Below are 57,508 nucleotides of genomic sequence, written 5' to 3'. Positions count from 1 at the left end.
GTGGGTTTAGGTGCTACATGAATCGCGCCCGTCTCCTATTCAGCGTCGCGGTGTTGGCCGCGCTGACAGGCTGTGGGTTTGAGACTACCTTACCCGACACTGCCACCATGCCGCCGGGAGCTCTTGCCACGAATGGCGACATCGATGTGCGGTCGTTGACCGTAGCGGCTTTCGACTTTGGTCAGCCGTTACGAGGCCAGCCGGCGCGGGCGGCGGACGGCATAGCCGCCCTGGATTATATGGGCGGCAGACTCAATACTGCGCCGCGCTGGGTCGATATGTCGCCGCTATATCGCGAACAGATGCTGCACGCGCGCGAGCTGATGCGGAAGTACATAGGCATTAGCGAGAGCGCGTCATCTCAGGCCGTCGTCGATACCATGCTAGCCCTTGCGGCCGCATACCGCGCGGATGATCAGGCCGCGACCCAACGGCTTCTGACCAATCCGATCTTCACTGTGTCGCCGACCGTTGTAACGGCTCGTCTCGCCGACATACCACTGATGCCAATCGTGAACGCCGCCACGACCCATGCGGATCAATTCTCTACGGATTTCGACACCTAAGCGGCCAATCCACGCAGCGATCGTTCGAGTTGCGGCAAACGCCTTATTGCCCGACCATAAGCCGCACAATCTCCTCCGGATCCGCGTCCCCCACCATCCTCTCGCCCGCCACAACGCCGCGGCGAAGCACCACGATACGGTCACTGACGGCGAACATGTCGGCGAGGTTGTGGGAGATGAAGATGACGCCGATGCCCTTGGTCTTGAGCGAGCGGATCAAGTCCATCACCTTCCGCTGCTCTGGCACCCCTAGGGCCGCGGTCGGTTCATCCATGATCAGCACGCGCGCATCCCAATGGATCGCTCGGCCGATCGCGACAGCTTGGCGCTGACCGCCCGATAAGGCGCGAACCGGCCGATCCAGCCGATCAAGATGCACATCGAGAACGGCGATGGCCTTCGCTGCTTCCTCTCGCATACGGCGACGGTCGATCCGCGGCAGGAACAGGAATTTGGTCTTCAGCTCGCGGCCAAGAAACACGTTACCGCCGATATCGAGATTGTCGGCCAGTGCTAGATCCTGGTAGATCGTCTCGATGCCCTGGGTGCGTGCCGCCTGCGGCCCGTCGAAGGAGACCCTGCGGCCGCGATAACGGATCTCGCCCTCGCTCGGCTGGAAGACTCCCGAGATGATCTTGGTGAAGGTTGATTTTCCCGCGCCATTGTCGCCGGCAAGTGCGACGACCTCACCCGCGCGCAGCGTGAAATTCACCCGTTCGAGCGCGTGGACGCCGCCGAACCGCTTGGAAATGCCGTAGGTCTCAAGCACCGGGGCATCGCTTGCCACATCACTCATCCTGGCGCCCTCCACCCAAACGTTTCTGGCTCTGATCGACGAGCACCGAGACGATGATGACTAGGCCCACAGCAATAAATTGCCAGAAGGGTTCGACGTCGAGGAAGACGAGGCCGTATTGAATCACCGCGATGATCAGCGCACCGATGATCGTGCCCATCACGGTGCCAGAGCCGCCAAACAAGCTGGCACCACCGATGACAACGGCGGCAATACTGTCCAACAGCAGCGGTTCACCCGCCTGCGGGGCGCCGGCCGCGAACCGCCCCGTATAGAGTATGCCATCGACCCCGGCTGTAAGCGCCGAGAGCATGTAGAGCAGGATGGTGACACGCCGCACATTCACGCCGGCGCGTAGCGTGGCCTGCCGATTGCCGCCAATCGCATAGGTATATTGGCCGAAGAGAGTCTCGGAGAGCAGATAATGCACCAGCAAGACCACGATGAGAGCAATGATGACCACGACAGGCACGCCAAGGATCCGGCCGTTGCCGAGAAAGGTCAGCCACGGATTGTTGACCGGCACCGTAGTGCCGTTGGAAAACAGATAGGCGGCTCCACGCGCCACGCCATACATGCCGAGCGTGCCAATGAAGGGTGGCACACGTAGCCGTGCGATCAGAAGTCCATTGACCCAACCGGGAATCAGAGTCGCCGCGAGAGCCGCCACTATGCCCGCGACCAGGCCAACGCCTACGCCAGCCGAGGCTCCTACGTCATTAGCGACTTGCGCGGCGATCACAGCCGCAAGCCCCATTGTAAAACCGACAGAGAGGTCAATACCTCCAGAGATGATCACCAAGGTTTGGCCGAGCCCCAACAACACCGGCGCAACCGCGAAAACCGAAACCGATCGCAGGTTGAAGGCGCTGAAGACGAAAGTGGTGCCGTAGGCGATCTGCGACCAGAGTTCGAAAACGACGAGAAGAACGAACAGAAAGATCCACGCCCTGGCGGAGGCGAGCACCCCAAGGGTGCCGCGCCAGCGCGCAGGCTTATCGATGGTTGCCGACGCCACTCAGGTCACTCCGAGTAGACGTATTTCTTAGTGCTCGGATCATCGACATTCGTCTTATCGATGACCGTGAAGCCGGTGGCGATCGCCGGTGGAATAGACTGGCCGGTAAGATGCGCATAGGCGGCGGCGACGCCGAACCAGCCGATCTCGGCCGGATGCTGCGCGATAGCGATGCTGATCAGGCCGGTCTTGATATTACCGATGATCGATTCCGGCGCGTCGAAGGCAACGACCTTGACCTTGCCGGCCGCCCCGCTCTGCTGCACGCCGCTGCCCGCTCCCATTGCGGAGAACAGGTTCGTCCCGAAGATCCCTGCGAGGTCGGGATTGCGGGCGAGAACCGATTGCGCCTGCGATGCCGCCTTATTCGCGTCGTCGTCATTGTATTGCGTATCGAGCACCGTGATGCCCGGATAGTTCTTCATCTCCGAAATGAAACCCTCGCGGCGTTGGTCTGTTGTCGAAACCCCGGCCTCGATATTCGAAACGTAGACCTTGCCTTTCCCGCCGATTGCCTTGGCCAGAGCCCGCGCGGCGATTTGGCCACCAAGCGTATTATTGGACGCGATATACGAGAGCGGGAAATCAGCGCTGCCGCTGCCCGTTTGATACACGCCAGTGCCGATATAGGTATCAACAGTAATGACCGGAATGCCGGAGGAGGAGGCGCCTTGCAGCGGCTCGATCAACTGGGTCTTGTCCGTGGGCGCGATCAGCAAGGCGTCCGGCCGCCGTGCAATGACCGCATCCAATACCGGCACCTGCTGCACCGGGTTAAAGGATGGCGCCCCCTGGAAAACAAGCTTGACGCCGAGCGCTTTGGCAGCAGCAAGAGCGCCTTTGTGCATTGTAATGTAGAACGCATCCGTAGTGAGGCCGGGAACCAAGGCAATCGTGAAAGACTTGCCCTCCGCACGTGCCTTTCCGGCTGTAAGCATGGCCGCTGCGCCGATTGCACCCAAGCCGACGCCGCTAAGAATTGAACGCCGTTCCATTTTGTTTCCCCTGCGTTATATCTTTTACTTGTCATCACCGTCGTGGGCCGGCTTTTTGCCTTTTCTCCCGAGGCCGATCGGTCTATTTCTCCAATGAAAATAGCGCAAGGATTTGCGAGGCTGTCAAGCAAGGCGGAGGGCGAGACAGCGACGGAGATGGGTCCGAACGCGTTCCTCGCATTTGATCGGATGACCCGCGAGCGCCGCCTCCCCGCGCTAGGCTGGTCACGAGTTACAATTGGCACGGTTGGTTGATGCGGCCGAAGCCGGACACGACCACCAGGAAACGTACTGATGACACTTAGAGCTCGCCGCATCCTTCTACGCGACGGCATCGTCGTGACGATGGATGAAACGCTGGGCGTGCTCCGTCGCGGTAGTGTGCTGATCGAGGACGAGCGCATCGTGGCGATCGCTCCAGACCTGCAAGTCGATGATGCGGAGACTGTGGAGGCCGCCGGGTCCATCGTCATTCCCGGCCTTATCAATGCGCATATGCATACGTGGCAGACCGCCCTCCGTGGCGCCGGTGCGGATTGGACATTGCTGGAATATTTCTGCTGGGTGCATGCGGGGCTTGCGACCCGGTTCCGCCCCGAAGACATCCACATCGCCACGCTCGCTGGCGCATTGAACCAGATCAACTGCGGCACCACGACCCTCGTCGATTGGTGCCACAACAATCCGACGCCGGATCATACCGACGCGGCGGTGGCGGCATTGCAGAAATCCGGCATTCGCGCTGCCTTCTTCCATGGCTCGCCAAAACCAGATCCAAAACCTGGCGAGCGGCATTTCTCCGAAATCCCGCATCCTCGCGCCGAGATCGAGCGACTTCTCGCAGGCCCGTTCTCCGCCTCTGACGGCAGGCTGAGCCTCGGTATGGCGATCCTGGGGCCGCATTACTCCACGCTCGAGGTCGCACTGCATGATTTCAGATTATCGCGTGAACTCGGGCTGATCGCATCCATGCACCAGGGCGGCGGCGTGGCGAAAACGCCGGGCGGCTGGGACGTTCTCGAGGCGGAGCGCTTGGTCGGCCCCCTCGTCAATATCGTTCACGGCAATGACCTCTCCGACGACCGGCTTGCCCGCTTTGTGGCGCAAGGCGCCAGCTTCTCCGTGACACCGGAGAATGAGATGAGCCAAGGGCATGGCCACCCCATCACCGGCCGGTTGCTCGCCCTCGGCGCGGCACCGTCACTCGGCGTGGATCTGGAGAGCGTGGTATCAGGCTGCATGCTGAACGTTGCCCGAACCGCGCTGTCCCATCAGCGCGCGCTGGACAATGCGGCGTCTCGCACCGCGACCGGCGCGATCCCGCAGACGAGCACTATCAAGGTGCAAGAGGCTTTGTCCTGGATCACACGGGACGGCGCGCGAATGTTGGGGATGCAGGATCGCATCGGCTCGTTGACGCCAGGCAAGCAAGCCGATCTCGTGTTGATCCGCGCAGGTGATCTCGACCTCTGGCCGGTGCATGATCCGATCTCGACCGTCGTGATGCAGGCACACCCTGGCAGCGTTGATTCAGTTATGATCGCTGGACATTGGTATAAGCGATCAGGCCGCCTGCTGGACGCAGATCTCAGCGCCATCCGTATCAGCCTCGCGGCGTCTGGGACACGCATATTGGAACAACTCGGCTGGCCCCAAGGTAGGTAGACCGTGGCAGTCAGGTTACCGCGCCCAAGCCACCTCTGATTGCGACTACTTGAAGAAGCGAAGTCACCTCAGTTGGTCCCTTTCCCTTCGTGGGCGGGCCGTCAATCATATTTGAATTGCCTCGCACGTCACATTACTGTCACATCTCCGGAATATTCGGGTGGGGACGGTTCGATGGCGAACAAGAGCGGCGACAGCTCGTCGAAACTGGATCGGAAGAGCATCAAGGAGGTTCTCGACCGGTATCGCATTACATCCGGCAAGGGGTTTCGGCTCAAGGACCACGACCCCGAAGACGTTGCCACGAAACTGCTGAGTAAAGATGACGGCCCCGCCTATCTGGCTCACGGCGTCGAACAGCTGTCGGATTTGCAGAATTTGCTCTATGCCAACAGCACTTGGTCTCTGCTGATCGTGTTTCAGGCGATGGATGCCGCCGGGAAGGATGGCACGATCAAGCATGTCTTATCCGGCGTAAATCCGCAGGGGGTCGCGGTAACCTCATTCAAGCAGCCAGGACCGGAAGATCTGGCGCATGATTTTCTGTGGCGCATCAATCGCGCGCTACCAGCTGCTGGGCTCATCGGAATATTCAATCGAAGCCACTATGAAGAGGTATTGGTTACCCGAGTTCACCCTCAGCTACTCAGCAAACAGCATTTGCCGCCAAGCCTGATCGGCGGCAAAAAGTTTTGGGACAACCGGCTTTCGGACATATGTGCGTTCGAGGAACATCTCGCGCGGCAAGGAACGATTGTCCTGAAATTTTTTCTCAACGTCAGCAAGGCTGAGCAGAAGCGGAGGTTCCTGGAGCGACTTGATGATCCGGTGAAAAATTGGAAGTTCAGCTCGGCTGACATCGCCGAGAGATCGAACTGGGATGCCTATGCGGACGCCTATGAGGAGGCGATCGCGGCGACGGCAGCCGAACACGCCCCGTGGTTTGTGGTCCCGGCGGATCGAAAGTGGTTTGCCAGACTCGTCGTTGTCGCCGCCATCAATGAGGCTCTGCGCAAGCTGGACTTGCGCCCTGTCGAGGTTCCCCCAGACGAACAGGTACGTCTGAAGGAGGCACGCCAATTGCTTGAGGCGGAGGACTGATTCCCGACTGCTGTCGGCCGGTGGCTAGGTCACTCATACTGTCGCGGTCTAGGTCGCTACGAGACGATTCGCCATATTTCCGTGCACCTCGGCAAGATGGTGGAATTCATGCCGATACGTTCCCAGCCCCATCGTCAGTGACCGCAATTCGATGATGAGGTCGTGCAATTCGGCCTCGGGAACCTGCGCTTCGACATCGTCCCATCCGGGCCAGCTGGGCCGCTCGGCATAGCCGAGAATCCGCCCGCGCCGACCGGTAAGCAGGCGCTGGGCGCTCGGCGTGAATTCATTCGGGACGCTGATGGTCACATGATCGACCGGCTCCAGAAGCACGGGATCGGCTTTGGCAAGACCTTCCTGCATCGCCATGCGCGTGGCGCTCTTGAAGGCCATGTCGGAACTGTCCACAGCGTGGAAAGTGCCATCAACCAACGTCACCTCGATATCGACAACCGGATGGCCGAAAGGGCCTTTTTTCGTCGCCGCGTCCGCCGCTTCACCGACCGCCGGAATATATTGCTTGGGTACGGCGCCGCCAACAATCCGGTCCCGGAAGACAAAGCCTTCGCCTCGCGCGCGAGGAGCGATATCGAGCTTCACATCCGCGAATTGTCCATGGCCGCCAGTTTGGCGTTTCAGCCGCGCATGCTGATGCACTGCGAGACGGATCGTCTCCTTGAACGGAATGCGAGGACGCGCAGACGATACTTTAAGACCGCTCGATTTCGCCAGACGCTCTATGGCGGAGTTGAGATGCATCTCACCCTGCCCGCGCAGCACGGTTTCGCCCGTCTCAATGTCGTGCACCACATGAAGGCACGGATCTTCCTCGGCGAGCTTTTGCAATGCGCCGGAAAGCTTCACGTCATCCTTGCGATCCTCGGTTGCGATGGTGAGCGCATAGACGGGCGGCGGGGGTTCGGGCCAGGGTAGCACCTCGGCAGTCTGTGACATGCTCAGCGTCGCGCCGGTAAGCTCGCCTTCGAGGCGGCCAAAGGCGACGATATCGCCCGTCGTGGCCTCCGTCACTTTCGCTGGCTCGCCATTGGTAAAACGGTAGATGCCGCCGATGCGATGGCCGTTCAGCGTGGCGCCATCCTTGATCGTTCCGCGCCAGATGCGGGCATAGGAGAGCTTGCCGGCATGACCGGCATGCACTGTCTTGCAGATCTGAGCGAGCGCCTCTCCTTCCGGCACAATACCCCGCCGTTCCGCTGTCTGCAGCGGGTCTGGCGTGTCGTGCCGCAGCGCCTTCCACAGCCGCCTCACGCCGTTGTCGCGCTCTCCTGCACCAAGCAGCGCGGGAACAACGGTCCCCTCCGCGAGATCCTTGTGCAATTGACGATAGATCTCATCGCTACTCGGCGTTACGTCCTCCAGGATCTTCTCGAGCAGCGCGTCATCATGATCGGCAAGCGCTTCAAGCAAAGCAAACAGCGCTTCCTTCTCCCGCTCGACCATTGGCGCCGGGAGGTCCGTAAGTTCCGAAGGTTCTCCCTTCCGATAGCGGTAGGCGCGTCCGCTTGCGAGATCGACGTAGCCGATGATCGTCTCACCCTCGCGGATCGGCATCTGACGCAGCACCAGCGGCTGCGGTGACCAGGCTTGCAGCGCGGCGAGTGTGTCGCGCACGCGTCCTGTCATTGTATCGATCTTGTTGATGAAGAGGAGATGCGGCACGCCTTCCTGGTGCAGGAACCGCAGTAACGGCGCTACAGCCAGCGCCTTTTCCGGTGCGGGCTCACAGACGACGACAGCGAGATCGACAGCGGCAAGTGCTGAGCAGGCCTCATGCGCGAACTCGACGGAACCTGGGCAATCCAAGATTGCCCACCGATCCCCCATGAAGCTGCAATGGCCGAGCTGAAAATCCGCTTTCGCCCCTCGTCCGCGCCCATCGCCCAAACGTCTGGCTGGGCCGCCCGCGGCAGCGAGGAGTGCGTCGAAAAGGGTCGATTTCCCGCAACCGTAAGGCCCGACCAGCGCAACCGATCGCGGGCGGGCCGCCTCCTGTCCTGCCGAGGGATCGGGCATGATGCTGCTCCTCGCTGCCTGCCGGCGGGGCCTATGTTTTGGACCTCCGCGCGCCCGTCCGGCGTCGGGCGCCTCCCTTGGCAACGAAGTCTAGCCGGTTTTGCGGCACTTGCGAGTCTTGGGAATGGATCAGCCTCGCCGAGAGGGCGCCGGAAGCAGGCCCGCTTCAAACCGGCTTGGCCTTAGCTCTTGCGGGTCAGACCAGAATGCTGCCAAAGGCGACGTCGAAGAAGTCGTCGAAGGGCGACCGGTTTTTCACCACGCTTTGTCGGGTGATGGCCCCTTGCCAGGCATTGATCAGGAACCGGGCAACGGTCTCGGGATCCTTGTTGGCCGATAGTGTTCCATCGGCCTGCGCCTCGCTCAGCACTTTGGCAATCGCGGCGGTCCAGCTATTTAGCCCGTCGCATATCGCCGCACGCATCGCCGGATGTTCCCCGCACATGTCGGAGCCGAAATTCCCCACAACGCATCCGCGATCGAAACCCCAATCCTCATACTTCTTTGCAAGAAACTCGAAGTGCCGGCGTAGGCGTTCCAACGGCGGGCCGGCCCCCTCGAAAAGCATTTCGAGTTTGCTCTCATTCCTGTAACGGGAGAGCACTTCCAGCGCCAAGGACTCCTTGGTTTTGAAGTGGCTGTAGAAGGAGCCCTTCGGAACACCGGCCGCGTCGGTAATATCCTGGACGCTGCAGCCGCTGAACCCCTGAAGGTGAAAGCGCTCCAGGGCTGCATCGACGATCCGGTCGCGGAGACTTGGCCGAGCCACGTCATCCCTCCTACGCCACGTTTAGCCGTGAGGTTCAAATACGACCAGTCATATTGCCTTTCAAGTTCTTACGGGCTCCAGGACCGGCGCGGGCTGAGGCTTGTAGGCTGGTACCTCAACGGGCTCGGGCAGCGGATGCCGCTTCAGCGGACGGTTTCCGGCGAGACGGCGCAGGAGAACGTAGAAGACTGGGGTAAGGAACAGACCGAAAGCCGTGACGCCGATCATGCCGGAGAACACGGCGACACCCATGGCATGCCGCATTTCCGCCCCCGCGCCGGTCGAGAGAACCAGCGGCAAGACGCCCATGATGAAGGCCACCGAGGTCATCAAGATAGGTCTCAGCCGCAACCGGCTCGCCTCGATCGCAGCGGCAATCGGTTTGCGGCCCGCGAATTCCAGCTCGCGCGCGAATTCCACGATGAGAATGGCGTTCTTCGCCGACAGCCCGACCAAAACAATCAGGCCGATCTGGGTGAAGACGTTATTATCCCCCTTCGTCAGCCAAACGCCTGTCATGGCCGCGAGCAAGCCCATTGGCACGATCATGACGATGGCGAGCGGCAATGTCAGGCTTTCGTACTGCGCTGCCAAGACCAGGAACACGAGCAGCAGCGACAGCGGGAAAATGAGGATCCCGGAATTCCCCGCCAAAATCTGCTGATAGGTCAGATCCGTCCATTCATAGGCGAAGCCCTTGGGCAGAGACGCCGCCGCAACGCGCGCAACCGCATCCTGCGCCTGTCCCGAGGAATAGCCCGGCGCCGCCGCTCCATTTACGTCGGCCGACAAGAACCCGTTGTAGCGCATCGCGCGCTCAGGCCCCGCGCTCAGCCTTACGCGCAGCACAGCGGCGAGAGGCACCATCTTGCCCGAAGCCGAACGAACCTTCAGCCGGCCGATATCTTCCGCATGTTCGCGAAACTTCGCATCGGCCTGAACGCGCACGGAATAGGTCCGGCCGAAAATGTTAAAGTCGTTGACGTAGAGCGAGCCCAGGTAGACTTGCAGCGTGTCGAACACATCCGGCACGGCAACGCCGAGCTGCTGGGCGCGCACTCTGTCGATATCGACGTAAAGCTGCGGAACATTGACTTGATAGCCTGTGAACAGGCCCGCGAGTTCCGGCGCTTTCGCGGCCGCGGCGAGGAAGGCTTTCGTCGCCTGATCGAGCGCCGTGTAGCCCAAGCCGGCACGGTCTTCGATCTCCAGTTTGAAGCCGCCAATCGTTCCAAGGCCCTGTACCGGCGGCGGCGGAAAGACCGCGATAAACGCATCATCGATGCTCGAGAATTCTCCGTTGAGCCGTCCCGCAATGGCGCCGGCCGACAGAGGCGCCGTCTTGCGCTCCTCGAATGGTTTCAGTGGAACAAAGACAACGCCAGCATTGGAACTATTGGTGAAGCCGTTGATCGACAGACCGGGGAAGGCCACGGTGTTCTGCACGCCCGGTTGCTTCAGAGCGATGTCGCCCATCCGGCGAATGACAGATTCCGTGCGGTCCAAACTCGCGCCATCAGGAAGCTGAGCAAAGCCCACCAGATACTGCTTGTCCTGAAGCGGCACGAAGCCACCAGGAACAACGCGGAACAGAAGGGTCGCAACCCCGACCAGCACGAGGTAGACCACCATCATCATCGACTTCTTCGAGATGACGCCGGCCACGCCGCCGCTATAGGCATTGGCGCCGGCATTAAAGACGCGATTGAACCCGCGGAACAGCCAGCCCAGCACCGCATCAAGCACTCGCGTGAGCCAATCCTTCGGCGCGCCGTGCTCCTTCAGCAACAGCGCCGCTAAAGCAGGCGAGAGCGTCAGCGAGTTGAAAGCGGAGATGACCGTCGACATGGCAATCGTCAGGGCGAACTGCTTGTAGAACTGCCCGGTCAGGCCGCCGATAAACGCCAGCGGCACGAAAACAGCGACCAGCACCAGGGCGATCGCCACGATCGGCCCCGACACTTCCCGCATCGCCTTATAGGCGGCCTGACGCGGCAGGTAGCCTTGCTCGATATTCCTCTCGACATTCTCGACCACGACAATTGCGTCATCGACGACAATGCCTACCGCCAGCACGAGGCCGAAAAGACTGAGGGCGTTGATGGAGAAGCCAAAGAGATGCATCGCCCCGAAGGTGCCGATAATCGACACCGGCACGGCGACCAGGGGGATGATCGAGGCACGCCAAGTCTGCAGGAACAGTACCACCACGATCACCACCAGGACTATGGCCTCGAGCAGGGTGTGAACAACGGCTTGGATTGACGCTCGAACAAACTGCGTTGTGTCGTAGACGATCTCGTAATCCACGCCCGCCGGCATGTTCTGCTTTAGCTCGGTCATCAGCCGGCGAACGTGGTCGGCGATCTGAATCGCGTTGGAGCCCGGCGCCTGGAAGATCGGTATGGCGACAGCCGTCTTGTTGCCGAGCAAAGAGCGAAGAGAGTAGTCGGCGGCGCCCAACTCGACGCGTGAAACGTCGCCGAGTCTCGTGACCGCGCCATCATCGCTGGTTTTGACGACGATATTGGCAAATTCTTCCGTGGATTGCAGGCGCCCTTGGGCATTGACGGAAAGCTGAAGACTGAGGCCCGGAACGGAGGGCGAGCCGCCAATCACACCGGCCGCCGCCTGCACGTTCTGGGCGCGCACTGCCGACACCACGTCATCGGCGGAAAGCCCATGCTCCGCCATTTTCTGTGGATCGAGCCACACGCGCATCGCGTAGTCACCCGAGCCGAAAAGCTGGACGTCGCCCACGCCATCGATGCTGGCCAGACGGTCCTTCACGTTGAGAACTGCATAATTGCGCAGATAGGTCGCGTCGTAGCGGCCATCCGGCGAGAGAAGATGCACCACCATCATCAGATCCGGCGAGCTCTTGAGCGTCGTCAGACCTAAAGCGCGCACCGCATCCGGCAACCGCGCCTCGGCTTGAGAGACGCGGTTCTGCACCAACTGCTGGTCCTTATCCGGGTCGGTGCCGAGCTTGAACGTCACAGTCAGGGTCATTAGCCCATCCGTCGTGGCCTGGCTGCTCATGTACAGCATGCCCTCGACGCCTTCGATCTGCTCCTCGATGGGCGTCGCGACGGTTTCGGCGATCACTTTCGGGCTGGCGCCGGGGTAATTCGCTCGGACCACCACCTGCGGCGGCACAACTTCGGGATATTCCGAAATCGGGAGCGCGCCCAGCGCCAGCAAGCCGGCGATGAAGATGAGCGTCGACAGGACCCCCGCGAACACCGGCCGGTCGATGAAGAACTTGGAGATGTTCATGGTGTGTCCGGAAGAACTCTTGTGATCAACCCGAAGGCAGGCTGGCGCTATGAGACGGGGTCATCGCGACGAGATGCGGCGCCACGAGAGAGCCGGGGCCGATACGCTGTAACCCACCCACCACGATCCGCTCGCCGGCGCTGAGGCCCTGCGTGATGACGCGTTGGCCGTCGATCACCGGGCCGAGCTGCACCTGGCGATAAACCGCCCGGCTATCGCCGCCGACGACCATCACGAAGCGGCGATCTTGATCCGTGCCGATTGCACTTTCGTCGATCGCGATAGTCGGCGCAGTCGTGGCTTCGCCCATGCGCATCCGCGCGAATTGGCCAGGCATCAGCCTGCCGTCCGCGTTATTGAAAATAGCGCGAACCCGCACGGTTCCGCTGCCTCTATCGACCAAATTGTCGATGAGTTGCAGTCTGCCCTGCTGTGGTGTGCCCTCCTCGGCGAGCGTGCCCATCTGCACGGGAATGAGGCCGATCTCGCTATCGAAGTCGTGGCCACCAGGCAGCGTCGCTAGAGCCTGCTCAACGGAGTGCTCATCCGCATCGAAACTGGCGTAGATCGGGTCGACGGAAACAAGCGTCGTCAGCACAGGAGCGCTTGGGCCAGCCGCGACGAGATTGCCAGGAGTTACTTCGATTCGACCAACGCGTCCGGCTATCGGCGCCCGGACGTCCGTCCAATCGAGGTTCAGCTTGGTCACGTCCAACGCCGCCTGCTTATCGTGGAGATTTGCCTCGGCGGCGTGAAATTCATTGACGCGCTGATCGACCTCGGCTTGCGGGGTCGCCCCTGAGCCGACGAGAGCCAGGCCGCGTTGCTGCTCCCTCGCGGCCAAAACGAGCCGAGCTGCCGCCGCGGCGACCTCAGCCTCGGCGCTCTGCACCTCGGCTTGGAAAGGCGCTGGATCGATCGTGAAAAGCAGGTCGCCCTTTCTGACCAACGCCCCTTCGCGGAAATGCGCCGCTATGACGGCACCGGCCACACGGGGTCGGATTTCAACTTGGCCGACCGCCTCGAGCCGGCCTGAGAAGTCGGCCCAAATCGCGGCGTCCCGCTGCGTGACTTCGGCGACCGAAACCGGCATGGCTGAAGGTGCCGCGACGGCGACCGCCGTTGCGGAGGCAAACTGCGGTGAAAACTCGTAAGCGGTCCCGGCGCCAAGAGCGACAGTGACCAGAAGACCGGCTCCCCAAGCCAAACGGCCAACCCGGCTACGCGGGGCTTTGAGTTCGATGTCAGACGCCAGTTCGGGTTCAGTCATAATTGCCTCCTTGGCGCTAGCGGGCTGAGCAGTCCCGATGGGACCGCCGAAGCTATGACGCGATGCAGCAATATGGACGGTCGTATTGGAGCTGGCAAGGGGTTTTTGTCTGGTTTGTAACAGCGCGGCGATACATCACTCCATTATTGGATAGAGCGCTTTGAGGTTAGGCCTGCGGAGGTTCCGCAGACGCCAGGGCGTAACGGTCCTCACAAGAAGACGGCGACCAGACCGAAAACGCCGATCAGGAGAAGCATGCAGGCCACCGCGACCGCGATCGGCCGCATGGCGCTGTAAGCGAAATCCGGCTGACTGAGGCGGTTCAAAATACGAACGTGCTGAACGACCGCCGCAAGCAGACCAAAAAGGCCGACTACCATGAAACTGGCACCAAAGATCAGAGTCGTGTGCGCCGGATTGAGGGAAGTGTGTAAACCAGCGGCGTTCATGTAAGCGGAAAGCCTGCCGATACCGAAACCAAAACCGATCAGCGAAAGGGCCGTGCGGATCCAGGCCATGAGCGTCCGGTCCGCCGCCTCGCGGTTGCGTTCCTTCGCCAATTCATTGGCGATATTGCCGACAACAGGTTTGTCGATCATAGGTAATTCCAACTGGTCCTGTGCGTGTTCGACACTCCACACCGAGCGACCGCACCTGCGGGGATCACGGCTTTTCCTTCTGAGGAAAAGCCGTGACCGCTAGTGATCAAACTGTCAGACCGCGTTTGATGCCGCTTTTATTGCGTGCTCGATCATTGCGCCCGGATTGAAATCCGGTGGCGCTTGGCGAGGGGGGAACTCGGTAAATGTCTCGGCATGCTGTTTCAAAATGTAGCCTGCTGGCATAATCGTCCAGAGCTTCTCGCCAGCGTAAAGTGGGTAACCCGGGGCATCCATATGCTGCTCGAATGGATCAACCCGAAGATTGACCGGCCTGGGAACCGTCGGCTTCATCGATTGCCCGGCGAACCAGTCATTCTTGATAAGAAAATGGATTTTCCAATTCTGGTAGCGAAGAGCGAAAAGCTCGTGCTCACCATAGTAGAAAAACGCGTGCCTCGCCGAGTCTTCAGTCTCGCCCGTCAGATAGGGAAGCTGGTTGTAGCCGTCCAGGTGGACGCGAAAATGTTTTGAGCCGGCCTGATAGCCTTTGAGCAGCTGCTCCTTGATATCCGGAACACCGACCGCAGCCATCACCGTCGGCACCACATCCTCCAGCGAGAAGATACCGTTGCGAACTTGTCCCGGAGCGATGTTCCCGGGCCAGCGCATTACGAAGGGAGCCCTGAACCCACCTTCCCAGCCCAGTCCTTTCTCTCCACGGAACGGCGATGTGCCGCCGTCGGGCCAGCTAAATTTCTCGGCACCATTGTCCGTCGTGAAAATTACAATCGTATTGTCGGCAATGCCCAGGCTCTCTAGCTTGTCGAGCAACTCCCCAACCACCCAATCGAGTTCCTGCATGCCATCCGCGTAAAGACCGAACTTGGTCTTGTCCTTCCAGCGCTCTGACAGACGGGTCCAGACATGCATTCTGGTCGTGTTGTGCCAAAGCAGGAATGGCTTGTCCGCCGCATGGGCGCGATCGATGAAATCGAGCGAACGCGCAAGAAGATCATTCTCAACCGTTTCCATGCGCTTGCGCGTCATTGGTCCGGTATCCTTGATGGTCTGCTTGCCTACCTTCCCGAAACGAGGATCTTCGGTCGGGTCGTCAATAGCAGTCGCCCGGCAATCCAGCACGCCACGCGGTTTGAAAAAATTCTGAAATGCTGGATGGTCTTTTGGATAGTCCGGCTGCTCCGGCTCCTCTTCGGCGTTCAGATGATAAAGATTGCCAAAAAACTCGTCGAAACCGTGAACCGTCGGTAGAAACTCGTTGCGATCGCCCAGGTGATTCTTGCCAACCTGAGCGGTCAAATATCCTTCGGGTTTCAGCAGTTCCGCCAGCGTCGGGTCTTCCGGCTGAAGCCCTTGCGGAGCACCCGGCAATCCGACCGTGGTCATACCCGTTCTCATCGGAAGCTGACCGGTGATGAAGGCGGCTCTGCCCGCCGTACAGCTCGCTTGCGCATAGCAGTCCGTGAGCATGACGCCTTCTTTCGCGATGCGATCGATGTTGGGAGTGGCCCCGCCCATCATCCCGCGATGATAGGCGCCGATGTCAAACCACCCAATATCATCCGCGAGAATCAAGAGAACATTGGGCTGTTTCTTTTTGGCCATGGCATCCGTTACTCCTCTATGAGCTACTATTGACGTCGGACTATTCCGTGTCCACCGTTTTGCGGTGGCATTGCGTTTCGTCTTGCGTCCGTCCTCGCGCGTGAAACTTCGATTGACGTTTTGATCGATACGTCATGATGTTCCCTTGGTCACGACGCCGCGGAGAATGCCGATGGAGGGTGAAACGAAGCCGGCCTCGCTGTCCCCCAGCGCAAAGCCAGCCTCGGAAGCCGCCAACCTCTTGCGCGAGATTTGGCGGGCGACAGGCGATGGCGGATGGGAGTCCCGCGTCGAATTCACGAGCGCGGGCGACCTGCCATCCGTCTTCGCGGTCAGCGATCTCGCTGCGGCTTCAATCGGCGCCGCAGCACTGGCCATTGCCGAGCACGTCGCGTTGACCGCCTCACGACCGCCAACCGTCAGCGTCGATCGGCGGCTTGCGTCATTTTGGTTCGCCTCATCGATCGAGCCCGATGGCTGGGCGCCGCCGCCGGCCTGGGACCCGATCGCTGGTGACTATGTTACGGCCGATGGCTGGATCAGGCTGCACACCAATGCGCCGCACCACCGCGCGGCAGCCCTGGCGGTCCTGGGCACTCCGGCGGAACAGACCATGGTGCGCTCCGCCGTCATGCGCTGGAAGGCCGATGAACTCGAAGCGGCCGTGATCGCGCGGGGCGGCTGCGCGGCGACAATGCGCTCGCCCGCCGCGTGGGCGGACCATCCGCAAGGAAAGGCCGTGATCGCGGAGCCGCTCGTACAATCCGGGACGACCGGCACCGCTACACTCGAACGCCGAGCCTTTGAGGACGGGCGGCCGCTCGCCGGTGTACGGGTGCTGGACCTCACGCGGGTGCTCGCCGGTCCCGTCGCGACCCGCTTCCTCGCGGGCTTCGGGGCTGATGTGCTGCGGATAGACCCACCAGAATGGGATGAGCCAAGCCTCGCGCCAGAAGTGACGCTCGGCAAGCGGTGCGCCCGGCTCGATCTGCGGAATCCTGGCAGCCGAGACGCTCTGCTTGAGCTTCTGGCCAGCGCCGATGTCATCGTTCATGGCTATCGGCCAGACGCGCTCGAACGGCTTGGGCTCGGAGCGGAGACGCGGGCTCGCGTTCGGCCCGGCACCATCGACGTATCGCTCGATGCCTATGGCTGGACCGGTCCCTGGGCGGGCCGGCGCGGCTTCGATAGCCTCCTCCAGATGAGCACGGGCATAGCCTTCGAGGGCATGGAACGCTTCGGCAAAGATCGGCCGACGCCATTGCCGGTTCAGGCGCTCGACCACGCGACGGGCTATATCATGGCGGCCGCTGTCGTGCGCAGCCTGACTAGGCGCCGGGCCGGCGGCGTCGGCTCGATCGCGCGCGTGTCACTTGCCCGGACGGCCGCCTTGCTTTCCAACGCCCCACGCCTCGAAAACGTCCAGCCGTTGCAGAAGCTCGACACCCGCGACTTCGACGCGCGGATCGAAGTGACGCCCTGGGGCCCTGCCCGCCGCCTCCATCCGCCGGTAACGATTGGAGGCGCGGCGATGCGTTGGCAGAGCCCGGCGACAGACCTCGGGTCGTCACCGCCACGCTGGCAAGTTTCGTGACTACTCGCTCAAACTGAGCCGCATCGTTTGGGATCCGTCGAGGCTCGAAGGCACGGGTGGCGACAATGTCTGACAGCGCGCCAGACGCATATTCGCCGCTGTTCAGTCTCGGCACGTGATGGTGTAAGGCTCACCTTACTGGTGTTGGAGGCCCGATGACACAGGTTCTTCTCGGTAATGTCAGAGCGACGTGCTCCGTCAAAAAGGAGCGTGACCGCTCGAGAGCCTCATGGGCACGCGGCGCGGCGCCTTGCCTGGTTCTTACTCTGTCGCTGGGCACCGTATCGGCATTCGCCCAAACTTCCGATAGCGCCACTGGAGCAACGCAGACACCATCCGTCGCTCCAGCGGTCGCGCAGCAGACCACGCCGCCCTCGCCTAAGCTTGTGCATCTCCCCAAAGCCTATGCTGAAGGATTGCTTGGTCAGCAGGTGCTCGACGGAAAAGGCAACGTGATTGGCGCGATTGTAAACGTGCTGATCAACAAGCGCGGTGTTCCAAAGGCGGCAGTGGTCGAATTCGCGGGCTTCCTTGGTGTCGGCAACCGCGATGTCGCTGTGGAATGGGATGCTTTGCGATTCGCCGTCAACGAGAATGGCATCGCCATCACCGTGATTCTCGATGCCACCAAACTCAAGGCCTTGCCTGAATACAAACCCGACGCGATTTCTGTCCCGGTTGCTACTCAACCCCCCGCGACCAAAGCGACTCCTTGAGCGCCGGGCACGCCTCGCCGCGCAGCTTGCGCGGCCTCGACTTGCTGACATTCTTCGTCGCCGATGTACAGACCGGTTTCGGCCCGTTCATTGCCATCTACCTCACCACCCAGCGCTGGACAGAGCTGCAAATCGGCAGCGTCCTTTCGCTGGGCACAATCGTCGCCATGGCGAGCCAACTCCCCGCTGGCGCCTTGGTGGACGCGATGCGAAGCAAGCGCCTCGCGGCAGCAATTGCGATCGTCGCAATCACCGCAAGCGCTCTGCTTTTTGTATTGGCGCCATCGCAAGCAGGAATCGGCCTTGCCGAGATTCTGCATGGCTTCGCGAGCTGCATGCTCAGCCCCGCGATCGCGGCGATCAGTATAACGATCGTTGGCGGCGCATTACTGGGTGAGCGGCTTGGGCGAAACGCACGCTTTGCCTCGATCGGGAACGGCGTCGCGGCCGCCGCAATGGGTGTATGCGGCTACTATTTCGCACCCGGCTCGGTATTCTGGCTCACCGCTCTGCTCTGCGCGCCTTCGCTGTTCGCATTGTCACGCATCGAATCACGACGCGCCGTGCGTGACGCCCTCGAGCGTGAACGGCCTAAGGCGAGCGCATGGGTCGAGTTGCGGGCTCTTGCCCTGGATCGGAGGCTGCTCGCCTTCATGGCCTGCATCGTCCTGTTCCAAATGGCCGACGCGGCGATGTTGCCCTTCGTTGGCAATGAGATCGCGGGCAAAGCGGGCAGCATCGCCAATCTCGTCATTGCAGCCTGCCTCGTCTGGCCGCAGGTCATCGTCGCCGTCATCTCGCCCTGGGTCGGGCGCACGGCACAACATCGCGGCCGCCGGTTCATTCTCTTGCTGGGATTCGGGGTCGAACCGTTGCGCGGAGTCCTGTTCGCGCTCACCGCATTGCCGATACCGGTTGTCCTAATTCAGGGACTGAGCGGCGTCAGCGCCGCGACAATTGGCGTAACGCTGCCACTCATCGCGGCCGACATCGCGCGCGAGCGGGGGCATTTCAATCTGACGATGGGTGCGATTGGGCTCGCGTCCGGGCTTGGGGCGACGCTGAGCAATGCCGTAACCGGCGAGATCGCCGAGGTAGCGGGAGTGAGGTTGGCGTTCCTGGTGCTCGCAGCGGCGGGCCTTCTGGCAACTATCCTCGTCTGGCTTCTGATGCCAGAGACAGTTGTTCACGAACGTTCAGCCGCTGCTGCGGCGCCGTAGGTCGTTAGCTGCGGGTTACGAAACGTCCAGGCAGCTGAGCCTTCGGATCGCATTTCGGCATGGCCGATGATCTTGAACCCATATGGCACTCGCGCTTGACCCGGCGCCAAATGGGCGCGCGGCGCGGAGAATGAAGACCTTTGGAGCAGCTTGCACGTGACCTCGCTGGAACTCGCTTCTGGGCTTAAACGCGAACTGGTCGATGCGGAAGCGGGAGACGTTCCGCCTGTTGCGCCGGAGAGGGTTCGCGGTCGCCTCGCCGGCCTTATACTTGGTGCGAGCTTGGTCCTGATCGCCTTCAACCTGCGGACGGTGTTTTCAAGTTTCTCGGTGCTATTGCCCGACATCACCCGGCAGACCGGGCTTACCGCCGTGGACGCCAGCTACCTCACCACCTTACCAGTATTGTGCATGGGTGTTTTCGCCCCGGTCGCACCGATCCTGGCCCGTCGCTTTGGCACCGAGCGGACACTGCTAGGAGCGGTCCTTCTACTCGCTTTCGGCACCGCTTTGCGCGGCCTGGGCGCGCCCGCGCTTTTGTTTGTCGCCGCCGCTATCGTTGGCGGCAGCATTGCGGTCGGGAACGTCTTGCTACCCGGCTTGGTGAAGCGGGACTTCCCCAAGCACATCGCACTCCTGACCGGGCTCTACAGCACCGCCCTCTGCATGGGCGCCGCGCTTGCGGCCGCATCCACAGTGCCGATAGAGCGTCTGGCTGACGGATCATGGCGATGGGGTCTAGCGATTTGGGCGGCACCGGCGATGGCCGCGGCCGTGATCTGGGCGCCGCTGGCTTATCGCAAATCGGCCACGCCGCGCCATGCCGGTGCCTCGACACAGAGCCTATGGCGGGACGGACTTGCTTGGCAGGTCACGCTGTTCATGGGTCTGCAATCCGCCCAGGCCTATACTGTTTTCGGGTGGCTTGCGCCTGCTCTGCACGCCCGCGGATTGGACAGTTTTCATGCTGGCCTCGTTGTGTCGGTGTCGGTGGTGGGACAGATGGTCGCCTCCCTGACCGTGCCTTCACTGGCGACCCGTCAGCCGACACAGATTGGCATAAGCCTAATGCTGGTCGTGCTCGCGACGGGCGCTTTTCTCGCTCTGCTGTTCGCGCCACTTTCCATGGTTTGGATCTGGGCCGTGATACTAGGTTTAGGCCAGGGTGGTCTGTTCGCCGTCGCCTTGACCATGATCGTGCTGCGCGCACCGGACGCTCAGGTCGCCGCTCGACTATCCGGGATGGCACAGGGTGTCGGTTACACCCTGGCAGCCGGCGGACCTCTCCTGGCCGGATTGCTGCGTCATTGGACGGGAAGCTTCGCCAGCATGGGGGTGCTCTTCCTAGCGTTTGGTGTCGCAGGGGCTCTTGCCGCGCTGGGCGCTGGGAGAGCGTTGTTTGTAGGGCGCCCTCGCTCGATCAGTAACGGACAAACACCGTAAGCGGCTACTTTGTGCTCCGGCGCGCTCCATACGCCACCCGCCAAATCACACCCCCGCCATCGTCGGTGATGAGCAGGGCGCCGTCATGTGCCACCGCGATACCGACGGGCCGCCCCCAAACGCCGGAATCGCTGGCGACGAAGCCGGTCAGGAAATCCTGGTAGACGCCCTCCGGAATTCCATCGTGCAACGGGATGCGAATCACCTTGTAGCCGGTGCGGCCTGCGCGATTCCATGACCCGTGAAGGGCAACGAACGCATCCCCCGTGTATTCAGATGGAAAAGCGGCCACGCCCACACCCTGATAGAATGCCATGCCTAGGGGTGCCGAATGCGTCTGGATCAGCACATCCGGCACGTCCACCCGACCGGCAAGATCCGGACGCTCCCCGGCGTGGCGGGAATCTTGGTGATCGCCGATATAGAACCAGGGCCAGCCATAAAAGCCACCCTCTCGCACCCGGGTCACGTAGTCGGGCGGCACATTGTTTCCCAAGCCGTCGCGCTCATTGGTCGAGCACCAAACATCGCCGGTCCGCGGGTTCACCGCCAACCCCGCGCAGTTGCGCAAACCCGTCGCGAAGACATGGCGGTTACCGCCGCGAGGGTCGAAGGCGAGTACATCCGCGCGCTGAGCCTCATTGCCCCAGCTTGCGCCCACACCGTATCTGGACTCATTCGCAGCAATCGCCGCCGAGCCCAGAGGTCCCATGTCTTCCGCATCATTCGACCCCGAACCGACAGAGACATACATCAACTTCCCGTCCCGGCTGAACGCCAGGTCACGCGTCCAGTGATGGGCCGAGGTTTGGGAGATTTGTGCGACCACAATTTGCGGCTGGCCCATCGCGGCAAGGTCCCCATTCCTATACGGGAACCGAACGACCGAATTGGTGTCCGCGACATACAGCCATTGTGGATTCGGGCCGGGCGGATAGAAACCCATGCCGAATGGGCGATCGAGGCCGCGCGCGAAAACCTCCATCCGCTGAGGCTGCGTCGCCCCGTCGGCGGCCCGCATCACTCGAATGCGATTGGCAATGCTCTCAGCAACGAAGATGTCGCCGTTCGGTGCGACGCGCACAATGCGCGGATTTGTCAGGCCGGCCGCGACCTGAGTGACGGCAAATCCCGCGGGAACTCGAAGCGAACTGGTCGATGGCCGATCCACAATGTCCGGTGCGTTGCTGACGGACCGGCTTTCGGAAGGCGCGGGAATATCCGCAGGCGCTATGCGGCGCGTTACACCGGGCGCATCGCTGCGCCAATCGCCATAGGCTGCACTCCCCATGAGGACAGTCTGCCCAAGAACAGGGCTTGGCCCCAAGAAAGCGCCGGCGACAACGGCGCCAGCGGTGACCATAACGCGACACTTCAATTTCGCCTCCTGATCGAACCCCCGGGCGTTTAGTCGGTAACCTACAAAGCGAGAACGGTGCCCTCGATACTCAGGCGTCGCGCCAGCGGCGATAGGTGGCGGCTTGGCCGAGCACCGCTCCAGCGTCATCGGTAACCTGCCACATGGTCACGTCCTCAATCCAGAAGCGCCGCCCCGACTTGGCGATGCGCAAACCGCGATAGCCCGTCGCGAACCCGTCCCGCGTGACTGCTTCGACCAAGTGCTGCCGCTCGGCTCGATTCGGAGCCTCGGCGGAGAGCCGCGAAGACAGCCGGGTCATCTCGTCCCAACTATATCCGAAACAGGTCTGCGCCGCGCGATTTGCGTAGACAAAGCGCGGATCCGGTGACGTGTTATGGGCGAGCAGGCAAAATGGCGCCTCCTCATAAAGCCATCGCGCCGCGGCCATCGGCTCCAGGTCGGCTGGCGCAAGACTTTCCCTCAGCAGGCGCAGGTAACTACCGGAGAGCAAACCGACGAAGACAAGATCTTGCGCCAATCCAGAATCGCTCGGACCCGGATCATCCGCGTCAAGTCCCGGAATTACACTCGAACCACCCATTCGCAGGACCTCCTCGCCACGACGCAAATTGCTTTGTCGCAATGTTGATTGAGCAATTGCGCTGCCGCCACTGAACTAAGCCGGCCAGGTCTTGCCTTCGTGGCAGGTGAATTGACCGTCGCGCATACGCGCCCCAGATCAGCCGTTAGACGCGGCAGCGTTCACCAGCGCTGATCCCTGCGGATAGACGGTTCTCCCGCGGCGCCAGCGGACATACGTAACGCGGTGAGTGCGCGCATGACGGGGCATAGGAAAAATTGAAATCGAGGATGAGGCTGCCATCAGGCGTTTCGCCTAGGTCAGCGCTTTTGATCGTATCGAGAAGATAGCGGCCCGCTCCGTAGGTTTCGCCTCCGCTGGTAGCATCCGCGAAAGGCAGAAACACGCCGCCGCCGTATCCGCCGATCCAATACAGCGTCAGTTCGCCCCCGAGGCTCGACCTAAGTCCCTCGGTGAGGGCGAAAGGCTCCAGAGTAACGCCGCCATCCTCGCCGGCCGGCAAATCAAGCTTCTTGCCCGCCGCGGGCCGCAGTGTCACCTCGAAGCGAAACCGCGGATCGTATGGGAAAACCTCAGGACCAGGGTAGCCGGTGCGTTCGGCTGATTCTATGGGAGATTGTGGGTGGGTGCGGAATAGCAGCGACCGCACCTCAGACCATTGCCGCCACGCGGCATGAGGGTCAGGATTGGCCCGAACGGCCGCATAGAGGTCGGCAACACGACGCCGCCAATCCCAGAGTTCGACCGTGGCATTCATGCGAAGCACATGTGGCAGCCTAACCCAGCTTCAACCTAAGGCGGCGTGAATCTCGCCATCACCCTTGCCATAAAGCACGTTGCAAGCATGATAGTCACTGGGTCAAGCTCGCTTGGAGTAAAGCACCCATGAGGATAGTGACATGAGCTGGCCGACGAGGCAGGGGTTCTTCGCTCTCGGCGAACTGCCGCTTATGTCCGGTGGCGTTCTCCCCGCCGCCAGGCTCTCCTGGAAGGCGTATGGGACGCTGTCCAGCGCCCGAGACAACGTCGTTGTCTACCCGACGAGCTACAGCGCGCAGCACCAGGATATCGAATGGGCAATAGGACCAAGCAGCGTGCTCGACCCGAATCGCTGGTTCATCGTGATCGCGGACATGTTCGGCAATGGTCTATCCTCTAGCCCGTCGAATACGCAAAACTATCCGGAGCTTGTGACGGCGGAAGACAATGTTTTGGCGCAACAGCGCCTCCTTCGCGAGGTGTTTGGCGTGGATCGCATCGCCTGCGCCTATGGTTTTTCGATGGGAGCCCAGCAGGCTTATCATTGGGCCGCGCTCGAGCCTCATGTCGCGGATCGCGCAATCATCGTCTGCGGCAGTGCGCGAACTTCCGTGCATAATCGTGTCTTCCTCGCGGGGCTGATGGCAATACTCGAAAGCGCACCCGAATACATTGGCGATGGACGTTTCGCATCGGCGCCGAACGCCGCCATCCGCGCTTTCGCCCGCGTCTATGCGGGCTGGGCCATGAGTCAGGATTGGTTTCGCGCCGGGCTTCATCTCAGCAGCACCGGCGCCACCAATCTCGACGCTTTTCTCGATGATCATTGGGAACCCGGTTTCAGGAAATTGAGCGCGGCGGATCTCTACGCGCAGCTCCGGACCTGGTATGCCTGTGATATCAGCGACAATGCACGATACCATGGTGATCTGGCTGCGGCTTTGGCGGCGATCCGGTCCCGCGTTTTGCTCATTCCGAGCGCCACCGACCTCTACTTTCCTGTCGCAGACAATGCCGCAGAATTGGAATGGCTGAGTGCGGCGAAGCTTCGTCCGATACCCAGCATCTGGGGACACGTCGCCGGGGCGCCTTCAGATATACCTGAGGATGCCGCCTTCCTCCGCACTGCCGTTCAGACGTGGCTGAGCGCTTGAAGCAATCAAAAGCCGCCTGCGGACCGTTTTTGCCGAATAATTTTTAGGGCGTGAGTGTTGTCCTCCTACCAGAGGGCGATCTTCATGGAGCCAGAAGTGCGAGTGCATCTGAGCTGGCTACTGCCCAGCATGATCCGCTTCGCGATGACATTGACCCGGTCGCGTCAGGACGCGGACGATCTGGTGCAGATGACCTGCGAGCGCGCCATCAGCCGAGAGGCTCAATGGTCACCGGATACCAAGCTTGAGAGCTGGGTCTTCCGGATAATGCAGACGGTCTGGCTCAATGAACTACGCGCTCGTGGGGTCCGTAATAGGCATAGCGACGCCGGCGAGCCTGACGAGGAGCGCGCGGTTCACGGAGAGCGAATTGTCGAATCGATGCTGGAACTGGATCGGGTCGAGGCGGAAATCTTCTCCTTGCCCGAAGCTGAACGCGTAGTGCTTCTATTGGTTTGCGTCGAAGGGCTGACCTATAGGGAAGCCGCCGAAGTCGCAGGCGTTCCGATCGGCACGATCATGAGCCGACTATCCCGTGCCCGGCTGACGCTTATGGCGAGGCTCGAGGCCACAGAGCGCCCTGCAAGCGCGAATGTGCAGCGGATGTCGATATGTCGGCGCTAGACAAGATAACTCTTTTGGCCTTCTTCGACGGCGAATTGGATCCCGCCACGGCCCGCGGTGTCGCGGAAGTCATCTCGCACGACCCTGCCGCACAAGAAACGGTTCGGCGCCTTCGCCAATCCGCGATGCTGGTACGCAAGGTCTTCGAGCGGCCCGCTTATAGAGACGTTCCGCCGCAACTAGCCAAAATGCTAGAAGGTCCAAAGCGGCGGACGCGATGGCGCTTCGCCCTTCCGATCGCCGCATCCTTTTTGATCGTCGCGATCGGTTTTGGTAGCGGCATCGGCATCGGCCGGATGAGCGCGAGTCCAACTACGAGCTTCAGCGATCGGTTACTCGCGGACATCGCCGAGTATCACGTCGTCTACGCCCAGGAAGGCGAGCATCAGGTCGAGGTGCCGGGCGACCAGCGCGCGCATATCCAGGATTGGTTCGGCAGCCGGCTCCACCGCCAACTGCGCGTACCAGATCTCTCGGGGCGGGGCCTGAGTTTTGTGGGTGCGCGGCTGCTCGTCGTGGACGGTGCACCGGTAGCGCAGCTTCTCTATCGCTGGCCAGGTCTTGATCATGAGCCGCTCGCCCTCTGCGTCACCTATGGCGCGCCGGGCGATCGAGGGCTGCGCGCGGATGAACGCAATGGCCTGCACCAGGTTTTATGGAGACATCATGGCTACACCTATGTGCTGGTTGGTTGGACCAGCGAGGATTTCCTTGCATCGGTCGCGAATGAAATCATGCCCGGGCTCGATAAAATCTCGTGACCGAGAATAAGCTGTTTGCGGCGGGTGTTGTCACAATGGAAGACAGATCGCTTTCTTCTGAGTTCAGGCAAAGCTGAAACACAGAGCAGGATCCGGATTCCGTCGCGCGTACCAACCGTCGGCAAAAGAGGACTCACGCAATGCGCAAGCTTCTTATGATCCTATGTCTCGCGACCTTCGCTACTTCTGTCACGGCAGTCGCGGTTACACCCGCGTTCGCCAGCAGATCCGGCCACGACCATCGAGGACACGACGCGGGCGACGATCACGGACACCACGCTGGGCACGACCATGACCACGGCGGAATGCGTGGCGGCCATCGCTGACCCAGACTCCCATCGGCATTTTGCCAAGGAAAAAGGCGCAACTCTCAGCCTCCTCCGATAGCGTTTCAGACAGTAATTTCAAGCCTCCAGGGGTCCGGGTCGGCCGATCCGGACCCCTTACAAGCGACCTTCGCTATGCGCAGGGCGCCACCCAGCAGCCTCCGTATTGCTTTCGAACAGACAGTTGGATACCGATCCCGGTCATCAAACCTGTATACTGAGATTTAGGGGCAGGCCCTCTCGGCATACGGCAAGGACAGGGTGGGGGCATGGCAGGCGAAACGATCCAACTCCTCTTCGGGAAAGGCCATCTGCCGGTCAATCTGCCCGAAGGCGCCAAGGCGACGATCATCCGCAAAGGCGTGCTCCCCAAACTCTCGGACGGACCGGCGGCCATCCGCCAAGCCCTGAACGCGCCAATCGGCTCCCCATCGCTCCGTGTCCTCGCACGCGGGCGACGCAGTGCCTGCATTTTGATCTGCGATATCACACGCCCAGTGCCTAACCAGCTCTTTCTTCGCCCTATGATCGAGACGATGGTTGAGGAAGGCATTCCGCTGGACGCGATCACCGTTCTGGTCGCGACTGGCCTGCATCGCCCCAACGAAGGCGAGGAACTCGCCGAACTCGTCGGCGACCCCTGGGTCATGGCCGAAGTCCGTGTCGAAAACCACTTCGCCCGCGATGAGGGGGCCCATGTCGATCTCGGCGTCACCAAGACCCGTGGTACACCGATCAAGATAGACCGCCGCTTCGTCGAGGCTGACCTGCGTATCGCAACCGGCCTCGTCGAGCCACATTTCATGGCGGGATGGTCCGGCGGCCGCAAGGTGGTGGCACCGGGCGTCGCCCACCACGAAACGATCCGGACCTTCCACTCGGCCCGCTTCATGGAAGATCCTTTGGCCATCCAATGCAATCTCGTAGGCAACCCGCTCCATGAGGAGCAATTGCAGATCGTCGAACGCCTGGGCGAGATCTACGCCCTCAACACTGTGCTCGACGAGGATCGCGACCTCGTCTGCGTCACTTTCGGCGAGATCATCGCGAGCCACATGGCCGCCGTCGATTTCGTCAAGACCGCGACCCGCATCGAGGTACCCCGTCGCTACAAGACCGTCGTCACCTCATCGGCCGGCTATCCCCTGGACAAAACCTATTACCAGACGATCAAAGGCATGGTGACGCCGCTCGACATACTCGCCCCCGGTGGCACGCTCATCATCGCCTCTGCGTGTTCGGAGGGTTTCGGCTCACATGAATTCCGCGCCGCGCAGGAACGTCTGGTCGCCCTGGGGTCCGAGCGTTTCCTTGCCACGCTGACGGCAAAATCCCTTGCCGAAATCGATGAATGGCAAACCGAGATGCAGCTGAAGGCAACACGCCTCGGCAGTGTGGAGCTCTACACGACCGGACTCGATGCCGAGGAACAGCGCATCACAGGTGTTGTCATAGCCACGAACATCGATGCGGCCCTCCGGCAAAGCATCGCGCGTCACGCTGACGAGCACGTCGCCTTTGTTCCCGAAGGGCCTTACCTCGTCCCCGTCTATGCGCCATCCCTGGCGGATGGCCACCTCACGCCTTGACTACGACCACCATTCAGCTCGATGCGGTCGGCGGCATGGCCGGCGACATGTTCGTGGCCGCCATGATCGACGCCCTGCCGGAGTTGCGGGACCGGGCGCTGGCTGACGCAGCCGCCGTGCTGCCACCAGGGGCGGGTACGCCATTGTTGGACAGTGGCACAAGCGGCGGCCTCCGCTGTTTGCGCTTCCGCCTCTCCGGCGCCACCCAACAGACTGACGGAGATCACGCGCACGCTGGCTTTCTCGGCATGGTCGCGCGGATCGAGGATACCGCCCTCGCGAGCGGCACGGCTCCTGAAGCCATCGCAATCCTCCGCCATCTCGCAGAAGCCGAGGCCGCAATCCACGGCGTGCCGCTCGGTGACGTTCATTTCCACGAGATCGGCGACTGGGACTCGCTGATGGATGTGGTTGCCGCCGGCAGCATCGCCGCCGCCTTGCCGGCAGCCCGCTGGACCGTCTCTGACTTGCCACGCGGCGGAGGCCTTGTGCGAACTCAGCATGGCCTATTGCCAGTGCCGGCCCCCGCCACCACCCGGCTGCTCCAGGGCTTCACTTGGCGCGACGATGGGATTAGCGGCGAACGGGTCACACCGACGGGGGCGGCCATCCTTCGCCATCTGGTCGCGAACGCCACGGCTCCTGCTGCAGGCCGCTTGCGCGCGAGCGGCACCGGTGCAGGCACGCGCGATCTGCCCGGGCAACCGAACGTCCTGCGAGTCACCATCTTCGATGAAGTGGCCGGCCCAGCCTCGGATTTCACTATCGGAACTGAGGACATCCTTGTCCTGAGCTTCGACATCGACGATATGACTGGCGAGGAGATCGGGGTGGCGGCCGAACGGTTGCGCCAGCTCGCGGGCGTGCGGGACCTCGTAGTTCTCTCCGCTTTGGGAAAGAAGGGCCGGCCCGTCCATGCCTTCCGGTTGCTCCTACGCTTCGACGATCAGGCAAGCGTTGCTGCCGCCTGCTTCACTGAAACCTCCACGATCGGTCTACGATGGCGGCAGGAGCGGCGCATGGTGCTGGCGCGAGAACTGGGCACGGCGAAGGCGCCAAATGTCAGGGTCAAGACCGCCATCCGCCCGGCTGGCGATAGCCGCAAGGCGGAGAGCGACGACCTCGCCGAAATCGAAGGGCTGGAGTCTCGACGCGCCGCCAAGCGACAGGCTGAGGAAGCAGAATGACCCAGCCGACGCTTGACACCGTGCTCGGCCGCTATCCTCGCCTCGCCATAGCCGTCAGCGGCGGGGTGGACAGCATGACCCTGGCCCATGCGGCCCATCTGCTGGGCATAGCCGAGTTGGTGGTGGTCCACGCAATCTCCCCGGCCGTTCCCAGCCACGCAACCGAGCGCGTGCGTGCCCATGCCGCGCGCAACGGGTGGAAGTTACGCCTGGTGGACGCAGGCGAATTCGACGATCCCGCCTACCGCGCGAACCCTGTCAACCGCTGCTATTTCTGCAAAACCAATCTCTACGGACGAATCTCCCAGGTGACGACGGCACCCATCGCCTCCGGCGCCAACCTGGACGATCTCTTAGACTACCGCCCCGGACTGCAGGCCGCCGCCGAGCACGCCGTGGTGCACCCCTATATCGTGGCTGGCATGGACAAGCAGGCGGTGCGCCGCCTCGCGCGCCAATTCGGGCTCGACGATCTCTCGGAACTGCCCGCCGCTCCCTGCCTTTCCAGCCGCGTGGAGACAGGTCTCGCGATCGAGGCCGAGGATCTCGCCTTTATTGACGCAATGGAGCGCCGCCTCTTTCCAAAAGTGCCGCGAGGCGCCGACCTGCGCTGCCGCATCACCCATACCGGCGTCGTCATCGAGGCCAGCGATACTGAGCACGCCGAAGAACTGATCGCGACGGCACGCAATCTCTGCGCAGAGCAGGGTCGCATCTTCGCTGGCCTGCGGCGCTACCGGCGCGGCTCCGCCTTTCTGCATACGGGGCGATGAGCAACTTCCAATTCGACTGGGAGCGCGAAAGCAGAACAGGCACTGCAGAGGCTGTCCTGTGTGTCGGCAAGACGGACGAGCAGATTGCAGCAATCGCCAACCTGGCAATCCGGGACGATCGCCGTCTACTGCTGACCCGACTTCGCCCGGGCCAAGTCAAGGCCTTGCCCGCGCCGGTACTGACGCGGCTCGATTATGACCCTATCTCGAGCACCGCGATCCTCGGGGCCTTGGCGCCCGAAGACTCGCTGACCGGCGGAGCGCTGGTGGTCGCCGCTGGAACCGCGGATTTAAGCGTAGCGAAGGAAGCGGCGCGCACCCTCGCCTTCCATGGCTATGCGGCGCCTCTCATCGTCGATGTCGGCGTCGCCGGGCTCTGGCGCCTTATGGCGCATCTCGGAGCATTACGCGCGGCGCGCGTTCTGATCGTCGTGGCTGGAATGGAAGGCGCGCTTTTCAGCGTGGTTGCCGGTCTGGTAGAGGCGCCGGTCATCGCCCTCCCCTCCTCCGTTGGCTACGGCGTTTCGGCGAAAGGACGTGCCGCGTTGAGTTCGGCCTTGGCAAGCTGCGCGCCTGGCGTTCTTACGGTCAATATCGACAACGGCTTTGGCGCAGCCGTCGCCGCCATCAAAATCCTCCGTATCGGCACACTGCCAAAACTCTGATGTGCGGCCACCAAGGCGTTTAGCATCCGCCAGATTCAGTTCATCACCTCGGCGAATAGTCGTTCGTAATCCGCAGCCTCCATCGGTCGAGGATTGGTGGCCGAGGAATGATCCTTGACCGCGCCGTCGACCATTTTGGGCAGACAGTCGGCCGGAACACCCATCTCCGAGAGACTTCCCGGAAGTCCCAGCGTGCTGTTCAAGTGAGTGATGAACTCGGCGAGGTCGGCCGTCGGCGGCAGGTTTAGTGCCGCTTTGAGTCGACCGTATTTCTCTTCCGCGAAAGCCTCGTTGTAGCGCAGCACCGCCGGCATGATGACCGCGTTCAGCGTTCCATGATGCAGACGGGGCGACTCCAGGCCTCCCAGCGGATGCGACATGGCGTGCACCGCACCCAGCCCTTTCTGGAAGCACATGCCGCCTTGCAACGCCGCCATCATCATTTCCGAGCGCGCCTCAAGATTGCCGCCGTCAGCGAACGCTTTCGCCAACCAACGTACCCCGCGGCTCAGCCCATCCAATGCGATAGCCTCGGCAGGCGGATTAAAGCGCGGGCTCAGGAACGTCTCTATGCAATGGCTGATCGCATCCATCCCAGTCGCCGCCGTCAACACCGGAGGCAACCCTACAGTCATCTCTGGATCGCAAATCGCCACATTGGGAATCAGGTGCGGCGAGATGAAGCCGAGCTTGCGGCCGTCATTCAGCGTGATCAGCGCCGCACGGCCGACTTCGCTACCGGTGCCCGAAGTGGTCGGGACTGCCATCACAGGGGGCATATCGCGCGTAATGCGCTCCGCACCTCCCAGTATCGCGGAATATTGTTCGAGAGGCTGTGGATGACTGACCAGAAGCGCCACGGCCTTCGCGAGATCGATGGATGACCCACCACCAACCGCGATGATCCCGTCGCACCCCGCGCGGCGATAGACCTCCACGGCCTCTAGCACGGCGGACTCCGTTGGATTCGGGGGCGTCCCATCATAGACGGTGATCGTGCAGGAAAGCCCGGCGGTGACGCGCCCTGCCAGGCCGGCAGCCATCACCCCTTTGTCGGTGATCATCAACGGGATGCTCGACCCCATAGCGCGGAGTTCGTCGGGGACCAGGCTCAGGACACCGGGACCAAACTGGATGCGTGTAAGATAGGTGATCAGGCTCATGCATCGTCTCCTGGTAACGACCGTAGTGAGCGGAGCCGGGTCAGACTAGGCCGAGTTCCACAAACACCTCGTTCGCGATCCGGAAACTATCCATTGCCGCAGGCACTCCGCAATAGATGGCGGTCTGTAAGAAAACCTCCTTGATCTCGTCGGTTGACAAGCCATTGTTGATCGCGCCGCGCACGTGAACCCGAATCTCGTGCGGGCGGTTGAGCGCCGTCAGCATCGAGAGGTTGATAATGCTCCTCGTCTTCCGGTCGAGTCCCTCGCGGGTCCAGACCTCGCCCCAGCACCATTCGGTCGTGAGCTGCTGCATCGCCTGCGTGAAGTGGTTGGCCGAGTTGAGCGATTTCTCGACATACTCTTCCCCCAGTACCGCTTTGCGGACCTTGAGGCCCTTCTCAAATTGTTCGTTCATTCACACCCTCGTTTCCGGTCGCCATTTATCGTCGGCTAGGACTTGATAATCTGTCAATCCGCGGACCTTCCTTCGATGCCTCACCTCTCCGGGTCTATGCCGCAGAGTTTGGAGATCGGCACGGGCTCACTAGGAATGGGCTGAGATGTCGCCAGCGCCTCGTCTCAGCTTTCAGACTTGGCCTTGATCTCACTGAGGATCGGCAAGAGATAATTGCGGAATTTCGTATAGTCCTCGGTAACTGGGAAATGACCCAGCTGCTTCATCTCCGTAAATTTGCAACCCGGAACGAGATCGGCAAGCGCTTGAGTTTCCGACGGAGAGGTATTGGGATCGTATTCGCCGGTGAGCAGATACAGCATGCATTTGCTCGTATCGATTGATCGTGCTTCCTGTTCCGAAACCTTGTGCTCGTAATAATAGTAGTTGAGGTCCCCGGCAAAAATACCCGGACCGCCGCAGCTGTATTCCCATTGTATCTCGCGTACATTCTCCTCGGGGGAATATGGTGAGATATTGAGAAGCATCGCGGCCCCTGTAGAGGCTCGGTTGACGTTGGGATTGTCAAACTCGCGGCGAATATTTGCCATGCCGACATCCACATATTCGATAGCCGACTGCAACGCCCCTTCCACCGCGATCGTAGCGCGGTAGCGCTCGGGACATTCCAGTGCGAGGTCAATCGCTAGATGCCCACCCATCGAACTTCCCATATAGACCGGTCGCTTCAGCTCTAGCACCTCCGCCAATGTGTTGGGAAAGTCGATCATGAACTTCTTGCCGATGCTGTACTCGTGCGTCCACCACTGCACACCATGCGGCGGCAGTGACTTTCCGTGATACGGCAAGTCGAAAACGATGCAGCGGAAATTGCGAGTCACCTCCTGGTCATTGAGAAGATGACGATACTGGCGGCCATCCGAGCCCGCTGTATGCCCCAGCAAAAGCGGAATTCCGTTTCCGGCTTCCTCGAAATAGACGCGATACTCGATTCCACCGACCGTCAAATAGATATAACGACCTTGGATGGGTTCGATCTTTGCCATGCTCGCCTCATCCAGCCTTACGGTTCATGCGTAAAATCTGCATCATTCGATTCAATGCCGGAAGATAAGCGAAAGTGGCATCCGTACCGCTAAGCACGACATCATGCCTGACCGCGCTGGACTGCAGGCTGTGGTAGAAGGGTTTCGGATATTCCGCGAGCATTGCGGACCATTGCTCCTCCGTGGCCTTTACAAAGATCGTCGCCGGCCCCGCATCACCGGGACCCGCGCCTGTCATCTTGCCATCATGAAACTTCAGATCATAAGTCTCGGTATCACCTACGGATATCCGAAGGACGCCGTCATAATAGCGCATGGCCCGCAGGAACTCGGGATCTTTTCCGGCGCGCTCTTTGAACGCCTGTATGTTGATTACCGCCACGGTCTTCCCCGTTTTTTCTGAATTTCTAAGGAGCCGGCTAAGCCGTTTCGCAGATGATCGAGGCCCGCGTGACGTCTCGCTTCGCCGACTTGTCCAAAGCGAGCTTGACCTCGTCGAGTGAGAAGTCAGCGTCGAGCAAGTCGTTGTCGCAGAGATTGTACTGACCTCCGACACATGGCGGACAACGCAAGCAAGTCTGGAAATATGTCGCGACAATTCGGTCACCAACCGCGATTGGTTGAGGTGCATAGTCCATCGCTACGCCCTCACCCAGCGCGAGGACGCGGCCGACCATCTCATGGCCTATGCTACCGCGCTTCTTTACCGGATGATGCCCACGCCAGATATGCAATTCCGAGCCGCAGGCGTTAGCGCGCACCACCTGCAGCAACAACGCGCCAGGCGTCGGCTTCGGAAGGTCGTATTTCTGATATTCGAACTCCCCCGGTGCCGTCACTGCGGCAATCGTGCCGCTCAAAGCGGGAGGTCCCTCTTGATTGGCTGCAGCCCGGATGATGTGGGAAGGATCCAAGCCTCGCGATCCGGACACCGATTTTCGATGCTGAGTTCGATCATGGATATCATTCCCCCCAGAGCATTCCGCCCCGGCATCCCATTCATTCTCGGAGAGCTCCAGCCCTCTTGGCTAAGCCAAGCCTAGTGATCCGGCGGCTTGCCTGTCAAGCCGATTGACAGACAATCCGTTCGCGATGAATGGTGCCGAAAATGAGCGACGATCTCCAAGTGGTCCGGCAGGCAGCGACTCTCCGGCGTCAGGTCGAGGACAAGTTGAGAGGCGCCATAGCTTCCGGGCGCTTCCAGCCTGGACAGCGGCTGGTAGAGCGCGAGTTATGTGAACTTATCGGCGTCGGCCGGACCTCAATCCGCGAGGCCCTGCGGCAGCTTGAGGCTGAAGGCCTAGTCCTGACGATCCCGCACCGCGGTCCGGCGGTCAGCACAATAACTTCCGCTGAAGCGGGGGAGCTCTATGCCGTTCGTGCGCTGCTCGAGGGCGACGCCGGGAAAGGTTTTGCCCGGCATCACGATGGGGCACAGCTGTTGGCGCTACAAAATTCGATCGCTCTGATCAAGCGCGCGGCCGAGCAGACTGACCAGGGGCTCATGTTGGAAGCCAAAACAGCCTTCTACCAAGTTCTCATGGACGGTTGCGGAAATCGTTTCATCAAGCAGTTTCTGATGACCATTCACAATCGCGTCAACTTGCTGCGGGTGAAATCCATGATGGAACCTGGACGCTCGGTCCATAGTCTCGCGGAAATCAATGAAATCTATGAGGCCGTCGCGGCTCGCGATGGCGATCGGGCCGCGGTCGCGTGCAGCAATCATATCAGGGCCGCGGCGGCAATAGCATTGCGGATGCTGGGTTCGGAACAAGGGCCGACACCAAACATCGCGAAAAAGAAAAAGACGGTCGTCGTCTGAGCGACCAAACGAAAACCGCCGCCACCGGCCGCTCGAGAGAGGGCTCGCCAACCACTATCGTTGCCCCCGACAGGCTTTGAGGAAACGTGGAATTGGCGCAGATACTTCCACACCAACGACTGCAGGAAGGAAGCATCCACATGACTGCGCAGACGACGCAAGGCGACACCCAGTCGCTCCGGCATCGATCGGCAGTGATCGGCCTAGGCTCGATGGGCTTCGGCATGGCGCAATCTTTGCTGCGCGCCGGGCTTGACGTCGTCGGGTTCGATGTTTCGCCGGACGCCGTGGCCCGCTTCGTCGCCGCCGGAGGCCTGGGAGCGCATGCCGCAGCTGAGGCCGCGCGCGGCGCGGATATCGTGGTCGCGGTCGTGGTCAATGCGGCACAGACCGAAGCCATCATGTTCGGGCCTGACGGCTGTGCCGACACCATGACGCCGGGCTCCGTCTTCGTCTCTTCGGCTACCATGGCGCCGGCTATCGCACGCAGCCTCGCCGCGCGCCTTGAGGCGAAGGGTGTGCATTATCTCGATGCTCCGATAAGCGGGGGCGCGGCGCGCGCCGCGGAGGGCAAGCTGACGATGCTGGCCTCCGGTTCAGAGGCGGCATTTCACGCGGCCAAGCCGGCCCTCGACGCCTTGACCGCAACGCTTTACCGGCTCGGCGACGAGCCTGGACAGGGTGCAGCCTTCAAGATGGTCAATCAGCTTCTGGCGGGCGTTCACATAGCGGCCGCTTCTGAGGCCATAGCCTTCGCCGCACGCCAGAATCTCGATTTGCAGAAAGTCTACGAGGTCATCACCGCATCCGCCGGAAATTCCTGGATGTTTGAAAATCGTATGCCGCATGTTCTGGCAGGCGACTACAGCCCCAAAAGCGCTGTCAGCATCTTCACGAAAGATCTTGGCATCGTGCTGGATATGGCACGCGCCGCGAATTTTCCCGTGCCGATTGCAAGCAGCGCGTTGCAGATGTTTCTGATGACGGCCGCCGCGGGCATGGGCGCCGACGACGATTCCTCCGTCGCCCGCGTCTATGCCCTGCTCTCCAGTCTCTCGCTTCCTGGGGAGAAGACTTGACGCAACGAACTCCGTTGAATTACGGTCACATCAGCAGCATTTCACCCATTGACTGTGCAGTGGTTGGGGAGGGGTCGAGGCGTGCTGTTCACGAGGACGGACCGCAGCACCGGGTCAAGCTCGCGGCTGTAGGCTTCCGCACCGCGCGCATTGAAGTGCCACGCATCGCCATAGAACCGATCGGGCCAGCAGGGGATGGTAGGGCCGACTACGCGGAGATTCGGGTATTGCCGCGTTTTTGTCCTTAGATAGGCATCAAATTGCCTACCAAGTTCCGGCCGCGTGCGGACGAAAGTAGCATGGTTTATCGGCATCGTGAGGACCATGACCTGCACGCCATGCTTGGCCAAAAGCGCGAGCGTCCGCGAGAAGAAGAGATCGACGAGGGGTGACGTCGAATACGGCTCCGAGCCTGCCTCTATCGCAAGGCCGCTCGAACCCGCCGCCGTGCCGAATAATGCATGTCCGGACGACCGAAGGGCATCGCGCATCGCTTCACGATTATGTTGCCAGCGCAGGGCAACATAGCCATTCACCAAGCTGTCAAAATAGAAGGGCGGAAACCGCAGAGCGAAGAGCAATTCTCGCAGCGCGGGCCGCAGCCCGTCGCCACGTTGCATGTCGATTAGCTCGTTGTCATTGAGGCGTGCCGCGTCAGCATCAATGGCGCGCATCTCCGCATAATTCAGAAAGCCGCTGCGCGCGCTGAAGACCCAGTAACCGGGGTCGGATGAGAATTTCAATGCTCCATGAGCGATGACAACAAGTTTCGGCATTATGCGGCAGCGCATTGCGCGCTCGACGGCAAAGTAGGTCTCGATCGGACTTGTGCCGGACATCGCAAAATTCTCGACCGGCATTGTCATCACGCTTGGTATGGTGGCCGCCATGGTGCGGCTGTCGCCGAACACTGAAACCGCGCCGAGATGGCATTCGTCCAGCATCGTGCGCTTCGCGATCCACAATGGGTAGTCGCGGTCGAGGAAGGCCATCGGCATGGCCGCGACATAAAGCCAAGCGAAGCCGAACGATGCAATAAGGGTAACGAAGAACCAAACAAGAAACCCACGAGCGGTTAGTCCGCTCGACCGCGCTGCCGCTCGCTCGACCGCAGTCGCCATCGGCGGCTGCGCCATCGCCCGCACTGCGAAACGCCCCTGCGGCGAACGACCCGCGGCGCAAAGGTCATCTGTTACTCTCGACAGGATGTCGTTGTCAGACGAAGACACAGAGATCCGCCCCCGATTGTGAAATGCGAGGTGTCTATGATTTTGACCACACGAAGACCCACGATAAGATGCTCAGCTCTTATTCCGGTCGCGCCATCAAATAACGAGGTTGGGCCCTTCCACGTATCGGCCTCTCCCTTTGCGCAGACTAGCAAGCCGACGGGGAGCCGTGATTGCGTCTTTTAGGGTGATGCCCGGACGGGGGACTAGCCTTAAGGGTGATGGGGCGTCCTAGGCGACGTTCCCACGCGCGACAAGCGTAGCGGGGGAGGTGTGGCCAAAAGCGGGTTGCAGAGCCGCTCGGCCCTGCAACCCGCTAAAAGCAAGCTAGATGAAATCACACTGGCCGAATTGGTTCTGGAATTATGATTCCCGAAGCCTAGGAGCTCAGCCAATCCAGTGCCAGGTTTCCAGGTTCCATGTGTTTAGTCGAACATTAATGTTCGGCTCAAAGCCCAGCAACTTCGCTTTCGTTCCCTCGATCTCCGCATATTGTAGCTGCGGCAGGAAAGGCAGGTCATTGCGCAGAACGGCCTGAAGCTTCTGGTAAATCGGGATGCGCTTTGTCTGGTCGAGCGTAGAGGCCCCCTGCTGGAGGAGTTGATCAACCTCGGGGTTGGAATATTGCATCGTATTCTGGCCAGAGCCCGTCTTCACCGCGATCGAGGCGCTGCTCAGGTAGTCGGATGCGTCCGGATCTGGGCCCACCATGAAGTCCAGCCCGACAATCGCTGTCTCGAAATGCGATTTGATCCAGTAGTCGCCCCACATGACGGCGGCCGGCAGGTTCTTGATTGCCATCGCAACGCCGACGTCCTGAAAGTTCTGTTGCAGAAGCTGTTGCACCTGCTCGCGCAGGTGGTTCCCTGCCGTGGTCGAGTTACTAAAGCTCAGCTTGACGCCGTTTTTTTCGCGAATGCCGCCCGCGCCGGGCTTCCAACCCGCGGCATCAAACATCTGCTTGGCCTTGTCCGGGTTGTATTCATGCTTCGGCAGATTTGGATTATAGGCCCAGGACTGCTTCGGCAGATAGGATTCCGATGGTGTCGGCAGGCCGTAGTAAAGCTGTTGGATGATGCTGTCTTTGTCGTAGGCGGCGTAGAGCGCATGCCGCACGGCGCGATCCTGGAATTGCGGCAGCCCAAGGTTGAAATAGAAACACTCGATAAAACTCAGCGGCGCATTCACGACAGTGCGGTCATTGAGTTTCTTCGCCTCGCCATAGTGATCCGCCGATATCCCCTGCAATCCGATATAGTCGATATCGCCAGTGCGAAACTGCGTGAACAGTACTGTAAGGTCCGGAATGTATTTGTAGATCGCAGTGGCCAGCATCGGGCCATCACCAAAATAACTGTCATTGGCAAGCAGCGTGATGTGGTCACCGGAGACGCGCTCTTGCCACTTGAATGGTCCGGTGCCGATCGGGTGCTGTACGAACGTGCCGCCGATCGCAGGCTGGCCTTCGAGCTTGTGCTTGGGAACAATATACGTCCAGGCCAGGATAGAGATGTAAGGCGCGAAGGGTTTTTTCATTGTCCAGGTGATCCGGTCCGGTGCCGGCGTCTGGATGTTCTGGACAAGTTCATGCCCGGTTCGGCTATAGGCCGGAAATTCGGGCGCCATGATGCTTTCGATCGTGAATTTCACATCCTCGGACGTGAAAGGCGTGCCGTCATGCCAGGTAACGCCAGGACGAAGCTTGATCGTCCAAGTCAGGCCGTTAGCGGAAATACCGCCATTCGCGGTCGTCGGAATCTCGGCCGCAAGCCGCGGCAGAAGCTCTCCCTTCGGACTCACCGTCCAGAGCGGGCTGAACAGAGACATATAAACGCCGTCATCCACTTCGATATGTGGCAGACGCGGATCGAAAACGGTTGGCTCCTGTGAAAGTCCAATCACCACCTGGCCTGAAGGTTTAACCTTCGTCTGGGAATACCCGCTACGCGCACCGACAATCGCCCCTGCCCCGAGCGCCGCGGTTGTGACGAGAAGACGGCGGCGGGAGAGCGCGAAACGTGAAGCTTGGTTGTGCATGGTCGCTCCTTTTTGTGGGTCAAAGCCCAGATTCGATGGTAATCGGTGAGCCGTCCGTAAATCGGCTGTAGCGGAAGGGCGTGGGATCGACGATGGTTCGGCGTCCCGTCGCGATTTCCGCGGCAAGGCGTCCTGCCGCCGGGCCGACGCCAAAACCATGGCCCGAGAAACCCGTGGCGACGACAAGGCCGGGCGTCCCATCAATCTCCGAAATCACCGGCACGACGTCGGGCGTCACATCGATCATCCCAGCCCAGTGCTGCGTGATCGTCATGTTGTGGAATATGGGGAAGACCTCGGCAATTGATTTCGCCGCCTCGGCGTTGATCGAACGCACTGGCTCGGGATCGAGCATGCGAATATTCTCGAACGGGCTTGGCTTGTCGAGCGACCATCGTTTCGGCGTCATCGCCTCCTGCAGGAAGCGGTGGTCGAGACGCAGCCGAAGTCCGCGCCTCTCGGCTCGCGCCGCCGGAAGGAATTCCCTGAAGAAATTGAATGTGTCGGGCGTGATCGGCACGACATTGCTTTGTCCATTCGCGATCGTGTAGCCGCCGTCCAGGCGTCGGCGATAGGCGAAGCGACCAAGCCAAGCAGAGGTCTCCGGCCCACCCTGAATGGGACCAGTGCGCAGCACAGAGGCCCGCACCTTAAGCTGCGGCAAGCGAATTCCGAGGCTGCCACAGAAAAGTCGCGACCATGCCCCGCCGGCCAGAATCGCGCTCTCACAGGCAATGCGACCGCGCTCCGTCACCACCCCCACGACGCGCCCTCCCTGCCGATCGAGACCGCGCACCGCGCAGTTTTCCACAATAATCGCTCCGGCCGCCCGCGCGGCTGCGGCGATCGCGGGCACGGCTTTTTGCGGCTCCGCTCGCCCGTCGGTCGCGGTATATAGCGCACCCTTGAATTGCTTTGTCGCCCCCGGAAGATGCGCGGCGAGTTCTTCCCCTTCGATAATTCGGCTGCCCATCTGATAGGGCCTCACCATGTCGAGCCAGCGCTCGTAGCGCTCACGCTCGCTGTCCGTCTCAGCAACATAGAGCACCCCGCTTTCACGGAAGCCCGTTTGAATACCCTCGCGCTCGATCTCGCCCCACATGCGGAGGCTCTCGATGATCAGGGGCACTTCCCGAAGATCGCGACCGGTCTTTCGCACCCATCCCCAGTTGCGGCTCGACTGCTCGCCGGCAAGCTTCCCTTTTTCGCAGAGCACGACGGAGATACCTTGGCGCGCGAGAAAAAACGCTGCACTGACCCCGATGATGCCGCCTCCGATCACGACGACATCCGCCTGGGTGGGCGGTGTCTCATCGGTCGTGACCGGGTCGATTAGTGGTCCCATCAAGCAATTCCTTCAGGCATTCAGCGGAGACGAGGGAGAGGCGCCACATCGGATAGCGGTGAGGCAAGAACGAGTTCCGGTCGGTGGCAAGCGGCAAGATGACCGGGCGAGCGCTCCACAAGCGACGGCACTTCGACGGCGCAGTCCGGTTCCGCATAGCGGCACCGGGTTCGGAACGGGCAACCGGATGGAGGCGACACAGGGCTCGGCACATCCCCCTGGAGCAGGATGCGGTCTCGCCGGCCGCCAAGATCGGGAACGGCGGAAAACAACGCTTCCGTGTAAGGATGCCGCGGACGATTAAACAGCGACAGCGTGTCCGCAATCTCGACGACCCGGCCGAGATACATCACCGCTATCCGATCCGAAATCATGCCGACAACCGCAATGTCATGCGCGATGAAGAGGATGGAGAGCCCGAGCCGCTCTCGCAGGTCGAGCAACAGGTTCACGACCTGCGCCTGAACCGAAACGTCGAGGGCGGAAACCGGCTCATCCGCCACCAGAAGTTCGGGACGGCAGATCAGAGCGCGCGCGATGCCGATGCGTTGTCGCTGGCCGCCGGAGAATTCATGCGGATAGCGGTCGGCGGCTTCGGCAAAGAGTCCAACCGTGCGCAGCATTTCCTCAATACGGCTCCGCCGGTCAGCACGGCCGAGTGACGGCTCGTGCACCTGCAGCGGGATAGCGAGGATCTGTTCCACGCTCATGCGGGGATTGAGCGATGCGTAGGGGTCCTGGAAGACGAGCTGCATATGCCGCCGCACTTTCCGCAGCGCACGACGGGAGAGATGCGTCACGTCCTGGCCGCGGAAAACAATCTCGCCCGCGCTAGGTGGGGTGAGTCGCAACACGACGCGCCCGAGCGTCGTCTTGCCGGAACCACTCTCACCCACCACGCCAAGAACCTCACCGGCGCGCAAGGTAAAGGACACGCCGTTAACCGCGCGCAGCGTGCGCCCGCCAGCGACGGGATAGTGCTTGGCAAGATCAGTGACTTGGAGAAGTGGGCTGTTCACACTGTGATCTCTCGCCAGCGGGCGCAGCGCACCGTGTGTCCGTCTGACACATATTCCAAGGCCGGGCGCGCCGTCTCACAGGGATCCGGTCGCGCATGAGCGCAGCGCGGATGGAAGGTGCAGCCAGCAGGCCGGGTGTTTGGGTCGGGCACATTCCCGGGAATGGCGGCGAGCCGACCACCACGGCGACGCACGTCGTCAAGTCGCGGAACAGAGCCGATCAGCCCGGCACTATATGGCATCTGCGGCCGGTGCAGCAGTACGTCGACGGGCGCGTCCTCCACGACCTGACCCGCATACATAACGAGCACGCGGTCCGCTACCTCCGCCACGACACCAAGATTATGCGTGATGAAGATCACCGACATGCCCGTTTCGTGTTGCAGCGCGCGGATCAGCTCCAGAATCTGCGCCTGGATCGTGACGTCGAGCGCCGTCGTTGGCTCATCAGCAATCAGCACGCGAGGGCGGCAAGCGAGGGCCATCGCAATCATCGCGCGCTGCCGCATTCCGCCAGAAAGCTGGTGCGGGAAAGCACGGGCGCGCAATGCAGGCTCCGGGATTCCGACATGATCGAGCAGCGCGACCGCACGTTTCTCCGCCGCACGAGGCGAAAGGCGCTCGTGCGCGAGCAGTCCCTCCACGATCTGTGCTCCAATGCGATGCACAGGATTGAGCGACGTCATCGGCTCCTGGAAGATCATGCCGACGTCGCGGCCACGCACGCTCGCCATGCGCGTCTCTGGCAGCGAGAGGAGGGCAAGCGCCTCACCGTCCTGGCGCATGAAGGTTGCGCGCCCTCGCACCACGCAATTCGGCGGCCCGCCTAGCAAGCGCATCAACGCGAGGGCGGTGACGCTCTTGCCCGAGCTCGATTCACCGACAATGGCCAGCGTCTCCCCCTCGCGCAGACGGAAGGAGACGCCCTCGACCGCGTCCACCACCCCGCTCTCGCCGCGAAAGCGGACAGCAAGATCCTCGACCATGAGGACATCGGTCAAGGATACCCGCTCCTCAACGATGCACGTCCAGCCTGGGGTCGAGCGCGTCGCGCAAACCGTCCCCGAGAAAGTTGAAGCCGGTAACGGCGAGCGTGATGACCGCGCCGGGGAAAATCGCGAGCCATGGTGCCGAGGTGAGGTATTCTTGTGCGTTGTTCAGCATATTGCCCCAGGAAGGCGTGGGCGGCTGAATGCCATAGCCGAGATAGCTTGCGTAGCTCTCCAGCAAAATGGCACGGGCCACGTTCAGCGTCGCCGCGACGACGATTGGCGCCATGATATTGGGCAGCAGCTCGCGCAACATGAGATGCGCGTCGGATACGCCGATCGCCTCCGCCGCTATCGCGAAGTCGCGTTCTCGCAGCGAGCGGACCTGTCCCTCCACGACGCGTGCCACTTCCATCCAGGCGGTCAGCGCCACAATGAGCGTGATGGTCAACACGCCGGGACTGACCAGCGCCGCGAGCGTCAGCAGGAGGAAGATGGCCGGAAAGGAAAGCACCGCATCGACGAAGCGCATCAGCGCGGTGCCTACCCAGCCGCCGTAGAAGCCGGCGACAAGGCCGATGACAACCCCGACGGCCGTGCTGAGTCCCATCGCCGCGAAACCGACAGTCAGAGAAATTCGACCGGCAAGCAGCAGCCGTACCAGCAAGTCCCGCCCGAGTTGGTCCGAACCCAGCCAGTGTCGGCCCTCGAATGGCGGTTGGAACCGGTGACGCAGATCGATGGTGAGCGGGCCGTATGGTGACAAATAAGGTCCGAGCGCACAGGCAACCACGAGAACGATGATCGCTACGAGGCCGAACATGGCTAGCCGGTGTCGCATGAAACGGCGCAGCGCGGGGCGGCGGGCAGCGGATGGCGCCGCCAGAACGGGCGGAGGAAGTTCGGCAGCCGATGGGGCGACGGCGCTCATGCGAGCCGGATCCTTGGATCCGCCACCACATAGAGCAGGTCCGCGACCAGGTTGCCTAACAGCACAAGCAAAGCTGAGAACATGAGCAGCCCCATCACCACCGGGTAGTCGCGATAACTGATGGAATCGAGAAAGAGCCGCCCCATGCCGGGCCAGGTGAACACTGTCTCGGTCACGAGCGCGCCGCCGAGCAAGGTCGGCAGTTGCAGGCCAGCGACGGTGATCATCGGCAACAACGCATTCCGCAGCGCGTGGTGAATGAGCACGGCGCGCGGCCTCAGACCTTTCGCGCGCGCGGTGCGGATATAGTCCTGGCTGATCACGTCCAGCATCGAGGCCCGCATATAGCGGCTCCAGGTCGCGATCGTGACGAGCGTCAGGACGAGACAGGGCAAGACGAGGTGCCGCGCATAGTCCAACAGCGAGGCGTCGCCGTTCGTGTACATATCCCCGGACGGCAACCAACCGAGCCAGACGGAGAAGAGATAGATCATGACCAGCCCGAACCAAAATGTCGGGATCGAAAGCCCGACCATCGCACCGATCGTGGCGAGATAGTCGGCGAGCGAGTAGCGGCGGATCGCACCCAGCACACCCACCCATGTTCCGAAGATAATGGCGAGCAGAGTGGAACTGACCATCAGCTCCAGCGTCGCCCAAAGATGCGACACGATGATCGCGAGCACCGGCTGCTGGTCGCGGTAGGAACGGCCCCAGTCACCGCGTAGCAAATGTCCCGCCCACTCGGCGTATTGGATCGGCAGCGGGCGATCGAGGCCCATCTGGTGCGAGAGCCGCGCCAGCGTGGCTGCCGACATCCCGGGCGTCAAGGCGAATTGGCTGAGCGGACCGCCTGGCGTCAGGTGCAGCAAGCCGAAGCCGATCATCGACACCAAAACAAGCAGCACCAGGCTTTGGCCGAGCCGGTGGAGCACATAGCGGGTCATCTGCCGTCAGCCATGCAGGGCCACCGGCGCCATCACCGCAGCCTGTTTCGCGAAACGCTCCGAGGCGAAACAGCCAGATTGCCGCACGCAGGCTAGCGTCCATCCACAGCCCATTGCCGCGGGGCTGAACCGATCGACCAGCGTGACCGAGACGCCCGCGAGCGCCAGCTCGCAGGCTGTGGCAGCCCCGCTGATGCCCGCCCCCACGACAACGACATCCGCCATGCCGTCCATGCCCCCTGCAACCCGACCCAGCCGACGCAAGCGCCATGCCAGGCGCAACCCCGCAGAGCAGCCTAGACAATTGTTGTCAGCTACAGCAATTGCCAAACTGCTTGGCGGATCGTCTCACCGGTCGCACAGTAACGAAGAGGCGCAGAATGGACGCGCGCAACGGCCCCGATATCTCGGTTTTGACGGACATGCTGAGCTTCCAGCTTCGGATGCTGAGCCAGGCGATCAACCGCGCCTATGACGACGCTTTCTCCGCCACCGAAGCGTCGAGCGGGACAGGCAAGCTCACGACCCTCCTGCTCGTCTCGGCCAACCCTGGCATGAGTCAGAGCGAGGCGGGCCGGGTGCTCGGCAAGGACCGGCCAGCGATGGTCCGGATCGTCGATCATCTGGAGCGCGCCGGCCTATTGCGACGCGAGCCGGACCCTGCCGAGCGAAGACGCCACGCGCTCACGCTCACGCCGAGAGGCGAGGCCGAAATCGGGCGCTACATGGCGATCGCAAAGGCCTATGACGGCGCGTTCTTCTCGGCTCTAACCGAAGAAGAGCGTCGCGGTCTCGCCCGGATCGCGCGAAAACTAAGGCGCATCCACCAGCCTGAGACGCTTGGCCTGGACTCCGCGACGGCAAATTCTCGCAGTTGATGCGCCCATAGCGCACGTGCGGCCTAAAGCCTGCCCTCAACGCGCCAATTCACGCCGATCTCCGCCACGCTCGCGTTATTGGGCAAGTCGAGCGCCAGCTCGACCAGCCGCGCGACCTCCTCGGGCTGGGTCATCGTGCCCGGGTCCGTATCAGTCACCGCCCTCGCCATATCGGTCGCGACGAAGCCTGGGCAGATGGCGGTCGCGCGGATGCCGCGGTCCCAGCCAGCATGGCGCAGGCCATGCGCCAGGCCAGTCGCGGCGAACTTCGTCATGGCATAGGCGCCCGAGGCGGCCGAAGCGACGCGGAGGCCGGAGAGGGAGGAAATTATGACCACGCGCCCTCGCCCGCATGCCGTAAGAGCCGGCCAGGCGGCGCGCGCGAGGCGTTGCGGCGCCAGGACATTGACCGCGAACATCGCGGCCATGTCCTCGTCAGTCGCATCGACCACCGATTTCGACACCGAGATACCGGCATTGCACACAAGAGCATCGATCCGTCCGAAGCGAGCCAAGGTTGCCGCCACCCATTCTGCCTCGGCATCCCGGGAACCGGCCTCGTAGGCGTGGACCAGAGCATCTCCGACGGGTTTAGGACTGCGCATACCGAGGGAGAGCGTCCAGCCCGTAGCACCAAGGCGCTCGGCGATGGCGGCACCGATGCCGCGGCTGGCACCCGAGATCATGGCGACGCGGGAAATGGCCTCAGGCATATCGATGCGCTTTCGATGCTGCGGCGCATAGGAACCCGCCCGGGCCGCTTATTCAAGCATGCGCGCTCGGACAATCCGTCAGCCCGCCTCCCAGTTACCTTCGTTGCAATCCTTCGTAGCCGCGACTAGGGTAGCTCTCGCTGATGATACGGCATCCTGCCAAGAAATAACCAAACACACGGCGCACGCCAACAAAGAGGCAATCATGGTAGCAATTCCAGCAGAGTATCTTGATTTGCTTCAGCAGAAAACTTCCTTCGCGCATCTCGCAACGATCATGAAGGACGGATCGCCGCAGGTGACCCCTGTCTGGTTCGACTACACTAATGGAAAAATCCGCGTAAACTCGGCTAAGGGCCGCGTGAAGTCTCGCAATATGCAGGAAGGATCGCCGGTTGCACTTTCGATACTCGACCCCGAAAATGCCTATCGCTACATTCAGATCCGCGGACGGGTCTCACGGGTGACCGAGGAAGGCGCCGACGCGCATATCGATTCACTCGCCAAGAAGTATTTGGGGAAAGACAAGTATCCCTTCGGCCAGCCGGGCGAAGTGCGGGTCACCTTCGAAATCGAACCTGGCGCCACTCAGGTAATGGGCTGAGGCGACCAGTCGTCTAGGGCGGCCGCTGGTTAATCGTGCTGGCGGTTCGGCGAGCGATTGCAAGATGTTGGAGAGTGGCTCGTGCTGAGACTAGGATACAAGGCGTCGGCGGAGCAGTTTGGCCCTGTGGAGCTGCTCGACTTCGCTTGCCTTGCGGAAAAAGCAGGCTTCGACTCTGTCTTTGTTAGTGACCACTTCCAGCCATGGAAGCATCACGACGGCCACGCGCCTTTCTCGCTCGCCTGGCTAGGCGCATTGGGTGCGCGGACGTCGCGCATCACCATCGGCACCAGCGTAATGACTCCGACCTTCCGTTATCATCCCGCGGTTGTGGCGCAGGCTTTTGCAACACTCGGCGTGATGTTCCCGGGGCGGATTGTGCTTGGCATCGGCACCGGCGAGTCACTTAACGAAGTGCCTTCCACGGGCATGGCGTGGCCTGACTTCAAGGAACGGTTCGCGCGCCTGCGTGAAGCCGTCACGCTGATCCGTCGCCTCTGGACCGAGGAGCGGCTGACCTTCGAGGGTCAATTCTATCGCACCCAGAGTGCCACCATCTACGACCGGCCCGCGACCCCGGTGCCGATCTATGTCGCGGCGGCTGGCGCCCTCATCGCCAAATATGCCGGCCGGGTTGGTGACGGGTTGATCTGCACCAGCGGCAAAGCGCGGGAACTCTACACCGAGACATTATTGCCGAAGGTCGCCGAAGGACTGAGCGAGGCGGAATCAAAACGCCCAGACTACGCGCGGATGATCGAGATCAAGGTCTCGTTCGATGCGGATAGGGACCGTGCACTGCAAGATACCCGGCACTGGGCGGTTCTCGCCTTAACGCCAGAAGAAAAAGTCTCGGTCGAAAATCCCGATGAAATGGAACGTCTCGCCGCCGGTCTCTCGGCGGAGCGAGCCGCCAGCCGTTGGATCGTCTCCAATGACCCGGATGAGCACGTCGAGCGAATCAGCTATTATGTAGACCTAGGCTTCGAACATTTGGTCTTTCATGCGCCGGGTCCGGACCAGGAGCGGTTTATCCGGCTGTATTCCGAGCAAATACTCCCCCGCCTCCGCCGCCGCTTTGGCGGATCGGGCGAAAACACAACGGGCGCATGATCGGCCTAGAGATTGTTGCGCTACGAGGCCTTCCGAAGGTTAAGAGTGGCGACGATTTAAGCGACTTGGTGGCGTCCGCCCTTGCGTCGAGCGATATAATGCTGTGCGCCGGAGACGTGCTGGTCGTGGCGCAAAAGATCGTCTCGAAGGCCGAAGGTCGAATAATCGATCTGGCGACAATCGAACCCTCGGCGCGCGCGATCGCGCTGGCCTCGGAGATCCGAAAGGACCCGAGGCTCGTGGAGGTCATCCTTTCCGAATCTGTGCGCGTAGTTCGCAACCGGCCCGGCGTATTGATCGTTGAACACCGGCTCGGCCACATCATGGCGAATGGCGGCGTGGATCAGTCAAATGTCGCACCGGCGGGCGCGGGCCAATACGCGCTGCTGCTGCCCGAGGATCCTGACCGAAGTGCCGAGCATCTGCGGCGTCGCCTGGCCACGCTGACGGGCGTAGACGTCGCGGTGATCATCAACGACAGTTTTGGACGGCCTTGGCGGCAAGGAACCGCAGGTGTCGCGATCGGCGTTGCGGGGCTGCCTGCGATACTCGATCTACGCGGACAACCAGACCTCTTCGATCGAAAGCTTGAGGCCAGCATCATAGGCTTTGCCGACGAAATCGCTTCCGCCGCCTCGCTGCTGATGGGCCAAGCGGATGAGGGGCTGCCAGTTGTTCTGGTTCGCGGACTGCGCTGGTCAGCCGATCATTCTACGGCGGCCGCGATCCTACGTCCGCCCGAGGAGGATCTGTTCCGGTGACACGGGATCTCGTGGTCGCGCTATCAGGCGGCATCGGCGGCGCGAAACTTGCTTTGGGTTTAAGCCGCATCCTTCCAGCCGAGAATCTGCTCGTCGTCGCCAATACGGGCGACGACTTCGAACACCTGGGCCTGCATGTCTCGCCCGATATCGACACGCTCATGTACACGCTCGCCGGCTTGGACAATACGGAGCTCGGCTGGGGTCGACGGGACGAGAGCTGGTCGTTCATGGAAACTCTGACCGCGCTCGGCGGAGAGGACTGGTTCCGGCTCGGGGATCGCGATCTGGCCGTGCATGTCGAACGAACGCGGAGACTGCGCCTTGGCCAGACGCTGGCGGAGATTACAAGCGAGTTCTGCCGTCGCCTCGGGGTCCATCCTCGCGTTCTTCCCATGACCGACGACCCGGTTCGCACCCGACTGCACACGGATGAGGGTTGGCTGGATTTCCAGGACTATTTCGTGCGCCTGCAATGCCGCCCGACGGTGCGAGAGCTTGTGTTCGCGGGGGCGGAGAGCGCCCTGGCGCATCCGGACTTGCTCGAGGCCCTAAGCAGCGCACGGTTACGCGCGGTCATTATCTGCCCATCCAACCCGTTCATCAGCGTCGAGCCTATCCTGGCGGTGCCGGGTGTGCGCCAAGCGCTTTCGGCGTGCCCTGCGCCTGTCGTCGCGGTGTCGCCGATCATTGGCGGCCGCGCGGTCAAAGGGCCGACAGCCAAGATGATGACCGAGCTTGGACTTCAGCCAAGCGCTGCGGCTGTTGCCGCGCGCTATGGCGATCTCCTGGATGCCTACGTCATGGATGTCGGAGACGCCGGGGAAGCTGAAGGATTGTCCCCAATCGTCACCCTCGCCCCGACGTTGATGACTAGCCTCGCGGATCGCGAGGTCTTGGCGCGCGTGGTTCTCGATGCGGCCGATGCGGTCCCGCCCGCCAGACGCCGCCGAGCACCTTCATCATGAGTGGGATTTGGGCAGTCGTGCCCATCAAGGAGTTCTCAGGCGCCAAGCAGCGACTGACCCCTCGCCTCTCGCCCCAGCAGCGTCAGTCGCTCGCCGCGATCATGGTCGAGGATGTGCTTCACACTCTGGCCACGGTGCCCCAGCTCGCCGGGATAGTGGTTGTCACCATCGATCCGCTTGCGAGATCGCTCGCCGAACGTTACGGCGCGCGGGTCGTGACTGACGGGGCGCGCGACGGGCATACGGGCGCTGTCACATCGGCAGCGCGGCTTCTAGCCCGGGAACGTCTCGACGGCATGATCACCCTGCCGGGCGACATTCCACGCATTCAGGCGTCCGAGGTGACGGCCGCTTTGGCCGCTCACAAATCCGCTCCTGCCTTTACGATCGTGCCGGCACATGACGAGTTGGGATCCAACGCGATCATCTGCTCACCGCCGGATGCAGTTCCCTTTCGTTTTGGAGAGGACAGCTTCTTCCCGCATCTGGACGCCGCACGACGCGCCGGAATCGCGCCGTCGATCCTTCATCAGCCGGGGATCGCCATGGATATCGACCACCCCGCCGATCTCTTGGCGTTCCTACAAATGTCGCCTCGCATACCCACCCGGACACTCGCCTTTCTGGAGCAATCCGGGATCGCGGGCGAACTCCTGGCCGAGGCCACGGCAGCCCGGTAAGGGCTATCCCACCACCGCAAGCTTCCGCGGCGGCGTCAATATAACTGGAGCCAGCACGGCCGCACGCATCGATGCTTGGCGACGTTCCGTCATAACCGGACCATACGAAGTGCTGCGCTGTTCAGGCTGGCGCCCGAGAGAGCGGATCAATTGCTCCATCGCCTCGGGTGGAAATTCCTGACCGTGCTCGGTACCAGCCGCGCGGGAAATGCTCTCGTTCATCAGCGTGCCGCCGAGGTCATTGGCCCCCGCCTTCAGACAGGCCGCCGCCCCTTGAGGCCCCATCTTGACCCAGGATGTTTGAATATTCGTGATCCCCGGGTGCAAGGTCAGGCGCGCCACTGCGTGCATCAATACCGCTTCGCGAAACGTCGGCCCGCGCCGAGCGCGGCCACGCAGATACATCGGCGCTTCCATATGCACGAACGGCAAAGGAACGAATTCGGTGAAGCCGCCGGTCTCCTTCTGCAAATCACGCAGCGCGAGAAGGTGCTTGGCCCAGGAAGAGGATTGCTCCAGATGCCCATACATGATCGTTGACGTCGTTCGCAGCCCGAGACCATGCGCCGCGCGGGCCACATCGAGCCACTCGGCCGTCGTCAGCTTGTCCGGGCAGATCTTCGCACGCACTTCGTCATCCAGGATTTCCGCTGCCGTGCCCGGCAAGGTTCCCAAACCAGCTGTCTTCAGCGCCGCAAGAAACGAGCGGACGGATAGTCCGAGCGTAGCCGCGCCCTGAGTGACCTCAAGCGGCGAAAATGCGTGAATATGCATACCGGGAACGGCTGTCTTTATGGCCCGGCATATGCCGAGATAGGTCTCGCCCGTGTACTCGGGGTGGATACCACCCTGCAGGCAAAGTTCTGTGGCGCCCCGGTCCCACGCTTCCACAGCGCGGCGCACGATCTCCTCAAGCGCAAGATCATAGGGCGCGCCCCGCAGCGCCTCATGCTTTTTGCCTTTCGAAAATGCGCAGAACTGGCAACGATAGTAGCAGATGTTGGTGTAGTTGATGTTGCGGTTGACAACGTACCGGATGGTGTCGCCACTCACCGCTTGGCGCAATTCATCCGCCGCAAACGTGACGCGCTCAAAATCGGCATCGCGTGTTGCGAAAAGCCGCACGATCTCAGGCTCTTCGAGGCGGTCGCCACCCACGGCCTTGGCGATGATCCTATCCACAGCCGGATCGACGGAACGCGCGAGGATCGCGGGCATCCGCGGCGACACCAGGCTGCCGGGCGCCCAATCATCATCGCGCGCGAGGCCCTCGGCGTCGCTCATACGGAGCACCCGGCTCGCAACCTCAGGCGCCAGCCAGATCTCGGATGATCGCGCATAGGACGGGTAAACGGGCAGCCGATTGACCAGCAGCTTGCCGGCGTCAGCGGTTTGTCGAGCGAGTTCGACGATAGCAGGCCATGGCGCCTCCGGATTGACGTGATCCGGAGTCACCGGGGAAACGCCACCCCAATCATTGATCCCCGCCGCGATCAGCCGCGGAAACACGCCCGGCGAGAGATTGGGAGGCGCCTGGATATTCATCTCCGAACCGAGAATTAGCCGAGCAGCAGCGACGGTCCAAAGTAGGTCATCCAAATCCGGCTCAGCGGCGTTGGCGCGTTTGGTGCCAGGTTTCGCACGGAAATTCTGGACGATAACTTCCTGGACGTGACCGTACTCCGCATGGATCTCGCGGATGGCGCATAGCGCGTCCAGCCGCTCCCGCCTCGTCTCTCCGATACCGATCAGGATTCCGGTCGTGAACGGGACCTGCAACTCTCCCGCCAGCCGCAGCGTGTCGAGCCGCAATTGCGGCCGTTTGTCAGGCGAACCATAGTGAACCCCGCCCGGCTCGCATAGCCGCTCGCTCAGGGACTCCAGCATGATGCCCTGACTCGCTGTAACCGTGCGCAGCCCGGCTATTTCCTCCCGGCTCATCAGCCCCGGATTGGCGTGCGGCAGCAGCCCGGTTTCCCGCAGAACCAGCGCGCACATCGCCTCCAGGTAGCCAATTGTCGTTTCATGCCCAAGCGCGGCGAGCGCGTCCCTTGCGGCGTGATAACGCAGCTCAGGCTTGTCCCCGAGCGTGAACAGCGCTTCCGTGCAACCGGCGGCAGCCCCGGCCCGTGCTATCGAAAGCACATCATCGGGCGAGAGATACGCCGCCTTCCCAGCACGCGGCCGTTGGGCAAAAGTGCAGTAGTGGCAGACATCGCGGCATAAATGTGTGAGCGGAATGAACACTTTCCGCGAATACGACATCAGTCGGCCATGGCCCTCGTCACGGGAACGCTCCGCTCGCGGCATCAGCTCCATCAGCGGCGCATCAAGCAACCACTGTGTCAGCGCCGAATCATTCGTTACGGTCATCGCCTGTCACCTTCGACACTGCCTGGCATGCTCCTGCGTCGCCTCGGATGCGGCCGGCCGCATGATGTGGTATCCTCCCGCATGATGCAAATTGCGCGGAAGCATAGCGGACCGTGACGCAATTGGAGGGTGGAATCTTGAGGCAGATGGGCCGGCTCGGCGTTTGGTATCCGATTGATCGTCTGGACGGCCAGGAGATCACGAACCTGATCGAAACGGTCGAAGAACTCGGTTATGCGACCTTCTGGTATCCTGAGGCGTTCGGTTACGAATCGCTGTCGGTTGCGAGCTTCATGCTCGCGAATACCAAGCGATTGATGATAGGGAGCTCCATTGCCAATATCTATGCGCGCGACGCCTTCGCGGCTCGGCGCGGCCTTCTCACCTTGTCAAAGCTTTATGGTGACCGGTTCATTCTCGGCCTTGGCGTGAGCCACGTGCCCTTGGTGGAAGCGTTGCGCGGCCATGCCTATGATAAGCCGGTGCCCACCATGCGGCGCTATCTGGATGGCCTCTACCAGGATCAGCCGGGCAGCGAGGATTGGCCGGTGGTACTGGCGGCGCTGGGTCCGCTGATGCTCAAGCTCGCCGGAGAGCGGACGCTGGGCGCCGTTCCTTACAACGTGACGCCCGAGCATACCCGAGCGGCGAAAGCGGTGCTCGGGCCGGACAAGTGGCTGGCCGTGGAGCAAAAGGTCTGCCTCGAGACCGACGCGGCGACAGCCCGAAAGCTCGGCCGGCAGGAGCTGAAGCCCTACCTGACTCTGACCAACTATCGCAACAACTGGCTGCGGATGGGGTTCACGGAAGCCGACCTCGCCGACGGTGGCACGGACCGTTTCATCGATTCGATGGTCCTGTGGGGCGATGCGCCAACCATCACCCGCGGGTTGCACGCGCATTTCGAGGCCGGGGCCACCCATGTCTGCGTCCAGCCGGTCCACACGGCCGGGGACACGGCGGCGCGCGACCGGACCTTGAAGGCGCTTTCCGGGGTCTGACCGTCGCCCCTCCAATGCTCGTCAGTGGGAGATCTGCTCCAACTCCATGTCTTTAGTACGCGGGCCGAAGATGCTGATGGACAACACCACCATCAGCATCGCAAAGGCAATCAGCCCGAACACGCCCTTGGTCCCGGCGGCGTGCAGGAAGAAGCCGATGATGAAGCTCGCAAAGACTGTGCTGATGCGACTGAACGAATAGGTAAAGCCCACCGCCCGGGCCCGCACCCGCGTGGGGAACAACTCGGTCTGGTAGCCATGAAAGGTGTTGGACAGAACGTTGTTGGACAAGGTGATCAACACCCCGAAGACGATAAGCAATGCGATGGTGGTCTGGAGCGAGAACAGCACCCCGCACACGCCGACGCCGCAGGCCGCGGCCACGATTTGCCATTTGCGCTCGAATTTGTCCGCGAAGGTCATTGCCAGCATGGGGCCGAAGGGGCTGGCGATGGCGATAATGAAGGAATAGAGCAGGCTCGCGCTCAGATGGATGCCGACCTGCTGCGCGATCAATGTCGGCACCCAGGCCGCGAAGCCGTAGAAGCCAAAGGTTTGGAAGAACTGGAACACCATCAGCATGATCGTGCGCTGGCGATAGGGCGGCTTCCAGATTTCGGTGAAACTGCCCTGAGCTTCCGCGCGTTCCAGGGCATGCGTTGCCGGCGCCGGCAACGACCCGCCCCCTAGATCGGCGACCACTCTGGCTTCGATCGCCGCCGTGATGGCGCCTGCTTCCTCCAGGCGGCCTTGCTGGATCAGCCAGCGCGGGCTCTCCGGCAGCCCTCGGCGCAAAAACCAGACGGCCACTGCGCTGGCTGAGCCGATCACGACCACCCAGCGCCAACCATCGATGCCAAACGGCGCGATAGGCACCAGCATATAGGCGAGGAACGCCACGATCGGCACCGCGAGAAACTGGACAGTCTGGTTGTAAGCAAAGGCCCGCCCCCGGACCTGTTTGGGCACCAGCTCGGCGATATACGTGTCGATCGTCACCAATTCGACGCCGATCCCGATACCCGCGATCAGTCGCCACAGGCAGACCCCGAAGCCACTGTTTTGGAAGGCCATGATCAGCGTCGCGGCGCAGTAGAACAGCAGCGAAAAGGTGAAGATCGTGCGGCGGCCATATTTGTCGGCCACGAATCCAAAGACGAAGGTGCCGATGAACAGGCCGACGAAGGTCGCTGCCACAAACAGCGCGGGTCCGGTGAAAATCGCGACGCTCGCCTTGGTCAGTAGACCCGCCTTGACCAGGCCTGGGATCACGTAGCCGGTCATGAACAAGTCATAGAACTCGAACAGGCCCCCCAGAGACAGAAGCGTTACAAGCTTCCAAATGGATCGCGTCGCGGGCAAGCGGTCCAGCCTCGCAAGGATCGCCGTGGCAGCGTCTCGATCCATCGTCACGTCCTGCATGGCGTTTCCCGCTTCCTCGGTTTTGCGACTCCCGTGCTGTCATGCGGCCACGTTGGGTGGATTTTGGCAATTCCCGGAGCTGCGGCTAGTGCCCGGAAACGAGCCACAGGTGCTAGACCATCGTTGCAATGGAACGCCGTCCGGATGCTATTCCCCGGATCGGGTGCCGTAAGATTTTTTCGCACTGGGCGAACCTCGTCCATCACACAGGCTCTCTGATGCTCACTGCCGCATGGCATCTCCTGGTCGCCGCCTGTCGCCTGCCTTTCGGCTCTCCATGGGTTGTCGGCCTTGCTGGCCTCATGAGCCTGGCGATCGTCCTTGTCGTGCCTCTGGTTCTTCGACGTGGAACCAGCTTTAGAGCGATGACCGCCAACTGGCTCGAGATCTTTGGCTGGGCATTCGGCTCACTGTTGCTCTTTTGGGCCATCATTATTCAATGGTCCGTCATCGGTATCATCTATGAGGACCACTTGGCCGCCGAAGCTTTGAATCAGCGCCGCCTCCACGAGACCAACGCCCTTGGTGCGGAACTCGCTGCCGCGCATTCCGCGATAACTGACCTCAGGGCGAAGCTAGCGAAGGACGCCGCAGAGCCAGGCACCACTGTCAGCGAACCGCCCTCCATATCGTCAACACAGCGCGATCCTGACGCGCTGTACCAACTTGGCGAAGCCGTCGCCAAAGTATCGGGAACGCAGATCGACCGAGACCATGGCATCGTCTGGTTCGCGAGACTCACAGCGAATGGCTATTACAATTTGAACAGATCGGCCGAGTTCGGGGGCCTCACGCTCCAGTCGTGCCACAGCGAGGCCAAGTCAGTGGAGGTCTCTGGCGACAACGTAACGAGCCAAGCCTACCTTGGCGTCGTCTGCCAGATCTCTGACCACCGGCGCTAAGCGGGTCGGCTCTGTTTCTCCATTGCCACCAGGGCCGGCGCACGTTTGCCCCCTGCCTTGCGGCGTGCCGCAAACTGTTGGTCGGCCAATACGCCCAAGAGGATCACCGTTCCCATGACGGCGAAATTGAGCGAGCTTGGGATGCCTAGAATATTCACCAGATTCTGCAGCACCTGCAGCAGGACCGTGCCTAATACGATTCCAAGAATGGACCCCTCCCCGCCGCGCAGACTGCATCCGCCAAGAACGGCAGCAGCGATCGCGTACAACTCGTAGAAATTGCCGAAGGAGCTCGGCGAAACGGAGTTGGTGTAGAAGACTAAGAGGATCGTCGAGATCCCTGCGAGACCACCACTGATGATATAGGCGCTCGCAATCACCGCTCGCGATTTGACGCCGGAGAATCGAGCGGCCTCCTCATTGCGTCCTACGGCGTACAAGTAGCGGCCCAGCACCGAGCGATGCAGCACGACCCACATCACGACCGCCACAATCACGAGCAAGATGAAGGCATGCGGAACGCCCCAGCTACGCCCCGACGCCAGCCAAGCCAGCCAGTCGAAATCGTCCGAATAGCCGAAGCCCATAGTCGCATCGGTCGTGTAGTAACGCGCGGCGCCGCGATAGATCAGCAGCCCACACAATGTAACCACGAAGGGCTGGAGCTTCATGCGGGTCACGAGAAAACCCTGCACCCCGCCCAGGAACAGCCCGCCCACGATGATCACGATCAACGCAAACGGCCAGGGCACTCCGCGATTGACCAGCAAGTCGATGAACACGACGCCGAGGAGCGAAAACATCGAGCCCACTGACAGGTCGATGCCACCCGTGATGATCACTAGGCCTTCGCCGATCGAAAAGATCCCGAAAAGGCCGATCAGATTCGCCATGTCGAGCAAATTGACGCCGGACAGGAAGCGCGGGTTCAGCGCGGTCGTGATCGCGCTCACCACCACGAGCAGGATCAGAAGGCCAAGTTCCTTCTTAAGCATCAGGCGGCCTCGTCGCGCGCGGCAGGCTGACCAATCGCCAGCCTTAGGACATTCAGCTCACTGAAATCGGGGCGATCCAAAGTGCCGCTGATCTCGCCATCATGCATGACGGCGATGCGGTCGGAAACACCGATCACCTCTTCCATGTCGCTCGAAATCATCAGAATCGCCACTCCTTCATCCGCAAGCCCACGCATCAGCATGTAGATCTCGCCTTTAGCCCCGACATCGATGCCGCGTGTCGGCTCGTCGAAAATCATCAGGCGCGGTGCCATCGACAGGAATTTCGCCAGCACAACCTTCTGCTGGTTGCCGCCGGAGAGCGTCGCGGCATTCACGGCGACGGAGGGTGTCTTGATCGACAGCCGCACCTGTTGAGTGCGTGCCACCTTCCCTTCGGCCGCCCGGTCAATCAGCAGCAGCCGTGCGTAGCGGCGCAAGCTGGCCAGCGTGATATTCTCGACCAGTGGCATATCGAGGATCAGGCCCTCGCGCTTGCGGTCTTCGGGGACAAGAAAAACGCCTTGCGCGATCGCTTGTGCCGGCGAGGTGATTCGCACTGGCTGCCCCTGAAGCTGTA

The 57,508-nt window shown here is 61.6% G+C and carries 54 protein-coding genes; 24 read left to right on the top strand and 30 right to left on the bottom strand.

Features of this window, described 5'->3' with window-relative positions; all coding sequences use genetic code 11:
• Positions 1–17: 17 nt before the first annotated feature.
• Positions 18–566, top strand: a complete 549-nt coding sequence (locus GSQ83_RS23870; protein ID WP_158805374.1) for a hypothetical protein — start codon at positions 18–20, stop codon at positions 564–566.
• 43 nt (positions 567–609) lie between these two features.
• On the opposite strand, the gene GSQ83_RS23865 is transcribed toward GSQ83_RS23870, so the two are convergent.
• Genes GSQ83_RS23865 through GSQ83_RS23855 form a run of 3 tightly spaced genes read right to left on the bottom strand, consistent with a single transcriptional unit; the run spans position 610 to position 3,375 of the window.
• Positions 610–1,362: an ATP-binding cassette domain-containing protein gene (locus GSQ83_RS23865; protein WP_158805373.1), complete on the bottom strand. Its 753-nt coding sequence runs from the start codon at positions 1,360–1,362 to the stop codon at positions 610–612.
• A complete protein-coding gene (locus GSQ83_RS23860) occupies positions 1,355–2,380 on the bottom strand; it encodes an ABC transporter permease subunit (protein ID WP_158805372.1) in 1,026 nt (341 codons plus the stop codon). Before GSQ83_RS23860 ends, GSQ83_RS23865 begins: the two co-directional genes overlap by 8 nt.
• A 5-nt stretch (positions 2,381–2,385) precedes the next feature.
• Positions 2,386–3,375 carry an ABC transporter substrate-binding protein gene (locus GSQ83_RS23855; RefSeq protein ID WP_158805371.1) on the bottom strand — a complete coding sequence of 330 codons (990 nt, stop codon included), beginning with the start codon at positions 3,373–3,375 and terminating at the stop codon, positions 2,386–2,388.
• Between the two features lie 294 nt (positions 3,376–3,669).
• Here GSQ83_RS23855 and GSQ83_RS23850 point away from each other — a divergent pair, with 294 nt between their 5' ends.
• Together GSQ83_RS23850 and GSQ83_RS23845 are read left to right on the top strand one after the other, a co-directional pair.
• Positions 3,670–5,040 (top strand): amidohydrolase family protein, encoded by a 1,371-nt coding sequence (locus GSQ83_RS23850; RefSeq protein WP_158805370.1) that lies wholly within the window; start codon positions 3,670–3,672, stop codon positions 5,038–5,040.
• 174 nt (positions 5,041–5,214) lie between these two features.
• Entirely contained in the window at positions 5,215–6,141 is a 927-nt protein-coding gene (locus GSQ83_RS23845) for a polyphosphate kinase 2 family protein (protein WP_158805369.1), read from the top strand.
• 48 nt (positions 6,142–6,189) lie between these two features.
• Here the strand turns inward: GSQ83_RS23845 and GSQ83_RS23840 are convergent, their stop codons facing one another.
• From GSQ83_RS23840 to GSQ83_RS23815, 6 genes are all read right to left on the bottom strand, one after another.
• Positions 6,190–8,175: an elongation factor G gene (locus GSQ83_RS23840; protein WP_158805368.1), complete on the bottom strand. Its 1,986-nt coding sequence runs from the start codon at positions 8,173–8,175 to the stop codon at positions 6,190–6,192.
• 196 nt (positions 8,176–8,371) lie between these two features.
• A complete protein-coding gene (locus GSQ83_RS23835) occupies positions 8,372–8,944 on the bottom strand; it encodes a TetR/AcrR family transcriptional regulator (protein WP_158805367.1) in 573 nt (190 codons plus the stop codon).
• Positions 8,945–9,004: 60 nt separating this feature from the next.
• Positions 9,005–12,223: an efflux RND transporter permease subunit gene (locus GSQ83_RS23830; protein WP_158805366.1), complete on the bottom strand. Its 3,219-nt coding sequence runs from the start codon at positions 12,221–12,223 to the stop codon at positions 9,005–9,007.
• 25 nt (positions 12,224–12,248) lie between these two features.
• On the bottom strand, positions 12,249–13,493 hold the full coding sequence (locus tag GSQ83_RS23825) for an efflux RND transporter periplasmic adaptor subunit (protein WP_158805365.1): 1,245 nt from the start codon (positions 13,491–13,493) through the stop codon (positions 12,249–12,251).
• 209 nt (positions 13,494–13,702) lie between these two features.
• Entirely contained in the window at positions 13,703–14,092 is a 390-nt protein-coding gene (locus tag GSQ83_RS23820) for a YidH family protein (protein ID WP_158805364.1), read from the bottom strand.
• Between the two features lie 114 nt (positions 14,093–14,206).
• Positions 14,207–15,718, bottom strand: a complete 1,512-nt coding sequence (locus GSQ83_RS23815) for an arylsulfatase (protein ID WP_158805363.1) — start codon at positions 15,716–15,718, stop codon at positions 14,207–14,209.
• A gap of 172 nt (positions 15,719–15,890) precedes the next feature.
• Between GSQ83_RS23815 and GSQ83_RS23810 the strand changes: the two genes are divergently transcribed.
• From GSQ83_RS23810 to GSQ83_RS23795, 4 genes are all read left to right on the top strand, one after another.
• On the top strand, positions 15,891–17,312 hold the full coding sequence (locus tag GSQ83_RS23810; protein ID WP_254065874.1) for a CoA transferase: 1,422 nt from the start codon (positions 15,891–15,893) through the stop codon (positions 17,310–17,312).
• A 416-nt stretch (positions 17,313–17,728) separates the two neighbouring features.
• Entirely contained in the window at positions 17,729–18,028 is a 300-nt protein-coding gene (locus tag GSQ83_RS30120) for a PRC-barrel domain-containing protein (RefSeq protein WP_216850539.1), read from the top strand.
• Positions 18,025–19,248 (top strand): MFS transporter, encoded by a 1,224-nt coding sequence (locus GSQ83_RS23800; protein WP_158805361.1) that lies wholly within the window; start codon positions 18,025–18,027, stop codon positions 19,246–19,248. Before GSQ83_RS30120 ends, GSQ83_RS23800 begins: the two co-directional genes overlap by 4 nt.
• Before the next feature lie 156 nt (positions 19,249–19,404).
• Positions 19,405–20,691 carry an MFS transporter gene (locus tag GSQ83_RS23795; protein ID WP_254065873.1) on the top strand — a complete coding sequence of 429 codons (1,287 nt, stop codon included), beginning with the start codon at positions 19,405–19,407 and terminating at the stop codon, positions 20,689–20,691.
• A gap of 4 nt (positions 20,692–20,695) precedes the next feature.
• Here GSQ83_RS23795 and GSQ83_RS23790 read toward each other — a convergent pair whose 3' ends face one another.
• The 3 genes from GSQ83_RS23790 to GSQ83_RS23780 all read right to left on the bottom strand — a co-directional run bounded on the left by GSQ83_RS23790 (position 20,696) and on the right by GSQ83_RS23780 (position 23,409).
• Positions 20,696–22,069, bottom strand: coding sequence for a sorbosone dehydrogenase family protein (locus tag GSQ83_RS23790; RefSeq protein WP_216850537.1), 1,374 nt, complete (start codon positions 22,067–22,069; stop codon positions 20,696–20,698).
• A 70-nt stretch (positions 22,070–22,139) separates the two neighbouring features.
• On the bottom strand, positions 22,140–22,652 hold the full coding sequence (locus GSQ83_RS23785; protein WP_158805359.1) for an MEKHLA domain-containing protein: 513 nt from the start codon (positions 22,650–22,652) through the stop codon (positions 22,140–22,142).
• 145 nt (positions 22,653–22,797) lie between these two features.
• Entirely contained in the window at positions 22,798–23,409 is a 612-nt protein-coding gene (locus GSQ83_RS23780; RefSeq protein WP_158805358.1) for a DUF1684 domain-containing protein, read from the bottom strand.
• Between the two features lie 142 nt (positions 23,410–23,551).
• Between GSQ83_RS23780 and GSQ83_RS23775 the strand changes: the two genes are divergently transcribed.
• From GSQ83_RS23775 to larB, 7 genes are all read left to right on the top strand, one after another.
• Complete coding sequence (locus tag GSQ83_RS23775; protein WP_158805357.1) at positions 23,552–24,565, top strand: alpha/beta fold hydrolase; 1,014 nt, start codon at positions 23,552–23,554, stop codon at positions 24,563–24,565.
• Between the two features lie 57 nt (positions 24,566–24,622).
• On the top strand, positions 24,623–25,189 hold the full coding sequence (locus GSQ83_RS23770; protein WP_216850535.1) for an RNA polymerase sigma factor: 567 nt from the start codon (positions 24,623–24,625) through the stop codon (positions 25,187–25,189).
• On the top strand, positions 25,177–25,950 hold the full coding sequence (locus GSQ83_RS23765) for an anti-sigma factor (protein ID WP_158805356.1): 774 nt from the start codon (positions 25,177–25,179) through the stop codon (positions 25,948–25,950). Before GSQ83_RS23770 ends, GSQ83_RS23765 begins: the two co-directional genes overlap by 13 nt.
• Before the next feature lie 595 nt (positions 25,951–26,545).
• Positions 26,546–27,865 carry a nickel-dependent lactate racemase gene (gene larA, locus GSQ83_RS23760; protein ID WP_158805355.1) on the top strand — a complete coding sequence of 440 codons (1,320 nt, stop codon included), beginning with the start codon at positions 26,546–26,548 and terminating at the stop codon, positions 27,863–27,865.
• Positions 27,862–29,052, top strand: coding sequence for a LarC family nickel insertion protein (locus GSQ83_RS23755; RefSeq protein ID WP_216850532.1), 1,191 nt, complete (start codon positions 27,862–27,864; stop codon positions 29,050–29,052). Before larA ends, GSQ83_RS23755 begins: the two co-directional genes overlap by 4 nt.
• Complete coding sequence (locus GSQ83_RS23750) at positions 29,049–29,825, top strand: adenine nucleotide alpha hydrolase (protein WP_158805354.1); 777 nt, start codon at positions 29,049–29,051, stop codon at positions 29,823–29,825. Before GSQ83_RS23755 ends, GSQ83_RS23750 begins: the two co-directional genes overlap by 4 nt.
• Positions 29,822–30,490: a nickel pincer cofactor biosynthesis protein LarB gene (larB, locus tag GSQ83_RS23745; RefSeq protein WP_158805353.1), complete on the top strand. Its 669-nt coding sequence runs from the start codon at positions 29,822–29,824 to the stop codon at positions 30,488–30,490. Before GSQ83_RS23750 ends, larB begins: the two co-directional genes overlap by 4 nt.
• A 35-nt stretch (positions 30,491–30,525) precedes the next feature.
• On the opposite strand, the gene GSQ83_RS23740 is transcribed toward larB, so the two are convergent.
• The 5 genes from GSQ83_RS23740 to GSQ83_RS23720 form a co-directional block, all read right to left on the bottom strand.
• Complete coding sequence (locus GSQ83_RS23740) at positions 30,526–31,653, bottom strand: iron-containing alcohol dehydrogenase (RefSeq protein ID WP_158805352.1); 1,128 nt, start codon at positions 31,651–31,653, stop codon at positions 30,526–30,528.
• A 40-nt stretch (positions 31,654–31,693) separates the two neighbouring features.
• Positions 31,694–32,071, bottom strand: a complete 378-nt coding sequence (locus GSQ83_RS23735; protein ID WP_158805351.1) for a carboxymuconolactone decarboxylase family protein — start codon at positions 32,069–32,071, stop codon at positions 31,694–31,696.
• Between the two features lie 164 nt (positions 32,072–32,235).
• Complete coding sequence (locus GSQ83_RS23730; RefSeq protein ID WP_158805350.1) at positions 32,236–33,117, bottom strand: alpha/beta fold hydrolase; 882 nt, start codon at positions 33,115–33,117, stop codon at positions 32,236–32,238.
• Positions 33,118–33,124: 7 nt separating this feature from the next.
• On the bottom strand, positions 33,125–33,499 hold the full coding sequence (locus GSQ83_RS23725; protein ID WP_216850531.1) for a hypothetical protein: 375 nt from the start codon (positions 33,497–33,499) through the stop codon (positions 33,125–33,127).
• A gap of 37 nt (positions 33,500–33,536) precedes the next feature.
• Complete coding sequence (locus GSQ83_RS23720; protein WP_216850529.1) at positions 33,537–33,977, bottom strand: alcohol dehydrogenase catalytic domain-containing protein; 441 nt, start codon at positions 33,975–33,977, stop codon at positions 33,537–33,539.
• A gap of 248 nt (positions 33,978–34,225) precedes the next feature.
• On the opposite strand from GSQ83_RS23720, the gene GSQ83_RS23715 reads away from it, so the two are divergent.
• Both GSQ83_RS23715 and ltnD read left to right on the top strand, forming a co-directional pair.
• The gene (locus tag GSQ83_RS23715; protein WP_158805349.1) at positions 34,226–34,942 is read left to right on the top strand and encodes a GntR family transcriptional regulator; all 717 of its coding nucleotides are present in this window, start codon (positions 34,226–34,228) and stop codon (positions 34,940–34,942) included.
• A gap of 140 nt (positions 34,943–35,082) precedes the next feature.
• Positions 35,083–36,021 (top strand): L-threonate dehydrogenase, encoded by a 939-nt coding sequence (gene ltnD / locus GSQ83_RS23710; RefSeq protein ID WP_158805348.1) that lies wholly within the window; start codon positions 35,083–35,085, stop codon positions 36,019–36,021.
• 41 nt (positions 36,022–36,062) lie between these two features.
• Here the strand turns inward: ltnD and GSQ83_RS23705 are convergent, their stop codons facing one another.
• The 8 genes from GSQ83_RS23705 to GSQ83_RS23670 all read right to left on the bottom strand — a co-directional run bounded on the left by GSQ83_RS23705 (position 36,063) and on the right by GSQ83_RS23670 (position 44,782).
• Complete coding sequence (locus tag GSQ83_RS23705) at positions 36,063–37,250, bottom strand: hypothetical protein (RefSeq protein WP_158805347.1); 1,188 nt, start codon at positions 37,248–37,250, stop codon at positions 36,063–36,065.
• Between the two features lie 387 nt (positions 37,251–37,637).
• Positions 37,638–39,287: a peptide ABC transporter substrate-binding protein gene (locus GSQ83_RS23700; RefSeq protein WP_158805346.1), complete on the bottom strand. Its 1,650-nt coding sequence runs from the start codon at positions 39,285–39,287 to the stop codon at positions 37,638–37,640.
• Positions 39,288–39,306: 19 nt separating this feature from the next.
• A complete protein-coding gene (locus GSQ83_RS23695) occupies positions 39,307–40,632 on the bottom strand; it encodes an FAD-binding oxidoreductase (RefSeq protein WP_158805345.1) in 1,326 nt (441 codons plus the stop codon).
• A gap of 20 nt (positions 40,633–40,652) precedes the next feature.
• Positions 40,653–41,651: an ABC transporter ATP-binding protein gene (locus GSQ83_RS23690; protein WP_158805344.1), complete on the bottom strand. Its 999-nt coding sequence runs from the start codon at positions 41,649–41,651 to the stop codon at positions 40,653–40,655.
• Positions 41,648–42,652, bottom strand: coding sequence for an ABC transporter ATP-binding protein (locus GSQ83_RS23685; RefSeq protein WP_254065872.1), 1,005 nt, complete (start codon positions 42,650–42,652; stop codon positions 41,648–41,650). Before GSQ83_RS23685 ends, GSQ83_RS23690 begins: the two co-directional genes overlap by 4 nt.
• Positions 42,653–42,665: 13 nt before the next feature.
• On the bottom strand, positions 42,666–43,571 hold the full coding sequence (locus GSQ83_RS23680) for an ABC transporter permease (protein ID WP_158805343.1): 906 nt from the start codon (positions 43,569–43,571) through the stop codon (positions 42,666–42,668).
• Positions 43,568–44,518: an ABC transporter permease gene (locus tag GSQ83_RS23675; protein WP_158805342.1), complete on the bottom strand. Its 951-nt coding sequence runs from the start codon at positions 44,516–44,518 to the stop codon at positions 43,568–43,570. Before GSQ83_RS23675 ends, GSQ83_RS23680 begins: the two co-directional genes overlap by 4 nt.
• A gap of 6 nt (positions 44,519–44,524) precedes the next feature.
• Positions 44,525–44,782: an FAD-dependent oxidoreductase gene (locus tag GSQ83_RS23670; RefSeq protein ID WP_216850527.1), complete on the bottom strand. Its 258-nt coding sequence runs from the start codon at positions 44,780–44,782 to the stop codon at positions 44,525–44,527.
• Positions 44,783–44,898: 116 nt separating this feature from the next.
• Between GSQ83_RS23670 and GSQ83_RS23665 the strand changes: the two genes are divergently transcribed.
• Positions 44,899–45,396, top strand: a complete 498-nt coding sequence (locus GSQ83_RS23665; RefSeq protein WP_158805341.1) for a MarR family winged helix-turn-helix transcriptional regulator — start codon at positions 44,899–44,901, stop codon at positions 45,394–45,396.
• Between the two features lie 23 nt (positions 45,397–45,419).
• Here GSQ83_RS23665 and GSQ83_RS23660 read toward each other — a convergent pair whose 3' ends face one another.
• Complete coding sequence (locus GSQ83_RS23660; protein WP_158805340.1) at positions 45,420–46,109, bottom strand: SDR family NAD(P)-dependent oxidoreductase; 690 nt, start codon at positions 46,107–46,109, stop codon at positions 45,420–45,422.
• A gap of 205 nt (positions 46,110–46,314) precedes the next feature.
• Between GSQ83_RS23660 and GSQ83_RS23655 the strand changes: the two genes are divergently transcribed.
• The 5 genes from GSQ83_RS23655 (at position 46,315) to cofC (ending at position 50,235) form a co-directional block, all read left to right on the top strand.
• A complete protein-coding gene (locus GSQ83_RS23655; RefSeq protein ID WP_158805339.1) occupies positions 46,315–46,713 on the top strand; it encodes a PPOX class F420-dependent oxidoreductase in 399 nt (132 codons plus the stop codon).
• 81 nt (positions 46,714–46,794) lie between these two features.
• Complete coding sequence (gene fgd, locus GSQ83_RS23650) at positions 46,795–47,826, top strand: glucose-6-phosphate dehydrogenase (coenzyme-F420) (protein ID WP_158805338.1); 1,032 nt, start codon at positions 46,795–46,797, stop codon at positions 47,824–47,826.
• Positions 47,823–48,587 carry a coenzyme F420-0:L-glutamate ligase gene (cofE, locus tag GSQ83_RS23645; RefSeq protein WP_158805337.1) on the top strand — a complete coding sequence of 255 codons (765 nt, stop codon included), beginning with the start codon at positions 47,823–47,825 and terminating at the stop codon, positions 48,585–48,587. The genes fgd and cofE overlap by 4 nt, the downstream gene beginning before the upstream one ends.
• Entirely contained in the window at positions 48,584–49,555 is a 972-nt protein-coding gene (cofD, locus tag GSQ83_RS23640) for a 2-phospho-L-lactate transferase (RefSeq protein WP_158805336.1), read from the top strand. Before cofE ends, cofD begins: the two co-directional genes overlap by 4 nt.
• The gene (cofC, locus tag GSQ83_RS23635) at positions 49,552–50,235 is read left to right on the top strand and encodes a 2-phospho-L-lactate guanylyltransferase (protein WP_158805335.1); all 684 of its coding nucleotides are present in this window, start codon (positions 49,552–49,554) and stop codon (positions 50,233–50,235) included. Before cofD ends, cofC begins: the two co-directional genes overlap by 4 nt.
• A gap of 3 nt (positions 50,236–50,238) precedes the next feature.
• Here cofC and cofH read toward each other — a convergent pair whose 3' ends face one another.
• Positions 50,239–52,608 carry a 5-amino-6-(D-ribitylamino)uracil--L-tyrosine 4-hydroxyphenyl transferase CofH gene (gene cofH / locus GSQ83_RS23630; protein ID WP_158805334.1) on the bottom strand — a complete coding sequence of 790 codons (2,370 nt, stop codon included), beginning with the start codon at positions 52,606–52,608 and terminating at the stop codon, positions 50,239–50,241.
• A 146-nt stretch (positions 52,609–52,754) separates the two neighbouring features.
• Here cofH and GSQ83_RS23625 point away from each other — a divergent pair, with 146 nt between their 5' ends.
• Entirely contained in the window at positions 52,755–53,609 is an 855-nt protein-coding gene (locus GSQ83_RS23625) for a TIGR03620 family F420-dependent LLM class oxidoreductase (RefSeq protein WP_254065900.1), read from the top strand.
• Positions 53,610–53,630: 21 nt separating this feature from the next.
• On the opposite strand, the gene GSQ83_RS23620 is transcribed toward GSQ83_RS23625, so the two are convergent.
• A complete protein-coding gene (locus tag GSQ83_RS23620) occupies positions 53,631–55,031 on the bottom strand; it encodes an MFS transporter (protein WP_158805332.1) in 1,401 nt (466 codons plus the stop codon).
• A gap of 218 nt (positions 55,032–55,249) precedes the next feature.
• Between GSQ83_RS23620 and GSQ83_RS23615 the strand changes: the two genes are divergently transcribed.
• The gene (locus GSQ83_RS23615; RefSeq protein ID WP_158805331.1) at positions 55,250–55,933 is read left to right on the top strand and encodes a hypothetical protein; all 684 of its coding nucleotides are present in this window, start codon (positions 55,250–55,252) and stop codon (positions 55,931–55,933) included.
• Here the strand turns inward: GSQ83_RS23615 and GSQ83_RS23610 are convergent.
• Both GSQ83_RS23610 and GSQ83_RS23605 read right to left on the bottom strand, forming a co-directional pair.
• Entirely contained in the window at positions 55,930–56,928 is a 999-nt protein-coding gene (locus tag GSQ83_RS23610; protein ID WP_158805330.1) for an ABC transporter permease, read from the bottom strand. The genes GSQ83_RS23615 and GSQ83_RS23610 overlap by 4 nt on opposite strands.
• Positions 56,928–57,508 (bottom strand): ATP-binding cassette domain-containing protein (locus GSQ83_RS23605; RefSeq protein WP_158805329.1); only part of this gene is annotated, 581 nt, incomplete at its 5' end. The genes GSQ83_RS23610 and GSQ83_RS23605, both read right to left, overlap by 1 nt.

The organism is Acidisoma sp. L85 (genome assembly GCF_009765865.1).
Taxonomy (GTDB): Bacteria; Pseudomonadota; Alphaproteobacteria; order Acetobacterales; family Acetobacteraceae; genus Acidisoma.
The sequence above is the reverse complement of the archived record's forward strand: the minus strand, read 5'-3'. Positions and strand labels throughout refer to the sequence as shown.

Bases quoted from the DNA above. Each gene is read 5' to 3' on its own strand.
- GSQ83_RS23870 (WP_158805374.1), top strand. From the start codon at position 18: ATGAATCGCGCCCGTCTCCTATTCAGCGTCGCGGTGTTGGCCGCGCTG.
- GSQ83_RS23865 (WP_158805373.1), bottom strand. From the start codon at position 1,362: ATGAGTGATGTGGCAAGCGATGCCCCGGTGCTTGAGACCTACGGCATT.
- GSQ83_RS23855 (WP_158805371.1), bottom strand. From the start codon at position 3,375: ATGGAACGGCGTTCAATTCTTAGCGGCGTCGGCTTGGGTGCAATCGGC.
- GSQ83_RS23850 (WP_158805370.1), top strand. From the start codon at position 3,670: ATGACACTTAGAGCTCGCCGCATCCTTCTACGCGACGGCATCGTCGTG.
- GSQ83_RS23845 (WP_158805369.1), top strand. From the start codon at position 5,215: ATGGCGAACAAGAGCGGCGACAGCTCGTCGAAACTGGATCGGAAGAGC.
- GSQ83_RS23840 (WP_158805368.1), bottom strand. From the start codon at position 8,175: ATGCCCGATCCCTCGGCAGGACAGGAGGCGGCCCGCCCGCGATCGGTT.
- GSQ83_RS23830 (WP_158805366.1), bottom strand. From the start codon at position 12,223: ATGAACATCTCCAAGTTCTTCATCGACCGGCCGGTGTTCGCGGGGGTC.
- GSQ83_RS23825 (WP_158805365.1), bottom strand. From the start codon at position 13,493: ATGACTGAACCCGAACTGGCGTCTGACATCGAACTCAAAGCCCCGCGT.
- GSQ83_RS23820 (WP_158805364.1), bottom strand. From the start codon at position 14,092: ATGATCGACAAACCTGTTGTCGGCAATATCGCCAATGAATTGGCGAAG.
- GSQ83_RS23815 (WP_158805363.1), bottom strand. From the start codon at position 15,718: ATGGCCAAAAAGAAACAGCCCAATGTTCTCTTGATTCTCGCGGATGAT.
- GSQ83_RS23810 (WP_254065874.1), top strand. From the start codon at position 15,891: ATGGAGGGTGAAACGAAGCCGGCCTCGCTGTCCCCCAGCGCAAAGCCA.
- GSQ83_RS23785 (WP_158805359.1), bottom strand. From the start codon at position 22,652: ATGGGTGGTTCGAGTGTAATTCCGGGACTTGACGCGGATGATCCGGGT.
- GSQ83_RS23780 (WP_158805358.1), bottom strand. From the start codon at position 23,409: ATGAATGCCACGGTCGAACTCTGGGATTGGCGGCGTCGTGTTGCCGAC.
- GSQ83_RS23775 (WP_158805357.1), top strand. From the start codon at position 23,552: ATGAGCTGGCCGACGAGGCAGGGGTTCTTCGCTCTCGGCGAACTGCCG.
- GSQ83_RS23765 (WP_158805356.1), top strand. From the start codon at position 25,177: ATGTCGGCGCTAGACAAGATAACTCTTTTGGCCTTCTTCGACGGCGAA.
- larA (WP_158805355.1), top strand. From the start codon at position 26,546: ATGGCAGGCGAAACGATCCAACTCCTCTTCGGGAAAGGCCATCTGCCG.
- GSQ83_RS23750 (WP_158805354.1), top strand. From the start codon at position 29,049: ATGACCCAGCCGACGCTTGACACCGTGCTCGGCCGCTATCCTCGCCTC.
- larB (WP_158805353.1), top strand. From the start codon at position 29,822: ATGAGCAACTTCCAATTCGACTGGGAGCGCGAAAGCAGAACAGGCACT.
- GSQ83_RS23740 (WP_158805352.1), bottom strand. From the start codon at position 31,653: ATGAGCCTGATCACCTATCTTACACGCATCCAGTTTGGTCCCGGTGTC.
- GSQ83_RS23735 (WP_158805351.1), bottom strand. From the start codon at position 32,071: ATGAACGAACAATTTGAGAAGGGCCTCAAGGTCCGCAAAGCGGTACTG.
- GSQ83_RS23730 (WP_158805350.1), bottom strand. From the start codon at position 33,117: ATGGCAAAGATCGAACCCATCCAAGGTCGTTATATCTATTTGACGGTC.
- GSQ83_RS23715 (WP_158805349.1), top strand. From the start codon at position 34,226: ATGAGCGACGATCTCCAAGTGGTCCGGCAGGCAGCGACTCTCCGGCGT.
- ltnD (WP_158805348.1), top strand. From the start codon at position 35,083: ATGACTGCGCAGACGACGCAAGGCGACACCCAGTCGCTCCGGCATCGA.
- GSQ83_RS23700 (WP_158805346.1), bottom strand. From the start codon at position 39,287: ATGCACAACCAAGCTTCACGTTTCGCGCTCTCCCGCCGCCGTCTTCTC.
- GSQ83_RS23695 (WP_158805345.1), bottom strand. From the start codon at position 40,632: ATGGGACCACTAATCGACCCGGTCACGACCGATGAGACACCGCCCACC.
- GSQ83_RS23680 (WP_158805343.1), bottom strand. From the start codon at position 43,571: ATGAGCGCCGTCGCCCCATCGGCTGCCGAACTTCCTCCGCCCGTTCTG.
- GSQ83_RS23675 (WP_158805342.1), bottom strand. From the start codon at position 44,518: ATGACCCGCTATGTGCTCCACCGGCTCGGCCAAAGCCTGGTGCTGCTT.
- GSQ83_RS23665 (WP_158805341.1), top strand. From the start codon at position 44,899: ATGGACGCGCGCAACGGCCCCGATATCTCGGTTTTGACGGACATGCTG.
- GSQ83_RS23660 (WP_158805340.1), bottom strand. From the start codon at position 46,109: ATGCCTGAGGCCATTTCCCGCGTCGCCATGATCTCGGGTGCCAGCCGC.
- GSQ83_RS23655 (WP_158805339.1), top strand. From the start codon at position 46,315: ATGGTAGCAATTCCAGCAGAGTATCTTGATTTGCTTCAGCAGAAAACT.
- cofE (WP_158805337.1), top strand. From the start codon at position 47,823: ATGATCGGCCTAGAGATTGTTGCGCTACGAGGCCTTCCGAAGGTTAAG.
- cofC (WP_158805335.1), top strand. From the start codon at position 49,552: ATGAGTGGGATTTGGGCAGTCGTGCCCATCAAGGAGTTCTCAGGCGCC.
- cofH (WP_158805334.1), bottom strand. From the start codon at position 52,608: ATGACCGTAACGAATGATTCGGCGCTGACACAGTGGTTGCTTGATGCG.
- GSQ83_RS23625 (WP_254065900.1), top strand. From the start codon at position 52,755: ATGGGCCGGCTCGGCGTTTGGTATCCGATTGATCGTCTGGACGGCCAG.
- GSQ83_RS23620 (WP_158805332.1), bottom strand. From the start codon at position 55,031: ATGCAGGACGTGACGATGGATCGAGACGCTGCCACGGCGATCCTTGCG.
- GSQ83_RS23615 (WP_158805331.1), top strand. From the start codon at position 55,250: ATGCTCACTGCCGCATGGCATCTCCTGGTCGCCGCCTGTCGCCTGCCT.
- GSQ83_RS23610 (WP_158805330.1), bottom strand. From the start codon at position 56,928: ATGCTTAAGAAGGAACTTGGCCTTCTGATCCTGCTCGTGGTGGTGAGC.